Origin of the sequence: Nakamurella lactea DSM 19367, assembly GCF_000426645.1 — a bacterium.
Classification (GTDB): Bacteria; Actinomycetota; Actinomycetes; order Mycobacteriales; family Nakamurellaceae; genus Nakamurella; species Nakamurella lactea.
In genome coordinates, this window is the sequence record NZ_AUFT01000001.1 from 455,758 (window position 1) to 513,428 (window position 57,671).

The window sequence follows — 57,671 nt, forward strand, 5'->3', positions numbered from 1 at the left end:
TGCGGTTTGCCGAGGTCCTGGTGGTGGCAACGCCGTGCCCGCTGCTGATCGCCGCGCCGGTGGCGTTTCTCGGCGGCATGAGCCGGGCGGCGAAGACCGGGTTGATCGTCAAGGGCGGCAGTGTGCTGGAGCAACTGGCCCGGGTGCGGTCCGTCGCGTTCGACAAGACCGGAACGCTCACCACCGGCCGACCGGAGCCCCGGCGGATCATGCCGGCGCCCGGTTTCACCGACGACGAGGTGTTGGCGCTGGCAGCCTCGGCCGAGGTCTATTCGTCGCACGTGCTGGCCGGCGCCGTGGTCGCCACCGCCAAGCAGCGCGGCCTGCAACTGCTGGCCGTCTCGTCGGCGCAGGAACAGGCCACCGACGGAGTTGCCGCGCAGACCGCCAACGGGACGGTCCGGGTGGGCAAGCCGGCCTGGCTGGCCCGGACCGCCACCGACTTCATCGCGGCGCAGCTGGAGCCCGGTGAACTCGCCATCTACGTTGCGCTGGACGAAACGTTCGCCGGCGCGATCATCATGCGGGACCGGTTGCGGCCCGATGCCGTGGATACCGTGGCAACACTGCGTCGCCTCGGAGTCGAGCGAATGGCTGTGGTCACAGGGGACGTCGCGGCCACCGCCGAACCGATTGCCGCACAGACCGGGATTACCGAGGTGCACGCCGAATGCCACCCGGCGGACAAGGTGCGGATCGTCAGCGGTATTCAGCCTCGGCCGTTGCTCATGGTCGGCGACGGGCTGAACGACGCGCCGGTGCTGGCAGCGGCGGACGTCGGATTCGCGATGGGCGCCAAGGGCGCGACAGCGGCCAGCGAATCGGCCGACGTGGTGAACCGGTTCGACCACCTCGCGGCCGTCGCCGACGCGGTGCGGGTCGGTCGGGACACGGTACGGATCGCGTTGCAGAGCATCTGGATCGGGATCCTGATCAGCGTCGCCCTGATGGTTGTCGCCGCCTTCGGCCTGCTGCCGGCGTTGCTCGGCGCCTGGCTGCAGGAGGCGGTCGACCTGGTGGCGATCCTCTGGGCGCTGCGCGCCCTCCGACCGTCATGATCCGTTGAAGGCGGCGGGAAGCCGTCGGGACGCTCGCCCGGGTCACGGCTCGCGGGTTCGCTGCCCTACCCAAGAAACGGCTGAAGGACCCGACGAAAATCGTGTCGGATCCTTCAGCCGTTTGTGGAGGTGGCGGGAATCGAACCCGCGTCCAACGGTGTGTTGTGAGTCCTTCTCCGGGCGCAGTCCGCTACGTCTCTACTCGACCCCATCGGTCATGCGAACAAGCCGATGTGACGGGCCCAGCCACTGTGGGTTGTCCCGTTCGGGTCCGTGGCCGGCCCGAACGGTGATCCTCCTTGTCGGCGCCAGGGTCCGGGACGGAGGAACTCCCGGTCTGACGGAGTCGCTACTCGCTCAGGCGGCGAGGGCGAACTCGCGCTGACTGTTGTCGGCGCTTGATTTTATTTGCAACGGATGGTTAACGAGATCATCGTTGCCTTCCTCGGCCCGCTTCTCCTCACTCGACAGCCGCTGTCGAGACCAATCACCCCCGAGTGGGTGTCACCAGTCGTCCAGCAGTTGTTCGTCCTACATGAACTGACAACATCGTCAGCCTACCCGGGATTCCCGGATGTCCCCAGCGGATTGGCCGTCAGCGGCAGTCCTGCCCGGGCGCGGCGGCCACCAGGGCGAAATACCGCTCGGACCCGTTCACGGTGAAGGCGCCCCAAAAGCTGTTCAACCGACGCTCCGGGTAGCCGTTCGCTGCGCTCGATCGCTCTGCGTTGGCCACCGCATCAGCCGCCGCCGTGCCGGTGAGCAGTTGGCAGCCCACCTTGCCGTAGTCCGGTGGCTGTGGGTCCGGCGCCTCCCCCGTCCACGGCACCGGCCGACCGGGTTCGTTGGAGATCATCGGGATGGAGTCCCGGGTTTCGTACAACAAGATGCGCTCCAGCGGAATCGGTCCGGTGAGGTGAAGTGCGCCCTTCACCGCGGTGAGCCACGCGGACAATCCCCTCCGCGCCTTCTCCTGATCCTCCGTCAGATCCGAATTGTCGTCGTCCCCCATCCCGAGGGCGTACACCGAGATCGACACTGCCGGCCGGCCGTCGTGAGCGGCGACCGACAGCACCAGCGTTCCGGCGTCCATCACGTTGGTCAGCCGGCCCAGGTCGGCCCTGCCGAATTCGACCGCCCGATCGAGCAGGTCCGCAAGCTCGCACTCGTCGACCCAGCCGCCCTGCGGGGCGGGGATCGCGGCGCCGACGACGTCAGCCGTCGTCGTCCCGGCTGGTGTGGTCGCCGTCGTCACCTTGGTTGATGGGGTTCCCGACACTGACGATGTCGGAGTCGCTGCGGTGGGTGCCGCCGGTCCGGGTGCCCGAACGTCGCCCGGCCGATCGTGGGGCGGGCCGATCGCTGTGCCGTCGGTGTACACGATCACCGACTCGCTCTGGGTCCAGGATGGCGTCCATGGCGAGAGCCAGCCGATCCTGATCAACGGCGTGGCATCGGCGCCGGGGGTCGTCGCAGCTGGTTCACCGGATGCGCACTGATCTGGCCGGCCCGTCGCTGTTGGATCGATGGGATGACCGGCAACGACACTGGCGCAACCGCCCGCCAGGGCCAGGACCGTCGCCACGGCGCAGGTACGCACCACGATCGCGAAGACGGGCCGGCGTCGTTGGCTCGAGATGGTCGCTCTCATGGCATTGGGACGTCCGACCGACCAAGATCGGTTGCGTGGTTTCCGCACCGGAGGGCGCCGAGACGTCGCAAAGGCCGCAGGAATGACGGGATTCGGCGCCCAAACAGCACCGAGACGTCGCCAACGGTCAACGGGCGACGGCGGCGGTCGACGGTCGACGGCCGCGCCACAGCCGAACGCTCAGCGCACCATGCCCTTGGCCTTGCGGCCGGCGTAACGGGCGAGCTCGCGGTCGGCGTCCCGCGCGGCCAGAGTCTGCCGCTTGTCGTAGGACTTCTTGCCGCGGCCCAACGCCAGCTCGACCTTGACCTTGCCGTCGAGGAAATACATCGACAACGGGATCAACGCCAACCCGCCGCTGGCCTCGCGCATCTTCTGTGCCAGCTTGTCGATCTCGGCCCGGTGCATCAGCAGCTTGCGGGTGCGACGCGGCGCATGGTTGGTCCAGGTGCCCTCGGCGTACTCGGCGACGTGCACGCCGCGCAGCCAGATCTCGTCGTCCGAGATGGTGGCGTAGCCGTCGATCAGCGAAGCCCGGCCGGCCCGCATCGACTTGACCTCGGTGCCGGTCAGTGAGATCCCGGCCTCGTAGGTGTCCAGGATCTCGTAGTCGTGCCGGGCCTTCTTGTTGGAGGCGATCAGCTGACGGCCGCCATTCTTGGCGGCGGTGGCTTTGGCGGCGGGCTTCTTCGTCATAACCGATTCAGGTTACCGGTGACGACAAGCGCGAAGTGGAGGTTGGAAGGAGCGCAGCGAGTTCCGGCCGCAACGGAGTGCGAGGAGTCGCCGTATCGGACACCGGTGACGACAAGCCAGAACCCGCCGACTCGGAGCGTTGCTCCCCGCTCGGACACCGCAACTGCGACCCAGCCCACCGACTCGGAGAGTTGATCCCCGCGGAGCTACGTCCGAACGTAGGCCCGCAGCGTCAGGTACGCAGAGACCGCGGCCAGCACGATGCCGGAGCCGATCAGGATCGGTGCCACGATCAGCATGTCGTTGGCGGTGATCGGCGGCAGCACGCCGGTGGCCATCACCGAGCTCAGCGACTTGTCGACGAACCAGACCTTGGCGGCGATCAGGCCACCGACGGCCAGCACCGCGCCGATCACCCCGGCCACCACCGCTTCGATGACGAACGGCAGCTGGGTGCGCCATCGACTGGCGCCCACCAGCCTCATGATCGACGTCTCGGTGCGTCTGGTGAAGGCGGCGATCTGCACCATGTTGGAGATCAACAGCAACGCGGCGATGGCCTGCACCAGGGCGATGGCCAGGGTGGCGTTGCGCACCCCGTTGAGCACCGAGAACACCCGGTTGAGCAGTTCCCGCTGGTCGCTGACCGACCGGACACCGGGTTTGCCGGAGTACTGCTCGGAGATGATCGAGATCTTCGCCGGATCCTTCAGCCGCACCCGGAGGAACGCCGACAGCGCCTCCTTACGGACGATGTCCAGCATCTCCTTCTGGCCGGCGAACCGCTCCTTGTACTCGTTGTAGGCATCTTCCTGGCTGTGGTACTCCACCGAGGCGATGTCCGGATTGTTCTGCATGCTGTCCTTGAGGGTCAGGCAGACGTCCCGGCAGTCCGGGTCGTTCGCCGACACCTCGGGTGTCAGGTAGACGTCGACCTGCACCTTGTCGCCGTACAGCTGTTGAGCATGCGAGGTCATCCTCGCCACCAGGATGCCGCCGCCCAGCAACCCGAGGGAGATCGCGGTGGTCAGGATCATCGCGATCGTCATGGTGATGTTCCGCCGCAGGCCGGTGAGAACCTCGCTGAACACGTATCCGCCTCGCATGTGTTCCTCTCGTGCTGTCTGCCGGGCACTCTCAGTGTCATGCCTGGTGCTCGGTTCGCCGGTGAGGCGTCAGGTGTGTCGGTCAGTTCGGCCCGCGAGCGGGCCGATGGTGCGGCCTGGAAGGCGGTTCGTTGCTCAGCGGCCGACGCCGTAGACGCCGCGGTCCTCGTCCCGGACCAATTTGCCCAGTTGCAGCTCGATGACCCGCCGGCGCATCGAGTCGACGATGGCGTTGTCGTGAGTGGCCATCAGCACGGTGGTGCCGGTCCGGTTGATCCGTTCCAGCAGCAGCATGATGTCGGCACTGGTGTCCGGGTCGAGGTTGCCGGTGGGCTCGTCGGCCAGCAGCAGTAGCGGTCGGTTGACGAACGCCCTGGCGATCGCCACTCGCTGCTGCTCGCCGCCGGACAGCTCGTGCGGCAACCGGTTGGACTTGCCCTCGAGGCCGACCAGCTCGAGCACCTCCGGCACCACCCGCTTGATCACCGCGCGCGGCCGGCCGAGTACTTCGAGGGCGAACCCGACGTTCTGCGAGACGGTCTTGTTCGTCAGCAGCCGGAAGTCCTGGAAGACGCAGCCCAGCCGCCGCCGGTGCCCTGGCACCTTTGACCGCCGGATCTTGGTGAGGTCGCTGCCGGCCACCGAGATCTCCCCCTTCTCGGGGGCATCCTCACGCAGCAGCAAGCGCAGGAACGTCGACTTCCCGGACCCGGAGGGACCGATCAGGAAAGCGAACTCTCCCTTGTCGACCTCGACGGAGACGTCGTCCAGGGCGGGCCTGGTTGACGTCTTGTAGCTCTTGGACACGTGGGACAGATGGATCACGAGCGCTCACTCTACCGGGGGCTGCCGTTATCTCCGCGTTACCTCACGCCGGAATCGTGTTGAGCGTCTCGATCACGGCCGGGTGCAGCGGGCCGTTACTCACCGCAAGGCTGGTGCTCGCGGCGGTCAACGGCTCTCCGCTGACGTCGGTCGCCTGTCCGCCCGCTTCGGTGACGATCGGCACCAGCGCGGCCAGGTCCCACAGGCTCAGTTCCGGCTCGGCGGCGACATCGACGGCACCCTCGGCGACCAGCACGTAGGAGTAGAAGTCGCCGTAGGCCCTGGTCCGCCAACAGTGGTCCAGCAGCGTCCGAAAGCCTCGCGCCTGCTCGGGGGCTACCGCCCATTCGGCGTAATCGGAGTACGACAGCGACGCGTCCGACAGGTTCGTCACTCCGGAGACCCGGATCGGTCGGGCCGGGGCACCGTTGAACGACGAGAAGGCTCCACCGCCGGATCGGGCCCACCAGCGCCGGGCCAGCGCCGGGGCGCTGACCACCCCGACCACCAGGTCGGGCCCGTCCATCAGGGCGATCAGGGTCGCCCAGACCGGCACCCCGCGGACGAAGTTCTTGGTGCCGTCGATCGGGTCGATCACCCAGCGGCGCTCGGCGCCCGGCAGCGAGTCGCCGAACTCCTCGCCGAGCACGCTGTCGGCCGGCCGCTGCTCGGCCAGCAACTCGCGGATCGCCCGCTCGACGGCCAGGTCGGCATCGGACACCGGGGTCAGGTCAGGCTTGCTGTCCACCCGCAGGTCGGTCGCGCCGAACCTCGGCAGGCTGATCGCGTCGGCGGTGTCGGCCAGTCGCAGTGCCAACGCCAGGTCGTCGGCGTCGGTTGTCATCGTGATTCCTTCCCGGCCGTCGGCGCCGGGCCGGCCGGGACTCGGGCGATATGGTTGAACTCGTTGTACACGAACACTTTTCCGGCCCACCGCGGGAACGGGAACGAGTACCTGCGCAGTGGAGTCAGCCCGAGATCGCGATCGAGTTCGGTCAACGCCTGCTGATCGGTGAAGGCGACATGGGTCGGGTCGGAGGCGTACCCGCGTTCCTGCGGAGTGATGAACACGGCGCGCCCGTTCGGCCGGACCATCGGCAGGTAGCTGCGGATCACCGTCCGCGCCTCCTGCGGTGTCAGGTGCTCGATCAGGTGCGCGGCCAGCAGCGCATCGAAGGACCCGGCGGCCGACAACTCGGGATCGGCGAAGAATTCTTCGGTGGTGTAGGCGATGCAGCCGTTGGCCCGGGCCGCGGCCACCAGGTGCGGGTTGTGGTCCACCCCCACCGATCCGGCCGGCAGGTAGCTCAGGTTCCGGCCGTTGCCACAGCCGACGTCCAGGGTGCGTCCGAGGTTCATCCGGCGAAGATTGGCCTTGTAGGGAGCCTGGACGTTGAGGATCTTCTTCCAGCGCTTGTTCTGCAGGCGGTTGAGCCGCTCGGCGTAGTCGACGTCAGCAGTCGCGGCGCCGGGGGCCGGGTGCTGGTCCGGATGTTCTGCCATGGGGTGGATCCTCTCAGGGTGCGCCGGGACCGGTGCATCGTCATCCGGTGGTGGTGGTCGCGCCGTTCGTCAGCCGCGCCGCCTCGGCGGCACGTTGGGCCGGGGTCATGGTCAGCCGGACCTGTTGGTCCGCCCGCTTCAGTGAGAAGTACGCGAACCGGCCGTTCGGGCTGACGGAGACCACCGGGCCGGTGACGGCCGTCAGCTCGGTCGTCCACGCCGTGCCGCCGTCCGGGGTGGCGGCCCGGTCGAGCAGGATGCCGCTGAATCCGATCACCGCCAGGTCGTTGACCATGTCGCTGGCCGGTTGCCCGCTCACCGTCGCCGGCCAGTCGGTCTGTGGTCTGCCCTTGATACCGCCGGCCGACCACCGCAGCGTGGTGGTGTTCAGGAACGGGCGCAGCTGGTCACTCTCGCTGGTGCCGTTGATGATCGCCGACTCCGGGTAGGGGCGGTAAGGCAGCTGGAACACCGCGGCCCCGGCCGGTAGCGACTGCTCGAGCCCCGCGAAGAACGTCTGGTCGGAGTGGAAGTCCTTGGCCGTACCGGGATCCGGGATCGCGTTGGTCAGCGACTGGTCGGCCACCCCGAGGACCAGCACGGCCGCGGCCGCGACCGCCGGTAGGGCGCGCCGCAGTCGTTCCCGCCCCGCGGATGACGGCTGCCGCGGCACCTCGTCAGCGCCGTCACTCCCGGCCGCGCGCCGGCTCCGCAGCCGGTCGAGCACGGCCTCGACGGCCAGCCCGAACCCGGCCAGCGCCATCAGCGCGATGACGATGGACATCCGGTTCCAGCCCCGGATCGCGATGATCCTCATCGACAGGAACAACCCGGCGCCGGCGACGGTGGCCAACAGGAACGCGACCCAGGTGAGTGCCGACAGCTGGGCGATCGTGTCGCCGCGGCTGCCGGGCGCCGGCGCCCGGCGCCGGCGGCGCGAATTAGCGATCGACACCACCCCGAAACCGAGCAGCAGCAGGAATCCGATGGTGCCGATCAGGCCCAGCGCCGGGTGCTCGGCGGCCGGCGGGAACTCGTTGTCGAACCACTCGCGCAGCTGGGCGAACGGCGGGAACGGATGGTTGGGCGGCGGCAGCACCAGCTGACTGAACCGCAGGCTGTACATCTGGGCCTCGTTCGGGATCCGGATGAACGCACCCGCATTCGACCCGTGGACCCGGGCATAGAGCAGATCGGGCAGCAGCGCGACCACATACCAGAGGCCGAGCACCACTCCCCCGACCACGGCTCCGCCGAACCGCCGCCAGTCGCCGCTGCGGATCAGCGCCAGCACGGCAGCGGCCGCCAGCAGCAGTCCGCAGAAGATCGCGTAGTACACCCCGTCCCAGACCAGCAGCGCGAGGATCAGCACCGTGGCGGCGCCGCGTCCGGTGAGGACGCCGAGGATCCGCCCGGGAAAGCCCCGACCGACCCGCCGCCGCCCCCACAGCGACTCGCCCCTGGCCACCCGCAGCACCAGCACCATGGCCGGCGGGATCAGGTAGTACCCGGACAGGAACAAGTGCATCTCGTTGCGGATGAAGTGATACGGGGCCACCGCGAACAACACCGCGAGCACCACCGTCATCAGCGCGGACAGCCCGCAGACCCGGAAGAACCAGACCGCGGTAGCCGCACACAACAAAAACGTCAGCAGGTAGTAGCCGTTGAACGCCGTCACCCAGTTGTCGGTGAAGAGACCCAGCAGCTTCGCCATCGCCGGATGCAGGTCGTCGGAGAAGGGATAGTCGTGGTAGTGCTGGCCGTACGGGAAACCCAGCCGGGGTTGGCTCTCGTACCACCCCGTGGCCAGCACGGTCTTGAAGTGCGCGGCCGAACCGATCGAATCGGTCGTGTAGTAGAACGGCGCCGACCAGTCGACCCGCCACAACCGCATCATCACGGTGACGGCGGCGGCGGTGGTCAGCACCGCGGCCAGATAGATCCGCAGGTCGCTGCCCGACCACCAGCGCGCGAACCAGCCCGGATCGGCAGCTACTGCCTGGGTCGCACCGGTAACGGGAGTGGGATCAGCCGGCAACGCGGACCGATCGGAAAAGGTCCTCGGCGGTGGCCGCCAGGCCGGATGGCAGCGAGGTCAACGCACGGTGGTCGAGTTCGGGCCAGACCGTCGAGCGCACCCGCAGGTCGCCGGCCTGGAACTTGGCCGTGGCCGAGGTGCCGAGCACCACCAGCGGCGCCCGTTTGAAGACTCGCCGGAACTCGCCGAGCAGCGCCCCGATGGTGACCCCCTGGTGGGCGCCGAAGATCTTGACCACGCAACGGGAACCGTCCGTGGTGACGTCAACGACCCCGGCCAGCGCGAGTCGGACCATGTCGGCGCAGTCGTCCACGTACAGGTAGTCGCGGATGGTGTCCAGCGAGACGTAGATCGAGATGGACGTGCGGGCCAGCTGCGTGCGGCACAGGTGCGAGATCAGCCCCTGCGGCTTGGCCAGGTTCTGCCCCGGCCCGTAAAGGTTGGTGATCCGCCCGATCACGGTCGGTACCCCGGTGCCGGCCGCGAACGCCTGCGCCAGCTGCTCGCCGGCCAGCTTCGCCCGGCCGTACCCGGAGGTCGGGCGGGCCTCGTGCTGCTCGGTGAACGGCGGCCCGGCCGAACCGGCGTACACGCCGCCGGCCGACGACGCGACGAACACCGAACCCGCCAGCGGATCGACGGCACCGCCGGCGATCTGTTCGGCAACTGTGTCAAGCACCGTCCGGAGCGCGCCGATCTCGTCGGCCAGCTCGGCGTCGGTGGTTCCGGTGACGCCGGCACCCGCGCACCAGGCGATTCGCCAGCGGTCACCGCTGCGGCCGCTCGCGGCGAGCAGGCGGCGGGTGGTGGCGGCCAGCTGCGCCCTGGCCTGGACCGGCCGGTTCCAGGGGATCGATCCGGCATCGATCACGGTGTCGCCGCCGGCGGTCAGACTGCGCTGCAGCGCACTGCCGAGCAGCCCGCCGGAGCCGATCACCCAGCTTCGGACCGCGGGGGTGGGCGTCATCGGACCACCCGTTCCGGGTGTGGTTGCGGCTCGGTGGCCGGTGCGCCGGGCGCCGGCGCACGCACCGGGCCGGCGGCGTCCCTGGCCGTCGCAGGCTCGGCCGGCACCCGGCGGGCCGCCGAATCGGTCGGAGCGGGAGTCTCGGCGGCGGCCCTGCCCAGCGGCCCGGATGCCGGGTCGCTGACGATCAGGTACAACGGCCGGCCCATCGCCATGTTCACGTTGACCCCGATGTATTCGGCGATCACCCCGAGCGAGAACAGGATCGCCCCGCAACAGACCAACAGCACGACCATTAACGACGGCCAGCCGGCCGGGGTGTCGACGTCGAAGAACAGCCGGACGACCAGCAGATAGATGGCCAGCCCGAAGCCGCCGACGGCGAACAGCGCCCCCAGCATGCTGACGATGCGCAGCCCGCGGGTGCCGCTGGAGATCACCATCCGCCAGAAGTGCGAACTCAACGATCGGTAGGAGTAACCGGACGGGCGGCCGCCCTCCTCGCGCAGGATCACCGGGCAGGTCACGATCCGTCGGGCCACCCAACTCATCGCCACGTCCAGGTAGGCGCCGGCGCCGGCGTAGGCGGCGACGCTGCGGCCGACCTCGCCCAGCACCAGCCGGTAACTGTGGAAGTCCCGCGCGGCCCTGCTACCGGCGGAGGCGACGATGACCCGCTTGGCCAGCACTGAGGCCAGGTTCCGAACGGCGCCGTGCGGCGGGCGGTTCGTCGGATGCGCGTAGACCAGATCGGCCTGTTGGGCCATCGCGACGTCCAGCATCGCGGCGATGGCAGCCGGATCGTGCTGTCCGTCCTCGTCCATGGTGACGATCCAGTCGCCGCCGCTTGAGGCCATGCCGGCCAGCGTCGCCGGGTGCTGACCGAAGTTCCGGCTGAGCCAGACCGCTCTGACGAACGGGTACCGAGCGGCCAGCTCCCGGATCACCGTCGCCGAGGAGTCCGGGCCGTTGTCGTCCACCAGGAGGATCTCGACGACCTTGGCGCGATGCCCCTGCGGGGTACCGAATTCCTCGGCCAGCGGGACGAGCTCCGCCAACAGGCCGGGTAACGTTCGCGCCCCCTGGTAGACCGGGACTACGACGGAGATGGCATGTGGCGGCACCGTCGTCGGTTCCGTCATTCCACGAGCCTATCGAAGGCGGGCCGGTCGTCGGCGGCTTTCGCCCCGGCTGCGATGGTGTCGGCAGGCGCGGCCGGTCCGGCGTCCTTGCGACGCCAGCGCAGCCACAGGTACACCCCACGGCGGCCGAGGGCCATCGCCGTCGCCCTGATGTCACCGAGCGGCCGGTCCCAGCGGTGCAGCAGGCCCGGGTGGTCGCGCTGCACCGATGCGTGGAACTCGCGGGCGTGTCGGCCCTGCTGGCGAACGAGGTCGACGCTCCACTGCTCGGCGCTGATCCGGAACGCGGCCAGGCAGCGGCGGACCGCCACCATCGGGCCGCGGCGCAGTACCCGGACGAAGGTCGCCTGGTCCAGCAGGTACGGAACGCGGTCGTCCCAGCCGCCGGTGGCCAGCAGCACCTCGCGGCGCACCAGGATGCACATCGGCTCGCCGAAGACGTTGGTTCCGGCGCTCACCGTGCGCCGGATCGCCTGGTCGCCGGGCACAACGCCGGACAGTCCCTGCAGTCCGCGACTGCGCACCACCGGGGCGCCGTCGGCATCGATCACGTCCCGTTGACAGGCCACCAGCACCGCCTCGGGATGGGCGTCGAACGCGGCGACCTGTTCGGCCAACGCGGTCGGATAGAGCAGATCGTCGCCGCAGACGAGTTTGACGAACTCGCCGCCGGCGCGTTCGGTGACGGCGGTCCAGTTCGCCGGTGCCCCGCCGCCCGGCGCCACGGTGCCCAGCCGCACCCGCGGGTCGGCGGCGAAGCGCTGCAGCAGTTCCCAGGTCCGGTCGGTCGAGGAATGGTCGGAGACGATCAGTTCGAAGTCGCGGAAGGTCTGGCGCAGCACCGATTCGACGGCTGCCTCGATGAACTGCTCGTTGTTGTACGACGGGATCACCACCGACACCCTCGGGTGTGGTGCGTTTTCGAGCTCGCTCACGCCGCCGCCCCCGGGGTCCGGCGGAACGAGAAGTCCCGATGTCCGAAGAAACTCAACAACACGGTGCCGCAAGCAATGATCAGCTGCGAGGCGAGTACCGGCAGGTGGGCGACCTCGACCAGCAACGGCAGGCAGACCGCATTCACGGCCAATGCCCCGAGATTGATCACCTCGAAACGGCCGAGGTCACGCAGCACGTGTCCGCGGACCCGGAAGACGAACTTCCGGTACAGCACGAACGCGCACAACACGGACGCGACGTGCGCGCAGGCCAGCACCGCCATGTAGCCGAATCGGTCCTGGATCAGTGCCTGGAACACGATGAACCAGACGGCGCCGACGGCCGTGTTCGTTGCACCGACCAGCAGGAACGCGACTCTTTGGTCGCGGACCAGGCGGAACAGCGGCCCCAGGGTGCCGCGCATACCGGCCGGCGGAACGGGTCCCGCCAGCCGCATGTCATCGGCCGTCATCGCACATCCTCACCGCATCGACGTTCCCGGCAGCCCCGACGTTCGCAGCCGCACCCTCGACTGTCTCACGACAAGGACCGCCCTGTGGACAATGCGGAAGCGGCGGCCGACACAGGCTACGGTTTTCGCACGGACCGATGCCGCGATACCGGCCGGACGGGAGGGGCTACCGATGACGACAACGACGGCCACCGAGCACATCCACGACGAGGTGCGGGAGCTGATCCGGCGGCGCGGGCTGGATCCGGTCGCCGACCGCAGGGCGGCGAAGTCGCTGATCGACGAGGTGGTGGCGCACTACGAGGAACGGGTGCCGAACAGTTCGCTGCCGCCGCTGCTCGACCCGGACGCGACCACTCGGTTCGTCTTCGACGCGCTGGCCGGCTTCGGCCCGTTGCAGCGGTTCCTGGACGACCCCGAGGTCGAGGAGATCTGGGTGAACGAGCCCGGCCGGGTTTTCGTCGCCCGGCACGGCCGTTCGGAGCTGACGACCACCATGCTCGCCCCCGGCGAGATCCGCGACCTGGTGGAGCGGATGCTCAAGCCGTCGGGCCGGCGGCTGGATCTGTCCAGCCCGTTCGTCGACGCGCTGCTGCCGGACGGCAGCCGGCTGCACGCGGTGATCCCGGACATCACCCGCGAGCACCTGTCGCTGAACATCCGCAAGTTCGTGGTGGCGGCCAACGGGTTGGAAGATCTGGTTGCCCGCGGAACGTTGACCGCACATGCCGCCCGTTTCCTGGAGGCGGCCGTGGTGGCCGGCTTGAACGTCATCGTCTCCGGCGGCACCCAGGCCGGCAAGACGACGCTGCTCAACACCCTGATCAATTCGATCCCGCCGCGCGAACGGGTGGTCAGCTGCGAGGAAGTTTTCGAGCTGCGCCCCAACCTGCCGGATGTGGTGGCCATGCAGACCCGGCAGCCGAACCTGGAGGGGCACGGCGAGATCCGACTGCGCCGGCTGGTCAAGGAGGCGCTGCGGATGCGGCCGAGCCGGATCATCGTCGGCGAGGTCCGGCAGGAGGAATCGCTGGATCTGCTGATCGCGTTGAACTCTGGCCTGCCCGGAATGTGTTCTGTACACGCCAATTCCGCCCGGGAGGCGGTGGTGAAGCTCTGCACACTGCCGCTGCTGGCCGGCGAAAACGTCACCGACGCATTCGTGGTGCCGACGGTCGCCGCCTCGGTGGACCTGGTGGTACAGCTGGGGATCGAACCGGACGGCTCCCGACGGATCCGGGAGATCGTCGCGCTACCCGGACGGGTCGAGGCCGGGGTGATCGAGACCGCCGACATCTTCACCACCGAGGACGGCACACTCGTTCGGGCCCAGGGCTTTCCGCCGCACCAGGACCGGTTCGTCCGGTACGGCATCGATCTGCCCGCCCTGCTGGCTGGTCCCGAGGACCTCGGCGGCGGCCGCCACCACACGTGATCCGCAGTTCCTCGATTCGGTCGTCTCGCAGGACGAAGGCCCGCGGGCTGGTGACGTTGAACCTTTGCCGGGTAATCGTCACAACCGCTCAGGACGACACATCGCTGCGTAGTCGCGCTATGTTCTGACCGTGCGCATGCGTATCCGTGACCTCGGCCCGATCACGGTGGAGGTGGACGGTGAAACCACGCTGCTTGGTCGCCGGCCGGAGGCTGCGCTGGCCGCGCTGTTGGTGAACACGAACCAGCGAGTAGCCGTAGACACGCTGCTGGACGCTGTGTGGGGCGATTCCGGGCGCGCCGGTTCGCAGTCGACGTTGGAGAGTCACATCTGGCGGATCCGGCAGGTGCTGGAGCCGGACCGGCCACGCGGCGCCCCGTCGACGGTATTGGTCAACGACGCCAACGGCTATCGCCTCGTGCTGGCATCCGACGAGGCGGAGTCGGCGTCGTTCGTGCACCTCGCGGATCAGGCACGGATGCTGCTGGACACTGATCCGCAGCGGGCGGTCCGGCGGTGCGACGAAGCGTTGGCACTGTGGCGGGGTCCCCCTTACGGCGCCTCCGCCGACGCCTCGTGGGCCGCAGCGGCGGTGGCCCGATTGGTCGAGACCCGCAACCAGCTGCGGATCCGGCGGGTCGACGGTCTGCTCGCCGGCGGCGACCTCAACCTGGCGGTGATCGACTCTGGCGTGCTCGTCCGGGAACTCCCACTGCGCGAGGAGGTGTGGGCGCAGCGGATGCTGGCGCTGTACCGATCGGGCCGACCGGACGAGGCGCTGCGGGCCTTCCGCGACGCCCGGGAACTGCTGCTCGACGAACTCGGCCTCGAGCCCGGAACGGAGCTGCAACAGCTGCAGCAGCGGATGCTCAGCCGGGACGCGGCGCTGGACCGTCCACCGGCCACGGTGGCGCCGGCGACTCAGGCCGTGGCGAACCTCCCCCGGCGATTGTCCGCGCTGATCGGACGGTCGACTGAACTGGCGTCGCTGGTCAAGCTGGTCGAGCGGCATCCGCTGATCACCGTCGTGGGCGCCGCCGGATGCGGCAAGACCCGGCTGGCGATCGAGGTCGCCCGGGACACGGCCGAGCAGTTCCCGGACGGCGTTTGGCTGGTCGACCTGACGGCCATCGAGCAGCCCGACATCGTGGTCGACCTGGTCGCCTCCACCATCGGGCTGTCCCCGGCGGCCACCGGACCGGTGGCCTCGCAACTGCGGGAGTACACCCGGGACCGGCGGATGCTGCTGGTGTTCGACAACTGCGAACACGTCGCTCCCATCATCTACGACCTGCTGGGTGATCTGCTCGGTGACGACTCCGCCGTCCACGTGCTGGCCACCAGCCGCGAGCCGATCTCGGTGCCGGGCGAGATCACCTGGCCGCTACAGCCCTTGACGGTGCCGGCCGAGTCCGAACCGGGTTCCTCGTCAGCCCTGGAGCTGTTTCTCACCCGCGTGCACGAGGCCGACCCGACCGCCGAACTCGACGAGGCGCAGCTACAGCTGGCCGCCGATGTCTGTGACGCTGTCGACGGTCTGCCGTTGGCACTGGAGCTGGCCGCGGCCCGGGTGCGAACTGCTTCGTTGATCGAAATCGCCGGGCAGGTTCGCGCCGATCCCGGCGGGCTGGCCAGGGTCGGCGGTCGCGGTGGCCGCGCCGATCACCGCCGCACCATCCGCGACGTCATCGACGGGAGCCACCGGCTGCTGGGCTCCGAAGAGCAGATCCTGCACCGCCGCCTGTCGGTGCTGCGTGGGCCGTTCACCCGGGGCTGCGCAGCCGCGGTCGCCGGCTTCGCCCCGTTGAGTCCGGCCGACATCCCCACGCTCTTGGATTCGCTGGCGCACAAGTCGTTGGTCAGCGCAACCCGGGCCACCGACCCGGACGAGGAGTCGACCTTCCGTCAGCTCGCCACTGTCCGAAGCCACGCCGAGACGGAACTCCTTGCTGCGGGCGAAGTATCGGACGCGGTCGCAAGTCGCCACCGCTGGCTGCGGGCGATGCTGGATCGTCGTCCTCAGGTGGGCCGCGCCGACGACCACGGCTGGTACCGGTCGCTGGATCACGACTTCGGCACCGTTCGGGCCAGCCTGCAGTCCGTGCTGGTCGACCGACCCGACCCGTCCGCCGGCTTCACCCTCTCCCGGATCTCCAACTTCTGGTACTACCGCGGACGGATGGTCGAGGCGCTGCATTGGCTGGAACTGGCCGTCCCGCCGCCGCCCGACACCGACCCGCTGGATGCCGCGATGACCGAGCTGAGCCTGGCCGGCCTGCACGGCATGCGTGGCCGGTTCGATCTGGCCCGGCCGCTGTTCGACCATGCCCTGGCGGAACTTGGCACGATCCCCACGGCGCGACGGGCTGACGTCATCGAGCACCTGGCCTCGTTGGCCCTGGTCGGTGCACTGCACCAGGACTTCGGTTTGGTGGCCGTGCTCGGCGAACGCATCAAGGCCATCGCCGCCGGCGGCAGCACCGACTTCGAGCTGATGGCGGAAGCTGTTGCCTGCTTTGCCACCATCGCCACCACCCCACCAGAACGCAGCGCCGAACGGGCCGGGGACATCTACCAGCGGGCGCTTGCCGGTGGTGTGCTGCTCGCCGGCTGGATCTGTTGCATCGTGCGGACCTCGCTCGCGGTGCCGCTCCGCGACCCGGCCGACGGGCTGGTCTGGACCGACCGGATGACCGACGTGCAGGTCCGGCTCGGTGCGCGACTGGAGGCGATGCCGATCGAAGGGCGCGCGGCACTGATGGTGGCCAGCGGAGACCACCGGGAGGGCGTCGCCCTGTTCGCCGCGTCGCAGGCACAGAGCCGCCGGGCGGGCATCGGCTGGCCGACCCGGCCCACCACCGAGGACCAGCTCGACAGTGCGCGGCAGCTGCTCGGACCCACCGACTATGAACTCGCCTGGCGCGAAGGACTGACGATGACGCCGACCCACGCCCTCGGACAGACCCGAACCCGCTGACGATCAACGGCTTCCACCCGCCGCAGCAGGGCGGGCTCGTCCCGTTGGAAGCGCTCCAAGATCGATTGGAGCGGTTTTGGAACCGGTCCGGGCAGCATCTGATCTGCCGCCGCAAGTCGCGGCCGTCGACCGCCAAAGCAGATCGGAAAGCTCATGTCCCCGTACGAACTCCTAGCCATCCTGGCCCTCACCGGATACGCCGTCTATCAGCAGACCCGCCGGCACCAGATCGTCGCCTCCACCCGCTTCAAGCTGGCGGTGATCTACGGGGTTGTCGGGTTGGTCATCGGCGGGATCGAGCTGCCTCGCACCCGATTGGCCATCGCCTTCCTGGCGATCAGCATCGTGCTGAGTGTGGTCGTCGGGCAGGTCCGCGGTCGGCTGACCCGGATCTGGGCCGAAGGCGGCCGGATCTACAGCCAGGGCACCGCCGTGACGGTCTCGCTGTTCCTGGCGCTGATCGCCTCGAAATTCGTGCTGGGCACCATCGCCTACTTCGCCCATGCCAGTGATACCGGCGGATTCGGCGAAATCCTCATCATGCTGGCGCTGATGATGGCAATCCAGGCCGAGCTGATCCACCGCCGCGCCCAACGTCTGGTGGCGCAACTGCCGGCCGATTCCACCCCGAGCCTCGTGCCGTGACCGTGGCCACCATGCCCTCGCACGAGGGGGCGCGATGACCACCCTCACCGTCTGGCGATTCGCCGACGTCGACGGCGCCCTCCGGGCCGAGCGAGAGGTGGCGATGCTCTCCGCGCTCGATCGGCTGCCGATCAATGACGCCTGGCTGATCCTCTGGCCGAAAACAGCGCCGTCGCCGCACACCCGCGGCGCTGGCAACATCGCCCAACTCGCGCCGCTCGACCAGTCGTTCTGGGGTCTGCTCCACGGCCATGTCTTCGCTGCGCCTTTACTGGCCGGCGACGGTCCCGAGTCGCATTACCTTCAGGAGGTCGGCGTCGATGCGCAGCTCATCCACCTGTTGCGCGCCGGTCTGCGGCAGGGCAGTTCGGCGTTGCTCACCATCACCGACCAGGACGTCCCGACAGAACTCGCCGCACAGATCGCCGGGGCGCGCCACCACCAGGATCGGGACCACTACCGGGACCGGATATTTCACCGCCGGCTCACTGCCGAACATGCCGGCAACCTGCGCCGGGTCTTCGGCCGATAGGCGCCCCCCCCCGGTGACCTCCTCGCAGTATTTCGCCCGATCTGTACGGATCGGCGCAGCCCAGCCAGGAATCGGACAGACGATGATGAGCAGCATGAACCGGAAGATCGCGATAATCGGGTGGCGAACGCCCAAAGCCTCCCGCATCTGGCACGCCGTCATCGTTGTGGACATTGCCGTCGCTCTGGTGATCCAGCTGGCGCTGATCCTCACCGGCGGCCCCGACCCCAACACCGGCGACACCGTCGCCTCGGTCGGGATCGGAACCAGGATGATTCAGACCCTGAGCTTCTTCACCATCCAGAGCAACCTGCTGGTGTTGATCGTCGCCATCACCCTGGTCATCGACCCACGGAGGGACGGCCGATTCTGGCGCGTCCTGCGGCTGGACGCGCTACTCGGCATCGTCATCACCGGCCTGGTCTTCGACCTGATCCTCATCCACTACGTGCACCCCAGCGGTTGGCAACTCGTCGCCACCATCGGATTCCACTACATCGCTCCCTGGGCCACCCTGCTCGGCTGGCTACTGTTCGGGCCACGCCCGCGGATCGACCGCGCCACCATGGCCTGGGCGCTCGTCTGGCCGATCGCCTGGATCGCTTACACGTTCGTCCGCGGCGCGCTCGTCCACTGGTATCCCTACCCGTTCCTGAACGTTCAGCAGATCGGCTTTTGGACGGCCCTCCGCAACACCTCGTTCGTCGTCGTGCTGGCGCTGGTGCTGATGGCCGTCTTCAAATTGATCGACCGGACCGGTTCGACGGTCGGTCCGGCCGCGCCCAACCAGGCCAAGCGACGACGGGGTCCTCAAGTGCTCCCCGTCGAAGGCCAGGTCGAGGGCCAGGTCGACGGCCAGGTCGACCCCCACCCGCAGAGCTCACCCATGCAATAGCCGCACTGGCAGGATCTGTCCGTGCAAAAGCGGATCAGTCCGTCACAGCACCGACCTTCCCGGCCACGATGCCGGCCGCCAGATCAGCGTCACGCAGTCTCACATCCATTCCACGAGCCACCCTCGAGGTGGGGCTCCTCGCCAAGGGCGCCGTTCGGGCTCGGCTTCGCGCTACTCGAATCTCGCTCGGCAGTCCGACGGCTGCTCTACGAAGCGCCCGCCGCCGACTGAACTGCACCAGGGTGTCCGAGATTGCGGACCGATCGGTGTGCCAGCGGAATCACGGTGGCCACCATCCAGACCAGCGCAGCTACTAGACAGACCGTTTGGGCGCCAAAGCTTCTCGCCAGTGGGGCGGCCACGAGTTGGCCCAGTGGAATCGCAGCGTAGGAGAGCAGATCGTCGAGCGAGGCAACCCGCGAAAGCTTGTTCGCAGGAACGTGTTCCTGCAGTGCGGTGTCCCAGGTGACAGCGGCGGCGCAGGAGCCGACGCCGCCGATTATTGCGGCGACGGCGAGCCACCCTAGGGGCAGGCCGACGCCGAGGCCGAGTAGCGGGACCGCTGCGACGACACTGGCCAGCAGGGTGACGCGAAGGTAGTAGCGGACCACAAGTCGATACGCCAGCACGCTCATCGCCAGCAGCCCGATGGCCCGCGCGCTCAAGATCAGACCCCAGCCCTGCGGGCCACTGTGCTGGCTGACGATCTGCGGGCCGAGGATCTGCCACGGCCCGGTCTGGACCAGGTTGACGACGAAGAACGCCAGCGACACCGGCCACAGCCAGCGGACGGACCGGAAGTACGACCACCCCTCCCGGATGTCGCGCCACAGCGAGGTGGGCGCTGTCGGCGCCTTGGCTGACCGATCCAGGTGCAGCAGACAGATCGCCGCCACTGCGTAGCTGGCCGCGTCGAACGCGAGGGCGAGCCCGCTCCCGGCGGCTGCGACGAGCAGGCCGGCCGCCGAGGGTCCGATGATCCTGCTCGCGTTGCGAGTGGACGCGAGCAGCGCGTTGGCCTTCAGCAATTGGTCGACGCCGACCAGTTCGGGGACGATCCCCCGAAGGGCAGGTGTGGTGAATGCGGCGAGCGCACCGTTGGCGAACTCAAGGCCCGCAATCGCCGCCAGCGAATAGGTATCGGTGAGCAGGATGGTTGCCACGGCGCCCTGGGTGACGGCAGATCCGACGTTGGCGATCGCCAGGACCGTGCGCCGGGAGAACCGATCTGCCGTCGCCCCGCCGACCAGCAGCAGCAACAGGTGCGGTATCAGGTTGGCGGCCAACACAATTCCGAGATCGTTCGGGCCGGTCGACGCATCAAGGACGGCGAACACCAGCGCAACCGGCGCCATCGAACTGCCCAGCAATGACGTGAGCCGACCGGCGAAGAACCAGGCGAAGACGGGGCGCCGCAAGGGGTTGGTCACAGCATGGCAGCCTGACTGAGCAACCCTGGTCGTTGTAGTCTTTCGGTGGGAGGCGAAACATGCCGTCGTTGCTCAGGCTCAGCCCGGAGGCCGTTGCCAGGTCCCGGTTCGCGCTGTCACCGCTGGCCGAAACGGTGAGCGCCATGCACGCGCTCGAGCGCAATGACGACCGCTGGCCAGATCCATGGGCCGGGTCGCATCGCCGGCAGTTCCGGAAGTTCTTGGCCGACAATCCTTTCGCCAGCGGATTCGTCTCGCTGATAGCCAGCACGAAGTGGCTCCCCGCCCCGGTCTGCGTCCCCCCCAACCAGGGCATGAAGACCAGCCTGGCCGACGAGCTGCCCCGGGTCCGGTCGTTCAACGATGCCTCGGTGATCGACGAGCTCACCACTGCTTGCAAGCACAGCTGGAAGCGGCACGACCTGAAGTGGGCAACCGGAAACGACCTGGCCGACCGGATCGCCGATCTGATCCAGCACGTCTGGACACGACACGTCGAACCGGACTGGTTGCGCCGGCGGGCGATCCTGGAACGTGACGTGATGTTCCGGGCCGGCCTGCTGGCCGCCTACGGCTGGCCGGCGGCCGTCGATCGGATGAGCCGACACAGCGCCTGGATCGCCGCGGACGCGATCCAGTTCACCACCTGGCACACCGTCCCGGATCGGCAGGTCGGCGACAGCGGCCTGCAGTTCGTGCCCGTCTCCCGAGGGACCGGGACCTGGCTGGCCGAATGGCCGCCCGACGGCTTCGCCCTCATCTACCCCGCTCGCGGCATGGCTGACGAGCCGCCACCGCACGAACAAGAAGCCGTTGACCGGCTGGTCGGGCCCGGGCGCGCCCGGATCCTGCGCGAACTCGCCCGGCCGGCCACCACCAGCGATCTGGCCACCGAACTCGGCGCAGCACTCGGAACGGTCGGAGGGCACCTCGCAGTGCTCCGCAACGCCGGGCTCATTGCCGGCGCACGGGTCGGGCATCGCGTCGTCTACCGGCGCACCGAACTGGGCGACCGCCTGGTGAGCCAGCCTTCGAGCTAGCGACGGCAATCGCCGCGGCGATCTTGCCGGATCACCCCGGGCGCCGTGGCATGAACTTCGGGCCCAGCGGCCGGGCCACGGCATTCGCGGTGAACTCGACCATCGCCTCGACCACGAAGTCCGCCGGCGGCAACGGATATCCGGGCAGGGCGATCAACAGCGACGCGGTGCCGTGCATGGACATCCACAAGAGGCAGGCGACCAGCCGTGGATCTCCGGGGGCGATCATGCCCTGCCGCATCGCTTCCGTGACCTCGTGGATCACTCTGGTGCCGAACATCGTTTTGGTAAGAATTTCCTGGCCGTCGAAGCGACCTGGGTCGCGTTCGTTGCCGTCACCCATGTACAACACGTGGTACAGGCGCCGGTTCTCCATCGCGAAGTCGGTCAGGGCCATCCCGAGCAGCTTGATCCGCTTCACCGGATCGGTGATGCCCGCAATCTCGTCGAACCGGGCGTCGTAGAACGCGTTGAACGCCTCGCGCGCGAGGTCGTAGACGAACTCGTCGCGGCTGTGGAAATGCAGGTAGATGGCGGCCTGACTGACACCACAGACCTCGGCGACCCGCCGAATGGTGATGGCGCGGGGATCCCCGGTCTCCGCGAGGATCGCAGCACCGGCGGCAAACAAATCGTCACGCAGAGTAGGTCCGTCACCCTTTCGGCTTCGACTGCGAGCAGGAGGTTTGCTCATCGTGATCCTTCGCGTCGGCGCCGTCGGGGTCAAAAGCGACTCTGCGGCATGAACTGCCGACTAACGCCGAAACTTACCAGTGCTCACATACCACCAAACGGTGCCCCTAGGCTTCGCTCCGTGTTGGCTCGGGACCGTCCGCGGCGGCCGGTGGCTACACATCAATGTCCTCGCCTACCCGTCGGAGAACTCCCATGTCCGCACGCAGTGCCCATCCCCTCCTGCCCCGACAACGTCGCCGATATCCCTCCTCGCCAGTACCTCCTCCCCCCAGTGAGCCGCCCAGCCCCCGAATCGGGCGCCACCGGGCCGGCGCCGCCGGAGCGCGGCTACGGCCGATCACCGCCGCGGCGCGGGTACTCGGCGTGCTGCTGGTGGCCCTGTGCACCGGCGCCTTCCTGACGCCGATCAGCCCGGCGGCGGCCGCCGTCATCCCCGACGCGATCACCGACGTGGTGATGGCCAACGAGGGCGGCGACGTCGGCGGGGGTCAGCCCATGCGGGTGGACGTCTCCTTCCACATCGGCAAGGGCATCGACCAAGGCGGGTCCGCTAAGGCGGGCGATACCTTCACGCTGCAGCTCGATCCGCGGTTGAAGGCGCTCACGACCGGCTTCGCCATCTTCACGCCCGATGGCGCGACGAAGGTCGCTGACGTGACGATCAGCGACGCTGGTCTCGCGACCTTCACCGTGACGTCGTACGTCAACGGCAACGATTCCACCGACGGCCGGGCCTTCTGGCAGACGTCCTTCCGCCAAGCCAGCATCGAGGCCGGCGACAAGACCCTGCTCTTCACTTCCGGTGTTGCCACCTGGGAAGGTCACGTCACCGTCGTGCCGACAGTCCCTGGCGACCCCGGTGGACTGACGGAGGCCTTCAAGAGCGCCTACTGGCTCAACGGCGAACAGACGCGAGGCGCCTGGAAGATCACGCTGCCCCCGGGTCCACTCGACGAAGTGTCGCTCGTGGATTTTCAGGCGACGGCCGGAGGGCCGTCCTGGATCTTCAATTGCACTGGCGCCTCCGCCAGGGGCACCGCCGGTGGCGTCGAGACGGCCTACAACTGCACCGAAACCTCGCTGACGTTCACGATCCGCGACGTTCCTGATGCCGCCACCACCGGCGCTCAGCCGTACGTCACCATCCCGTTCATCATCACCGACCCGAGCGAGGCCGGCGATCTCGTCATCGAGAACACCGCTCACTACACCTCCAGCTCCGAGAACCAGGAGGACGACGAGGATCTCCCCGCTTACCTGCAGCGCACTCGCGGCGGTGTCGCTTCGGGAGCGACCAACCCGTTGGACCCGACCGTCACCCAATCGACGTGCGACGGCAACCAGCAGACGGACCCCCAGGTCGTGCCGGTACGGAACGGCGGCGGCGTCACCTACTCGATCGAGGGAACGCAGGCGCCGGGCGAAACCGTGCACGTAATCGGCGCCCTGAGCCCGACCTACACCTGGGCCAGCCCGCTACCGAGCGGCTGGGTACCCCTGGCGGACGGAACGGTCTCGTACGAGATCATCCTGGACTCGCCGAACTGCGACACCCCAACGGTGCCGGTGAATCCCACTGTCTCCCAGGCCTCCTGCGCCGGACCCGGCGACGTGACGCCACCATCGGTCACCCTGCCGGATGACGGTAACGGCATCACCTACACGAAGATCGGCAGCGAGGTCGCGGGCGGCACCGTCACCGTGACAGCGACCCTGGCCGACCACTACCAATGGGACGACCTCCCGGCGGGCTGGACCGCCGCCACTGACAATCGCAGCGCCACCCGCACCGTCGATCTCGTCAACATCGACTGTCTTCGGTACGTGACGCCGGTGACCCCGGACGTGACACCGGCGTCCTGCGCCGGACCCGGTGACGTAACACCACCGTCGGTCACACTGCCGCCGAGTGCAGCAGGGGTGGATTACCGCAAGTCCGGTGACGAAGTGGCCGGCGGCACGGTCACGGTCACCGCGACTCTGGGCTACGGCTACCGCTGGGGCACCCTGCCCGACGGCTGGACACCATCCACCGTCAACCGCAGCGCCACCTGGAGGGTGACGCTGGACATCGTCGACTGCATCGAAATCGCCACCCCCACGGCACCTGACGTCACCCAGGCGTCCTGCGCCGGACCCGGCGACGTGACACCACCGACGGTCGCGCTGCCGCCTGACGACGGGTTGGCTTATCGCAAGTCCGGTGACGAAGTGGCCGGCGGCACGGTCACGGTCACCGCGACTTTGGGCTACGGCTACCGCTGGGGCACCCTGCCCGACGGCTGGACACCTGGCGCCTTCGCCTCCGAAGTCAACTACGTCGTCGAACTCGACAACATTGATTGCCGCAACATGCAGGTGCCGGTGAATCCGCAGGTGACCCAGGCATCCTGCGCCGGTCCCGGCGACATCACCCAGCCAACGGTCACTCTGGCGCCGGATGGGGTCGATCTCCTGTACAGCAAGGCCGGTGAAGAGGTTGCCGGCGGCACGGTCACCGTCACAGCGACGTTAGTTGGCTACAAATCCCGGTGGGGCGTGCTCCCCGACGGCTGGACATACGGCGCCCCCGACACCGTCAACCACGTCGTCGAACTCGACAACATCGATTGCCGCGAGGAGACAACGCCGACGGTGCCGACGATTACCATGGCGTCCTGCGACGGCCTCGGCACGGTGATTCCGCCGTCGGTCAGCACCATCGATACCGATTCGATCACCTACACCAAGGCTGGCGACGAAACTCCCGGTGGCACCGTCACGGTGACGGCGAACCTGAAGGACGGTTACAAGTGGGGCAACCTGCCCAACCTCTGGACGTCCACGACCGTCCGCGACGTCTCGTACACGGTCACGTTCGATGATCTGACCTGTTCGGCTACCCCGGCGACGACCAGCACGAGCACCCCGACCAGCACGAGCACCCCGAGCACCCCGAGCACCCCGAGCACCCCGAGCACCCCGAGCACCCCGAGCACCCCGAGCAGCACGATCCCGGCAAGCTACGTCGACGAGACGCGCGACACCGAAGGCACGGTCAGTCCGCCCACCGACAGCTCCGAGCACCTCGCGCAGACCGGTGCCGGACCGCTGCTGCCGGTCGTCGGTATCGGCGTCCTGTCGCTGTTGTTCGGCTCCGCACTGTTGCTGTTCGGTCGACGGCGGCAACGGACGCACCACCAGCGCGCGCACTAGCGCCCGAGCTGCGCGGTGTGCACCGGTCAGCCCCTGGGCCGATGCGCACCGCGCGTGGATGATGCCCACATCGCCGCGCCGTCCAACCCGCGGCGATGTGGGCATCTGTTTCACCATGAGCGGGCACGGCGGCCGGGTCTGAGGACAGCCCGGCCGCCGTGTCCTTGGTTCACTGCCGACAGCCGCAGCGCTCAGGGGCGACCGAAGCGATCAGACAGGTTCGAAGCCGGATTCCAGCCTGGCGAGCATCCGCTCCGGGCGAAGCACGCCGGTCAGTTCCGCGTACCGGTGCTGGCCGAGGGCATCGATCACGGCTGCCACCGTTGCCTCGCGTTCCGCGCCCTCGCACGGCGGAATCGGTGTGCCGATCGATGTCCGCAGCGCCTCCGCGGTGCCGAGCAGCCGCGCTGCCGTTTGATAGCGGGCGCGACGGGTCGCCGTTGCCGCGAGCCCGTCCAACACGCCGGCCGCCCGCCACCGATCCCCCATCCGAGCATGCCTGGTCAGGCTCTGCTGCTGCAGGCTCCAGGCGGAGTCCAGCCTCCCCTGATCGCGGTCCAGCGCACCCAGCTGGTCAAGACACCAGGCGGTCCCTTCGGCGTAGCCCAGCCGCTCGCACAGCTTTTTGCTCTCCTGCAGGAGTCGGCCCGCTCGCTGCCGGGCGCCGCGATACCGCGAAGCGATACCGAGGTTGAGCAACGCCCAGACGACGCCCTCGCTCTCTGCCCGGCCACCGAACTGGTCCAGCGCCTTGGTCGCCAGCTCCTCGCAGGTCTGCCAGTCGCCGGTCAGCCAACGGACGAAGGCGAGGTAGTTCAACGCATCGCCGACGCCGGCGCGGTCCCCGACCGCCTGGCACAGCTGCAGCGCCTCCTCGTGCAGGGCGATCGACTCGGCGTACGAGCCGCGCTCTCGGGCGATGCTGCCGAGGCGTTGCAGTGCGTCGGCCGTGCCGGATACCTGGCCCGTCGCCCGGTACAGCGCCAGCCCGTCCTGGATGCGCCGGGCACCGACGTCGTACTCGCACTGCAGATAGGCCAGCGTCCCGGCGGCAACCAATGCGTCTGCCCACAGCATCGGGTCGGCGGCCGGCGCAGCGGCGGCAGCTCGCAGCGCCGCGTCCAACACATCACGGCCCTCGCCGTACCGACCACGGAGATAGGCGAAGCGCCACACCGCGGTCGCGACCCGCAGTCCCTGGTCGACATCACTGGACTCCAGCCAGAACTGTTGCGCCGCGCGCAAATTGTCGATCTCCGGGTCCAGCCACTCGAGCCACTGCTGCGCGCTCGGCCCGCGCAGCCCGGCGGCCGCTCGCTCGGCCAGGCCGGTGTAGAAGCCGGCGTGCCGTGCACGGATCGCGGCGCCCTCGCCGGCTGCTGCCAGCCGGCCGGCCGCGTGCAGTCGGATCACCCGCAGCATCATGTAGCGGCCGAGTCCGTACCGGTTGTCCGGCACGATCAACGACTTGCCGGCCAGCCGGGCCATCAGCGCAACGACTTCGTCGCCTCGGACGATCCCGCCGACGGCGAAGTGCCGCGCTGCGTCCAGCGTCCAACCCCCGACGGCAACCGACAACCGGGCGAACAGCTCCCGTTCGGCCGGCTCGAGCAACTCGTAGCTCCACCCGATGGCGGTGCCCAGTGTGTGGTGTCCAGCGGCCGATACACCCGGTCCCGCCAGCGGGCCCAGCAGAGAGTCAAGGTCTGCCGCCAGCTGCCCGGCGGTCGTCGCGCCCATTCCAGCGGCGGCCAGTTCGATCGCCAATGGCAGGCCGTCCAGGCCGCGGCAGACCCGGGCGACGGCGTCCGCCGACTCCGGGTCGAGGACGAGATCTCCGACCACGTCCTTGGCGCGGTCAAGGAACAACCGGGTGGCCGGCCAGCGGCGCAGATTCTCCATGGTCGGACGTTCACCGGCAGGTGGGGCAGGCAGCGGCGCGACCGGATAGATGATTTCGTCGGCGATCCCCAGGGCCTGCCGGCTGGTGGCCAGCACCCGGACCCGGTCCGAGCGCGACACCAGGTCGGAACACCACGCGGCCACCGCCGGGAGCAGTTGTTCGCAGTTGTCCAGAACCAGCACGGTGGCGTCACCGCCGATCTGGTCGAGCACGGCCGTTGCCGGGTCCGGGTCGGGGCGCTCCCGCGCACCGACGGCGGTCGCCACCGCTGACGGCAGCCTCGACGGGTCGGCGATCGCCGCGAGTCGCACCCAGCGCACCACGCCCTGCCCCGATCGGGCGACCTGGTGCGCCACCGCGAGTGCGAGACGGGTCTTGCCCACCCCGCCGGGGCCGGTGAGGGTGACGATCCGCGCCGGCCCGGTCAACACGTTGCCCAACTCGGCAAGCTCGGTACTCCGGCCGAGTATGGGCCGCACCTGTTCGGGCAGTCGCCCGGCCGGCCCGCCGTCCCGGTCGAGCGTGACCTGCAGCCGCGCGGCATCGACGCCGAGCGCATCGGCCAGCAGCCATACGGTGTCCGGCCGTGGACGCCGTCGCCCCAGTTCGAGGTCCGCGATCGCCTCCGGCTCGACGCCGGCACGGTGTGCGAGTGCCTCCTCGGACAGGCCGGCCGCCAGGCGCAGTGCGCGCAGCCGTACCCCGAACTGGGAGTCGGTCTCGACAGCCAAGGATCTGGTCCCTCCGGCGGCGCCGCGGTACGCGTCGTTGGATCCAGATGGTAGGCGGCGGCCAGGGCTTTGTCAGCGGGCCGACGATCCAACCAGGGTCAGTGGCCCGAACCGCCGATCGTCATCCGTTCGGCGCCCAACACCGCGCGGGCCGCCCATGACACCTGGTCCTTGGCGAAGTATCCGCTCAGCGCGTTGTGGTTGAGCGCGTTGTCGATGCCGGCCATGATCATCGACTGATCCAGCACCAACCGGCGATGTCCGACGGCTCCGGTGCCCGGCGCCACCGCATCGAAGAACCCGCCGTCCCGGCTGTACACCTGCGGATACAGCGCGCGCAGCGTGTCGATGTTCGCCATCGCGCCCTGCGGGTCGATGGGCAGGGCCAGGAACGACGCATGCGGGGTCACCGTGGTCTCGGCGGCACACGTCGAACACTGGGACAGGCCCTGTCCGGCCGGGAATGCCTGGCCCTCGACGCCGTAGGTGGCGTAACCGCCGGTGTCGTCGGCGGTGCTGGACGGCGACAGGCCCCACACCGGATAGCCGAGCTGGGTCGCATACCGTTGTTGCACCTGCACGGTCAGCCGGTTCGCGAGGCCGAAACTACTGGGCCCCCAGGCGGTTTCCGGGACCACCTCGTTGGCCATCAGGGCCTCGAACATCCCGCCGCCCCAGGTCGGCAGGAAGCTCAGATCGGTTCCCGGGTAGGTGTAATGACCCTCCCAGACCCGGAACGTGCCACCGGACACCGGATCCTTCACGGTCCGCCAACTCCCCCCGACCGGCCACTGACCCTGCCAGGAGAAGTCCGGATCGGTGCTGCACTGCTGTGGCGGCAGCGTCCGCCAGGTGCGCCACCAGACATCGCCGGGCATCTGCCGCAGGCCCATGCCCAGGTACATCGCGATGCGCGGATCGGAGTAGATGGCGCCGTTGTGGTAGCCGGCCGGCCCCTGATCTACGTAGTAGCCGCCGTACATCTGCCCGGTCGGCTGGTTGTCGACGGCCGCATTGACGTTGCAGTTCGGGTCCTGGGCCCTGGCGTCGTAGAAGATCGAGAAGTCCATCGGCGCCAGCAGGGCATCGACCTGCGCCCGTAGTTCTGGCACGGCCTGCCGCGCGACAATCAGACCGGCCGCATACCAGCCGTTGTCGACCGCGGACAGGAAGTAGCAGTTGTCCTGGGTGGGCGTGGTCTCGGTGGAGCAGGCGACGTCCCCGGGGTTGCGAATGGCAGCACCGGTGCTGGTGTCGTACCACTGATAGAGAAATCCGGACGACCGCTTCATTTTGCCGACCGCGGTGAGCGTCTGACTGATCAGCCGGCGCTCCTGCGGCCGCTTGATGATGCCCAGATCCGCGGCTGACACCACGGACCAGAGATAGACGCCGATGTTCGCCGCTGACGTGTAGCTGCCGCGGACCGCGCCCGGTCCGAGATTGTCCAGCGGCAGGTGGGTCTGCGGATCGAGGTCCTGTTCGAAGAACTTCCAGGTGTCCCTGGCGATCGACATCAGTTCGGCGCGCTGGGCGCGGGTCAGGGATCCTGACCCGCCGGGAGTCCCTGTCCCGGTGCTGCCGGCCACGGTGGAATTCAGCACGGTGGAATTCAGCACGGCGGAATTCAGCACGGCGGAATTCAGCACGGTGGAATTCAGCACGGTGGAATTCAGCACGGTGGAATTGAGGACGGTGGAGTCAAGGGTGCGGGCCTGCGCGGCCGGCGCGCCGAGCATCGGCGTGGTGAGGGCGGACGCGACGAGTGTGAACACGGCGCCGACCGTGCGGATCCTTCCAGCAGTACGCATGTGAGTGCCTTTCGACTAGCAGGGATCTATCGACTTATCGGCCGTCGTCGGCGGCGGTGCTCGCCGGTGGGGCAGCGTCGCCGGCGGCGAACGGATTGGGGATGGCATCGAGCAGTTGCACGGTGTACGCGTCCTGCGGGTTCTGCAGCACCCGCTTGGTGTTGCCGCGCTCCACCAACTTTCCTTCGTGCAGCACCAGGATCTCGTCGGTGACGACCCTGGCGCTGAGCAGGTCGTGGGTGATGTACAACAGCGAAAGTCCGTGGTCCACCCGGAGTTTCACCAGCAGATCGAGCACGCCGGCACGCAACGACACATCCAACATGGAGGCGGGCTCGTCCGCGACGATCAGCTTCGGATCGGCGGCCAGCGCCCGGGCGATCACCACGCGTTGCCGCTGCCCACCGGACAACTGATGCGGCAGTTTGCCCAAGAACTGGCCGGCCGGCGCCAACCCCACCGTCTCGAGCAGCTCGGTGATCCGATCCCGGGCCCGGGCGGCGGGCATCTTCAGGAAGTTCTGCAGCGGCCGACCCACCATGTATTCGACGGTGTGCAACGGGTTCAATGCACCGTAGGGGTCCTGGAACACCATCTGGACGTCCGACCGGTAGCTCCGCAGCGCCTTTCCGCGCAACTTCCCGACACCGACGTCGCCGAACCGGATGCTGCCGGAGCTCGGGTGTTCCACGCCGGTGATGATCTTGGCCAGTGTGGACTTGCCGCTGCCGCTGGCACCGACCAACGACACCGCGGCTCCGGGGGTGATCTCGAAACTCACGTCCTCACAGGCATGGAAACTCCCGCGCCCCCGCACCCGGGACGCATAGGTCTTGGTGACGTGGTCAACCGTCAGTGGCGGAACCGAGCTCGCAGTCACCGTTGTCCCTCCGTCTGTGGGTCGGCCGATTTCGACCTCGCGTTCGGCGCCGGTGCCCGGACGAAGCAGGCAACCCGGCCGGAACCGGCCGGCGCCAGCTGCGGAACGCTGTCCCGGCATCCGTTCCGCGCCAGCGCGCACCGGTCGGCGTAGAGGCAACCGCCCCCGGTGGTGGACAGATCCGGTGGCATGCCAGGGATTCCGTGCAGCTGCACCACTTCGGCGCGTGGGTCGCCGTAGCAGCCGAGCAGTGCATCGGTGTACGGATGGTGCACGCCGGTCAGTACCTCAGCGGACGGTTTGTCCTCGATGATGCGCCCGGCATACATCACCAACAGCCGGTCCGTCGCCTCCAGCACCGTGCCCAGGTCGTGACTGATCAGCAGTGCGGTGAACCTCTGGCTGGCCTGCAACGACTTGATGGTGTTCATCACCGCCTTCTGCACCATGACGTCGAGCGCAGTGGTCGGCTCGTCGAAGACGATGAACCGGGGCTCCAGCGCCAGTGCGAGCGCGATCACCACCCGCTGCCGCATACCGCCGGACAGTTCGTGCGGGTACCGGTCGAGTACCTCGGCCTTCAACTCCACCTGTTCCAACAGGTCCCCGCCGCGCCGGCGGATGCTCGCCCTGGTGTAGTCGTCGCCATCCCTGGCGTGCGCCTTCAGGATGTCGCCGAAGTGATGGCCGATGGTGCGCACCGGATTGAGTGCGTTCATCCCGCTCTGCAACACCAGGGCGAACCCGTTGCGCCGCTGGGCGCGCAGTTGTTCGCCGGACAGCGACGCGATGTCGGTGCCGTCGAACGAGATCGACCCGCCGTCCAGTCTGCCCGGCGGTTGCAACAGCCGGGTCAGCGCGAAGCCGAGCGTCGACTTACCACAACCCGACTCCCCCACCAGGCCGACGAACTCGCCTTCGGCGAGATCGAGGTCGACATCACGCACCGACCAGATCCGGGCGCCGCGGTTGGGCTCGTAGACCACGTTCACCCCGCGCGCCGAGACCAGACCTCTCATGAGGTCACCCCGTTCGTCCCTCGCGGGCTGCCCTCATTCAGCGTTGATGACTCGTTCGCAAGCTCAGTCATGAGGTCTTCTCCCGCAACCGGGGATTCGACAAGGCGTCGACGCCGAAATTGATCAGCGTGAACGACACCGCCAGCAACGCGATGGCCAGGCCCGGCGCGAACACCAACACCCATTGCCCGGTGAGCAGGGCGTTCTGCTGTTGGGCGAAGTGCAGGATGGTGCCCCAACTCACCGTTTCCGGGTTGCCCAGCCCGAGGAACTCCAGGCTGGCCTCGGCCATCACCGCTGCGGTCGCCGCACTGAAGAAGCTGGCCGCCACCAAGGAGGTCATGTTCGGCAGGATCTCGCGGAACACGATGCGCAGCATGCGCTCTCCGGAGAACGCCGCCGAGGTGACGAAGTCCCTGGTCCGCAGCGTCACCGCCTGGCTGCGGATCACCCGCGCGCCGGTGGCCCAGGAAGTGAACGCGACCACCAACACGATCGTCCACACCGAACGGCTCGGCAGATATGCGGCCAGGATGATCATCAGTGGCAGCCCGGGGATCACCAGCGCCAGGTTGGTGATGAACCCGATCACCTCATCGGTGGGTCCCGGCCGGTATCCGGAGATCAGCCCCAGGGTCACCGCCACCAGCGTTGCCAGGATTCCCGCGGACAGCCCGACCAACAGCGAAACCCTGGCACCGTAGACCATCTGGGAGAACACGTCGTTGCCGGCGCCGGTGGTGCCCAGCCAGTTCTCGGCGTTCGGGTTCTGGTACGGCACGAAGTCCGTCGAGGTCGGTGAATGGTTGGCAATGAGCGGGGCGAAGACCGCCAGCAGCACGAAGAAGACCAACAGCACCAACCCGATCCTGGCCTTGCCGTTGCTCCACAGGGTGCGCAGCGCCCGACCGAGGAACAGGATCGGCGTGAGCCCGTCGGGCAGTCTGGAGGGACCGCCGGTCACCGCTGCGGTCCCGTCGGCCGGCGGTGGCGTCGCTGTCGCGGTGATGCTCATGCGATCACCTCCCGCCGAACCCGCGGATCGAAACGCACGTAGAGCAGATCGACCACGAAGATGGTGACCAGCATGCTGACGGTGATGACCAGGAACAGTGCCTGCATCAACGGGTAATCGTGATTGAGCACCGCGATGTAGAGCAGATTGCCCAGGCCGGGATAGCCGAAGATGCCCTCGACCAACACCGATCCGCCGACCACCGCGCCCAGCGACAGCCCGAAGGCGGTGATGTTGGGCAACATCGCGTTCCGGGCCGCGTACAGCAGCGCGATGGTCCGTGACCTGAGGCCGTTCGCCTCGGCGAAGGTCACATAGTCCTCGCCGAGGGTGTTGATCATGTTGTTGCGCATCCCGAACACCCAGCCGGACAGCGACGTCACGGTCAACGTCACCGCCGGCAAGATGCTGTGCTGCACGGCATCCGACAGGAACGAGAGCGACAGGTTCGGGGTCAGCCCCGGCGAGTAGCCGCCCTGACTGGCAAATATCTGGAACTTGAAGGCGAACACATACAACAGCAACATGCCGAACCAGAAGGGCGGGAATGCGGAGAACAGGGTGGCACCGAGGGTGACCGTGCTGTCCGCCGCCGTCCCTCGCCGCCAGCCCGCGTACACCCCCAGCAGGGTGCCCAGGACGAACGCGATGATGGTCGTGACGCCGACCAGACAGACGGTCCACGGCAGCGCCTGCAGGATGGTGTGGCTCACCGTCTGGGTCGGGAAGGAGAACGACGTCCCGAAGTTCAGCCGGAGGGTATTCCCCAAGTAGGAGAAGTACTGCGACAGCCAATTGCCCTCGGCGCCGCCCAGCTGGGCCGCCATGGCGTCCCGCATCGCGTTCGTCACCTGCACCCCGTTCGCCTGCAGATTGCCCAAGGCGGCGTCCAACGGTGATCCGGGCATCAGCCGCGGCAGGGCGAAGTTCAGGGTGAGCGCCGCCCAGAAGGTGAGGACGAACAACACCACCTTGCGAGTCACGTATCGCATCGTTCAACCCTCCCGGGATCGCACCAGAGACGACCGATCAGCCGACGGCCTTCAGCCTGGAGACCACCAACAACGACATCTGGTTGTACGGCGTCGGCAATGTGTACGGGTCTTCGGCTGACGGCCATCCGGTGAAGTGGGTGGTCTGGAACAGGCCCCAGCTGCCGCCGTAGTACAGCGGGATGATGGGCAACTGGGTGAACATCTGCTGCTGGATCTTGTTGGTAGCAGCCTGCTGTGCCGCCTCGTCAGTTGCCGCGGCCAGGCTGGCCAGCGCGGCGTCCGTCTCCGGGCTCTTGAATCGCTCGAAATTGTTGACCGTCGCGGTCCCGATCGGCGCGGCGAACGACGAGTTCAGAGCGTTGTTGAAGTCGTTGTAGGGCACCCCGGTGCCGCCGAAGCCGCCGAACGCACCGTCGAAGTTGCCGCTCTGGATCTTGGTGGTGTACTGCGCGGCGCTCGGCTCGTCCAGCGTGACATTGATGCCGCCGGCGGACAGTTCGGCCTTCACCTCGTTGGCCGCCGCCACCCAGTCGCTGTAGTTGTTCGGCAGCGTGATGGTCAGGTCGGCCTGCTTCCCGTCCTTGGTCAGCTGTCCGCCGGACATCGTGTAGCCGGCCTTGGCGAAGTAGTCGCCGGCCTTCTTGGCGTCCTGGGTGATCATTCCTTTGTCGGGAATGCTGGGGTCGAGCCACTTCTCCAGGTTCGGCAGGATCAGCCCGGTGGTGCTGGCCGCGCCCAGGTAACCGTTCACCGCCTTCTTGGCGATGGTGTCCCGGTCGAGCAGGTGGGAGATGCCCTGGCGGAAGTTGGGATCGTTGTACGGCTCCTTCGTCAGGTTCAGGAACAGCCCGATGGTGCCGCCCGGCGGGAACCAGTAGCTGCGGTTCGCGCCCCGCGAGATGTAGGTCTGCTGGACGTTGGGCAGGAAGTTGTACGACCAGTCGAACTTGCCGCTGGCCACGTTGAGCTGATTGGTGCTCTGATTACTGGACTGCGCCGGATAGTCGACCTGGCTCGGCGCGATGTTCGCGGCGTTCCAGTAATCGGCGTTCTTGGTCAAGGTGTACGACGTCGGCGCGAAGCTGGACAGCGTGAACGGCCCGGTGCCGACCGGCTTGGTGTTGGCGAACTTCGACGGATCGGCGGGAAGTCCGCTGGACCACAGGTGTTCGGGGACGATCGGCACCTGCGCCACGGTGGATTCGAACGGGACATTGGGGGCCTTGAAGGTGGCGGTGACGATGTTGCCCTTGCTCTCGACCTTGGACAGTTGGGTCCAGACGCCCGTGGTGTCCAGCGCCGGATACTTCTTCAGCAGGTCGAAGGTGAAGGTGACGTCAGCGGCGCTGAACGGCTTGCCGTCACTCCACTTCACCCCGTCCCGCAGGGTGAACTCCAGCGTGGTCGGACTGGTGAACTTCTGACTGGCGGCCAGGAACTGGGTGAAGGTTCCGTCCACCGTGCTGGCGATGGCGAGCGGCTCGTAGATCAGCCGGGTGCCGCCGAGCTCGGTGGGTACCAACGGGTTGAAGTTCTCGACCAGGGTCGGGTTGCCGGAGTCGCCCTGGATGGTCAGGGTGCCGCCCTGCTTGACACCGCCTGCGCTCGCACCGCTGGCGCTGCCGGACCCGGAAGCGGCCGGCGATGCGCCCGAACCAGGGCTGGATCCGGCCGCCCCTGATGACGCGGACTCGGCGGATTGCGCGGCCTTGCCACTACCGGCACAACCACTGACCACCAGGGCGACGGCGGCGGCCACCGCGGTCGCAGCGGCCGTGTGTCGATGGAGAGATCTCATCGTGGGTCCTCTTTTCGATCGGATTCGGACAGAGTTTCCTGGTCTGGCGCCGGATCGGCGGGTGGCGACAGTCGGAGTCGGAGCACTCCTGGCTGTGGCAGGTCGACGGTGAGTCGCCCCTCGCCGGCGGTCCCGGCCACCAGGTCCGGCAATCGCTCGGAGTACAGCTCGTCGGCTCGGTGCAGTCGCCCCCACTGCTCGGCGTCGGGCCAGCGGGTCCCCGGCTCGAGCGCGGTGATCACATTCGAGTGGTCGGCGTCGATCCGGTTCAACTGAACCCGATGTGCACCGGCGGCCAGCCCGGTGAGTCGAATGTCGACGGTCCGGTGCAGCCGGCTGTCGCCGTGCATCACCTGAGAGTTGACCGTGCCGTTCCAGACCAGCAGATCGATGGTGCCGTCGGGGTGCCGGGTCGCCCAGGACTGAACCAGCACCTCAGCACCGTCTCCGGTCAGGTCGCCGGCCAGCACCTGGTCGCCCTGCTGCGCGGCCAGATGTGCTGCCCAGTAACGCGGCTTACGCAGATTGCCGATACCGAGGAGGCCGAATCCGTTGTGGAACAGCGACTCCGGCCGTCCGAGCTCCTCGAAGTGGTCGCTCACCACCCAATAGGCGAGCGCCTGCAGGCGGTGCTGGACGGCGCGGTAGCCCATCAGCACGAACGGCGCGCCGGCCGGGCTGTCGTGCACCGGGCCGAAGTGGGTGGAGCCGACGCCCCACTCGGTCCACCACACCCGGTCGCCGACCTCGGGCGCCGCAGCGACCGCCGGTCGGGTGTCGAGCGGCATGTTGCCGTAGGTGTGGGAGCTGACGAAATCCAGCGGAACGTTGCGGTCGCGGGTGTGCTGTACCAGGGCGGTGATCCACTCCGCCGCCGCGGTCGACGGACCGCCGACCAGCAACCGCTCGTCGACCGCCTTCAGGCCGGCGGCCGATTCGTCGTAGAGCCTCAGATATTCCTGCTGTGTGCCGGCCCAGAACACCTCGAGGTTGGGCTCGTTCCAGACCTCGAACCCCCAGGTCGCCACCTCGTCGATGCCGTACCGCCGCACCAGGTGGTCGGCGAACGCCGTGACCAGCCCGCGCCACTGCGCCCAGTCCGACGGTGGCGAGATGATCCCCCGATAGACGAAGACCGTCTGCTCCGGGTCCCGGGCCAAGGCGGCCGGCATGAACGAGAGCTCCACCACCGGCCGGATGCCGAGCTGCAGGATCTGGTCGTACAGCGTGTCGATCCGGGTGAAGTCGAAGTTCAGGGTGCCGTCGGCCGCCCTGGTCACCACCTGGTTGTCGTCGTGGAAGATCGCGTGGGCGCGCACCGCGCCAACGCCGAGGTCGGCCCTGGCGATCGTCAGGGCCTCGGCGAATTCCGGCCCGATCTGGTTGCCGTTGCCGTCGTCACCGAAGGTCAGCTGGGTCAATCGCTCGGAGCCGGCCATCCACCACACCCGCTGCAGACGGTCGACGACCGTGCCGGTGTCGACGGCCAGCCGCAGTGGCCCGGCCGGCCGGCCGCTGGTCGCGCCGACCACCGCGTTGCTCCACTCCCAGGCGGGCAGATCGGCGCCGGCGACCGCGGACACCCGGTACCCGTACGGCACCCCGTCGTCCACGCCGGTGTCGGCGAATTCAGTGCCCGGCACGGCCGGTACATCGCTGCCGCCGTGATCCAGCAGGTGAGCCCGGCCGTCGGGTTCGGTGCGTTCGATCAGGTACCCAGCCGCGCCCGTCACAGGTCGCCAACTCAGCCGGATGTGCCCGGCGCCGGGTGTCGCCGTCAGATCCGCGGGTGCGTCGAGCCGGCCGGCTGGGTCCGCGGTGCTGGTATCGGTGAGCCGGCGATAGATGCGGCGCTCCCAGTCCAGCTTGGCCGCCCTGGCCTGCAGGTCGTCGGTCTCGGCGCTGTGGTCCATGGTTGTTCTCGACTCTCACTGCTCGGTAGGGGTTCGGCTGCTCCGGGTACGGCGGAGACCGTCCGACATGCTCCGCTCGGGAGGCCGGGCGGGCGGGCGTCGACAACCGCAGCTGCGCCGGATCACCGATTCGGTAGCCAGCACCACTGAGGTCCGCGGCTTCGTCGGCTCACGCAGCCGTTGCAGCAACAGCGAAATGGCCCGACTCCCGACCTCGTGCATCGGCTGGTGAACGGTGGTCAGGCTCGGGCTCAGATGCCGCGACGCGCTGATGTCGTCGAACCCGGTGACGGCGATGTCGGCCGGGGTACGGAGCCGGCGCGCGGCCAGGACGGCCCTGACGCCGATGGCCATCTCATCGTTGGCGCAGACGATCGCCTGCACCTGCCGGTCGCCGGTCAGGATGCTCTCGGCGGCCTGTTCGCCACCGGATTCGGTGAAGCCGCCGTCGGCGTCCGGCTTGTCCGGGGCCGGCAGTCCGGCGGCGATCAGCGCGTCCCGGAAGCCGGCGAACCGGGCTATCGAGTCCGGGGTCCGCGGCGGCCCGGAGACGAATGCCAGCCGGCGCAGCCCGTGCTGCTCGAGCAGGTGTTCCACCAGGTTCCGCATGCCACCCCTGTTGTCGACGCTGATGTCGTCGTGCGGCCATCGGGAGCCGGCCCGCCCGACCGTGACGATCGGCACCATGCTGGCCAAAGCCTGGGTGTCCGCCCGGTTCAGGCTGCGGGCGAAGAGCACCAGGCCATCGGCTTTACCGGCGACCGAATAGGCCAGATCGCGGCCGGACCGGCCGCGGGTGGCCGCGATCAACAGGGCATCGCCGACCCCGGTGGTCGCCTGCTCGGCGCCGCGCAACACCTGGTCCAGGTACAGCGGCGAGTCGAGCAACGGGTCGTTCCCGGAGTCCAGGTCGTGGAACAGCACACCCAGGATGCCGGTCCGGTTGCTGGCCAACGCCTTTGCGGAGCCGTTCGGTACCCAGCCCATCTCGGCCGCCGTCGCCAGTACTCGTCGACGGGTGTCGACGGACATCCCCGCGCCACCGCTCATCGCTCGGGAGACGGTGGCCGTCGAGACGCCACAGCGCTGGGCGACCTGATAGATCGTCGCCCTTGCTGACGCCATCGTCGAGCTCCTCACGTAACCGCTTACGTTAGTTAAGCGCTTACGGTCTAGCAGTGCCTCGGGCCGGTTGTCAATGGTTCCGTCCGTTCCGATCAGGCCGCTGGCGGGTGCGCAGACATCTGCCCGACGGGGTATCGCTGAGCGCCACCGGAGCGTCCAGCGCTGTCGACCTGATCGAGAAGGTGTAACGCGACGGCGATCCAGGCGCACAATGATTCCGTCGGCAGCAGCGGCCGGTGCTCCGAGCGGGTGCCGGGGCGCGACCCGGGCGGCCGGCGCTCTCTCGGCGAAGGCGGCCTCGACGTGGCGGGAAGGGATCCGCGGACTCGACTCTTTCGGGTCGTGTTCACCCTCTATGCGTGCGGGCTGGCCTGCTGGCTGGCGCTCGGGCTCCTACCCACGCTCGCCACTGTCTGGCCGGTGTTCCGGACAACGCTGGAGTCGCTGGCCTCGGGCGGCTCGCCGGTCGCGGCAGCGGCCGGCCGGATCCTTCGTCCCGATCCGGACATGGCCGCCGTGCCGGCCTCGCAAGCGCTGCTGCAGTACGGATTCAGTCTGCTCAACGGCGGGCTCGGAGTGCTGCTGGCCATTCGCCGACCCGACGCCACCGTACCCAGATTGCTCGCCTTCGCCCTGGTCGGCACGGCCGCGACGTTCAACGAACCGAGCCACCGGGCCTTTCACATCACCGGCAGCCCCTGGTCGATCGCTCTGCTGCACTTCATCTTTCATATCGTGTCCGGGCTCTGCTACGTCTGGGCAGTACTGCTGTTCCCCGACGGTCGCCTGCCAGGGCGGTTCGGCTTGTCGGCCGCGGCACGGCGGGCAACCGCGCTCGGCGTCACGGTGGGCGTCGCCGTCATTTGCTGGCGGAGCAGTTTTCTGTCGCACCCGCAGTTCTTCGTGGTGTTCTTCGGCATCGGCGTCTCACTGATCGGAGTGGCTTCGGCCGTACTGCGCCTGCGAGACCCGGACACCGGCCCGGCGGACGCCGCGGCCGCCCGACTGATGTGCGCCGCTCTACTTCCCGCGCTGGCGCTGTCGCTGTTCTGGTCCGTGGCCGCAGTGGCCTCCCGGGTCGGTGAGACGTCGGCCGCGGCGGCGGACACGGCCCAGAATCTGTTCCCGGTGGTCTTCGCAATCGTTCCGTTGGTGTTGTCTGCCGCGGTCGTCAGGTACCGGCTGTGGGACATCGACCGGTTGCTCGGACGGGTGCTGGTCTACGGCACCCTCGCGGCGGCGATCAGCGCCGGGTACGTGCTGGCGGTGACGATCGGGGCACAGTTCGCCGGCGGCGGCCTCTGGTGGTCGGTGCTGGTGCTGTCGGCGACCGCGGTGGCGATGGAACCGTTGCGCCGGGCGGCCGGCAGCTGGGCCAACCGTGTGGTCTACGGACAACGGATCAGCCCGTCCGAGGCCATGTCCCAGCTGCTGACCGGGCTACAGCAGTTCTCGGCGGTCGGCGGCCTCGAACAGGTCGCTGAGGTGGCGGTGGCGGCCACCAGGGTCAGTTCCGCCGTGCTGTACGCCTCGGACGGCGGCCGGCTGGTCCCGGTATCGGCCGCGCCAGCCCCCGATGACCGTGCGAAGGTCCGGGTGCAGGCGTCGGTGCATGGATCGGCGGGCGCCGGCGAGCTGCCGACCGGCGCCGCGCTGACGAAGCTGCTCGACGCGGACGCCGCCGTCGAGATCCGCTACCGGGGCATGACTCTCGGTGCCCTTGCGGTGGAAGCCGCTGAGCCGTTGAGCACGACCGATCGCCGACTGCTGGCCGATCTCGCCGACCACGCCGGCTTATTGCTGCACAACTCGTTGTTGGTCCAGCGGTTGGCGGCGCACGTCGATGAGCTGGCCGCGTTGGCCCCGCGGTTGCGCGGCGCGCGACGTGCGCTGATCGCCGCGCACGATGCCGAACGCCAGCGGCTCGAGCGGAACCTGCACGACGGTGCCCAGCAGCACCTGGTGGCGGCGCTGATCGCCCTGCAGGCCCCCGATCCGGCCGCCACCCGCTCGCTGCTGACCGCTGCCCGGCGGGAGATCGCCGCGCTGTCCATCGGATCCCGGCCGTCGGCGCTCGCCGGCGGGCTGGCCGCGGCGGTGCGGCGGAACGCGGCGCTGATCGGGTCGTCCGGCGCCACCGTCCGGGTCGACGTCGACCTCGCCGGACTGGCCGGCGCCGACCCGGCGGCGTTGAGCGCAGCCGAGGACGCCTGCTACTTCTGCTGCACCGAGGCCCTGCAGAACGTGGCCAAGCACGCCGGACCATGCACGGTCACTGTCCGGCTGGACTGCGCCGACGGCGACCTCAGGTTCTCGGTCACCGATGACGGGCCGGGCATCGACCCGCGATCGGCGGGCACCGGCGGTGGACTCGCCGCACTGGCGCAGCGGGTCGGCCGAATCGGCGGCTGGATCGCCGTGGAATCGGCCGCTGCCCGCGGAACCCGGATCGTCGGCCAGCTACCGGTGCGAGGAACGGCGGGTTCGCGATGATGCCCCGGTCTGCGCCGGAACCGGCTGCCGTTCAACGGGTCCTGGTGGTGATGGCGCTCCGATTCTCGATCGCGGCGCTGGTGTATGCCGTGGGTGCGCTGGTACTGGCGTCCAGCACTTCGCTTCCGATCGTCCGGATGCCGCTGTGGGTCGCGTTGTCTGCCACGGTGGCGACTGCCTGGGTGCTCTGGGCGTTGCGGGGTCCGGTGGACCGGCTGGCGGACCGGGTCGTCTACCGCGGTCGTGCATCGGGCTATGCCCAGGCCCGCGACCTGCTGGACCGGCTGGCCGACGCCATGCCCGTCGACGACGTGCTTCCGCAGCTGGCCGCAACGGTCGGCCGGGTCGCGCACAGCTCCCGGACGGAGGTCCGGCTCTGGCTCGGGCCGGACGAGCAGTGGCGCGAGGTGTGGCCGCAACTGCCGGCGTCGCGCGGCGATTCGTTGACCATCGGGGTCCGTCACCTCGGCGATCAGGTCGGCGAGATCGAGGTGGAACGAGTGGACGGCGGGCCGAGCGCCGGCGACCGCCGGCAACTGAATCGGCTGGCCGCACCAGCGGGCACCGCGTTGGCGACGGTCCGGCTGACCTACGCGCTCCGCCGGCGCCGGGCCGAGCTGGAGCAGGTCACCGCCGAGATCGATGCCTCGACCCGGCGGCTGCTGGGCGCCCAGCGCGAGGAGCAGCGCCGATTCCGCCGGGAGATCACCTCCAGGGTGCTGCCCCACCTGGACGCGGCCGTGGCACACGTTCCGGAGGCCGCACTCGCGGCGGCGGCGGCCGGCGAGGCGCTCGACGAGGTGCGGCAGATCTCGCGTGGGCTGTTTCCGCCCCGACTGGCCGAGGCGGGGCTGACGGTCGCGCTGACCGGCTGGGCCGACGATGCCAGTTGGCCGGTACGAATGACGGTCGACCCCGCCGCTGGCGGTTCGGCGGAACTGCAGGCGTGCCTGTATTTCTGCGTCGTCAGCCTGCTGAACATTCTCGGCACGGCCGGCGGTCGCGGGATGTCGGCGAGCGTGCGGGCCGAGGGAACGATGTCGATCGTGACGGTCGTCGCGGCGATGAGCCCGGCGCCGGAGCAGGCCGAGGTCGTCGCCTGGACCGGGCTGGTCGTTGATCGGATGGCAGCCTTCGACGGCAGCCTGCAGACCACCGTCGACCACGCGTCGGTGACGGTCAGCGTCCGGGTCCAGCACGCCGATCCCGGCGATCACCCCGCCGCTGAGCCGCCCCGGACCACCCCACCCGTCATCCCCGAACCGCGCGGCACCGCCGTTGGCCTTGACGATCCGGCACCTACGGTGCAGCGGTGAGCATCTCGGTCGTCATCGCCGACGACAGCTTCCTGATTCGAGAGGGCCTGTCCCGCATGCTCTCCGGCAGTGCTGAGGTCCGGTTGCTGGCCGCCTGTCAGGACCTGCCCGAGGCACTGGAGGCGGTGGACAGCCATCGGCCGGACGTCGTGCTCACCGACATCCGGATGCCGCCGGGTCTGGCGGATGAGGGCATCAGGCTGGCCGAGCACTGCCGGGTGACGCACCCCGGCATGGGAGTCCTGCTGCTCAGCCAGTATATCGAGATCGGTTACGTTCGAACCCTTCTGGAGGCCGGGACACAGGGACGCGGCTACCTGCTGAAGGAGCGGGTGGCGCGATTGGGCGATCTGCTGGATGCCGTCCGGGAGGTTGCCGACGGCGGATCGGCGATCGACCCCAAGGTGGTTCAGGCGCTGGTCCGGATCCGGACCAGAGCCGGCGACCGGAAGCTTGCCGCGCTGAGCCCGCGGGAGCTGCAGGTGCTCGCTCAGATTGCCCAGGGCCACACCAATGCGGCGGTCGCCGACCATCTGGTACTCACCCGCCACGCCGTCGAGAAACACATCAACTCGATCTTCACCAAGCTCGGGCTCGGTGGTGATCCGGGCACCCATCCACGGGTCCGGGCCACTCTGCTCTACCTCGCCGAGGGCGAAGCCTGAATCAGGTCCTCCCGGATGCCGATCGGCACCTCCGCGCCGACATTTTGCGCCCGAAAGGGCACCATGGACCGATGAAGCTGGTGCTCGATCTGCACGACATCTACAACCGCAGCGACGACATCGAGCGCGCACTGCGCGGGATCATCGACGAGGCGGTGGCGAAGAAGGCGAAGCTCGTCGAGATCATCCCGGGCAAGGGATCCGGCCAGCTGAAGAAGACCGTGCTGCGATTCCTGCAGCGCAAGGAGATCCGCGCGCTGTACCACCGGGTGGAGAAGGACTCCCACAACTTCGGCCGGGTCTTCGTCCATTTCCGGTGGTGACGCCCGCCGCCGCCGCCCGGCAGCTCTGGCGACCGCCGGAGCGTAGTTTCAAGCTGCCTCAGCCGAACTGGTCGATGCCGATCTTGACCAGCAGTGCCGAGACCACACACAACAACGCGATCCGGATGAAGCCGGTGCCGCGCCGCAACGCGGTCCGGGTACCGAGCCAGGCGCCGCCCATATTGCCCGCCGCCATCGCGGCCCCCAGCACCCAGAACACCGGGCCGTGGGCGGCCAGCACGACGAGGGCTCCTATGTTCGATCCCAGATTGATCACCTTGGTAGTGGCGGAGGCGATGACGAAATCGAGTCCCCACAGCGCGGTCAACGTCATCAACATCATTGAACCGGTACCCGGACCGATCATCCCGTTGTAGACCGGCAGCACGGCACCCAGCACCGCTACCGCGAGCACGGCCCGGCCCACCGACCGGCGATGCGGACGGCTGCCGGAACCCAGGGTCGGCCGCAGCACCACCAGCACCCCGATCGCCAGCAACACCAACAGAACGGCCGGCCGGAAGACCGCCGGCGGCACCAGTCCGGCCAGCGTGGCGCCGAGACCGGAAGCTGCGATGGCGAGCAGGCCGACGGGCGCGGCGAGCCGCCAGTGAAGTCTGGTGCGTCGGGCGAAACCCATTGCCGCGGTGGCGGTGCCGGCGATCGAAGACAGCTTGTCGGTGGCCAGCAGGGTGGTCGGCGCGATACCGGGGAAGGCCAGCAGAAGGACCGGGAGCTGGACCAGGCCGCCACCGCCAACCACCGCGTCGACCCAGCCGGCACCGGTGGCCGCCAGCACCACCATCAGCAACATCAGCACGTCCGCGTGCATCGGTCCTCCGGATCGGCGTTCGAATGAGATTGCGATCCTGACGAAGCGCGCTACACGGCGACTCGATCGCCGCTATACGCTCGGCCGGTGACCGCGGACCGGGTGCTGATCGGCGTGCTGGGCCAGCTGATGGTGACTCGCGACGGCGCCGACGTGCCCATCGCGTCTGCCAAACAGCGGGTGCTGCTTGCCGTTCTGCTCGCTCATCCGGACGGCCCCGTTGCCGTCGATCGGCTGGTCGAGATCCTCTGGCCGGGCCGGCGGCCGGCCTCGGCGCGGGCGAACGTGCAGACCTTCGTGCACCGGCTGCGCGGGCATCTGGGCGCCGAGACCATCGTCAGCCACCCAGGCGGCTACCAGTGGAACGGCGATCCGGGAGGCAGCGACGCGGCACTATTCGAACAGGCCGTCACCGCCGGTCGAGCGGCCCGCGAGAACGGTGACCTGCCGCGGGCCGCAGACGATTATCGTTCCGGGCTCATCTTGTGGCGGGGCAACGCTTTCGACGGGCTGAGAGACGTCGGGCCGCTGACCGTTGAGGCCGCCCGGCTGGACGAACTGCGGCTGGTCGCGCTGCAGGAGTGCTACGACTGCGAACTGGCGCTGGATAGGCACCGCGCCCTGATCCCCGAGTTGCTGGCGCTGGTCGCCGATCACCCGCTTCAGGAACACTTCCTGGCGCAAGCGATGACGGCGCTGCACGGCGCCGGACGATCGTCGGACGCGCTCGAGTTGTATCGCACCGCCCGCCGACAGCTGGCCTCCGAGATCGGGGTGGAACCGGGCCGCGCCGTCCGGGCGCTGCAACAGTCCATCCTGGCGCAGACAGCCGGACCGGCCGGGGCCGCGGCGGGCGGCGGCGCCGCACCGGACGGCGCAGCCGATGCGCCGGCCGACAGCGCCGACACACCACGCACCGCCGAATCAGTTGGTCCCGCCCAATTGCCGGCCGCCCCTGCGGCCTTCATCGGACGCGACGAGGACGTCGAGGATCTGGTCGCCGCGCTGCTCACCGGCGGTCAGGCCCCCGGTCTCGCCATCGTCACCGGGCCCGGCGGGGTGGGCAAGTCCGCCCTTGCCCTGCACACGGCCCACCGGCTGACCGACCATTTCCCGGACGGGCAGCTGTACCTCGATCTGCGCGGTGCCACGCCCGGCATGACGCCGCTGGAACCGAACGAGGCACTCAGCCGGCTGGTGCGGGCGCTGGCCCCGGCCGTCCAGCTGCCACCCGGTCCGATCGACGAGGTGGCCGCCAGATTCCGCTCGCTGCTGGCCGGTCGGCGGATACTGCTGCTGCTGGACGACGCGACCGACGCGGCCCAGGTCCGCCCGCTGCTACCCGGCAGCGCGACCTGCGCCGTGCTGATCACCAGCCGCCGGCCGCTCCCAACCCTGGACGGCGCCCATCGCCGGCGGATCGGCGAGCTGTCCGCGGGGCAGGCAGTGCAGCTGCTCGGCGCACTCGTCGGCGATGGTCGGGTCGCGAGCGAACCGTCGGCAGCGGCCGAGGTCGTCAACTGGTGTGATCGTCTCCCGCTGGCTATCTGCCTGGCCGGCGCGAAACTTGCCGGCCGCCCGCACTGGACCGTGGAGACCCTGCGCGGCCGGCTGGCCGGCGATGACCAGCGCCTTGACGAGTTCGAGATCGAGGACCGGGGTGTTCGACGGAGTTTCGCGCTCAGCTCTGCCGAGCTGTCCCCGACCGGTGCCGAGTTGTTCGCCCTGCTGGGTACCTTGCCGATACCGGAAGTCGGCGTGCCGCTCGTCGCGGCTCTGGCCGAAACGACCGAGTGGCCGGCCCAGTGCCTGCTGGACGAGTTGGTCGACGCCCAGCTGATCCAGCCGGTGGCCGGCGGCCGATACCGCCTGCACGATCTGTTGCGGCTGTTCGCCAGGGAGCGGGCGCAGTCGGGCCGGCCGGCGGTGGACGTGCCTGCAGCACTGCGCAAAATCCTGCACCTGTATCTGGCCACCGCGATCGGGGCCACCGCTCACCTGCAGGAACGCAATCCGTGGAAGTGGCGACACCTGCCGACGACGCTGAGCAGCGATCCGGTCGCCTTCGCCGACGCCGCAGCCGCCCGCTCGTGGTACAGCGCCGAACTGCCGGCGATGGTGGACGTCGCCGCCATGGCGGCCACCGTGTCCGCAGAGCTGGCCGCGCTGGTCATCGCGCTCGCAACCGCCCAGCGCCCGATGTTGCAGGCACTCGGACATTGGCGTGAGGCGTTGGCGCTGGCCGGCTCGATGCAGATCGCGGCCCGGACGACCGGCGATCCGACGCACCGGGCGCAGGCCGACCAAGAGTTGGCCGTGCTGCTGTGCTTCACCGGCCACCCGGCCGATGGGCTGGAGCACGGCCGGCGGGCGCTGGCCGCCTGGCGGCGTGGCGGCGACCGGGTGGGCGAGGCGCACGGGCTGATGGCGGTCGCCAGCGCCCTGCGAGGCCTCGACCGGCACGACGAACTCCTCACGGTGATCGAGCAGAGTCTGGTACTGCGACGCGAATCCGGTGATCGATCCGGCGAGGTCGGCGTCCTGATCGAGCTGGGCCTGTGCCATCTTCGACGTGGCGATCTGGCTGCGGCACGAACGGCCAACCTCCAGGCGGAGGCGACGGCGAAGAAATTCGACCTGGGTCGCAAGCTTGCCGTGACCACCGGGAACCTGGCCGAGATCGACCGCAGGGCAGCAGATCTCGATGCCGCCATCGCCGGCTTCGAACGTGCTCTTCAGATCGACCGGGCCGAGGGCCTGGCCGACAGTGTGTTCGTGGCCGAACACTTATGGGGACTCGGCCGCGCGCTGCAGCAACGGGCTGACGAACGCCGGTCGACCGCCCGCCCGGACGACCTCGAGCGGGCCAGGACGTGCTGGCACCGCTCAGCGGGAGTGCTGGCCGCCGTCGGTCTGATCACCGAGGACGAGCGCCGGGAGATCACCGCAACGCCGGCGCCGCGGATGCCGCAGGCGCTCGAACTCGCCTTCTGACCGGGTGACCAGGTCTTCCCGCACCCATCGGGCCTGCTCACGACCGATGACGACCGATGTGGGCCGGTTCAGCACACCCACCCGTTTCTCAGTCCTTGGGAACACGGTCCCCGCTGATGGACTCGACGGCCGTCCGTGGGTCATAATCGGCGCACCATCCGGAGCGGCCGAGAGACTTGGCTCGGTGAAGCCGCAGCAACCCTGGAACTGCAGGGTGCTAATGCCAAGGCCGATGGAGTGACTCGTGAGTACTGTCGTCGAACGCGGTGAGCCGGCCACGGCCGGCCGCCGTCAGCCGAATCCGAACGCCCGCGCCGCCGCTCCCGCGCTGCCGGTCGCCTTCCACCAGGCTTCTCGGGTGTTCGGCGCCGGGCCCGACCGCCGGGTGGTACTCCGCGGCATCGACATCGAAGCCCCGGCCGGATCCATCGTCGCGCTGCTCGGGCCGAGCGGCTGCGGCAAATCGACCCTGCTGCGCATCGCCGGCGGGCTGGACCGACCGTCCGGCGGTCAGGTGACGATCGGCGGCGATCCGGTGCGCGCGTTCGATCCACGATGCGCGGTGGCCTTCCAGGAGGCCCGGCTGTTGCCATGGCGATCGGTCCGCGCGAACGTGGCGATCGGCCTGCCGCGCGGCGGGGGGACCGAGGAGGTCGACCGGCTGATCGAGCTGGTCGGCCTGCGCGAGGCCGCCGATCAACGGCCGCGACAGATCTCCGGCGGCATGGCGCAACGGGCCTCGTTGGCCCGCGCGCTCGCCCGCCGGCCGGGCGTACTTCTGTTGGACGAGCCGTTCGGCGCGCTGGACGCGCTCACCAGGATCAAGATGCAGGATCTGCTGCTGGACGTCCACCGCAGCGAACCGGTAACCGTGCTGCTGGTGACGCACGACGTCGACGAGGCAGTTCGGCTGGCCGACACCGTTGTGGTGCTCGGGCCGGCTGCCGACCGGCGACCGGGTTCGACGGTGCTGCGCAGCGTCGACATCGATGAGACCCTTCGTCGCGACCCGGTCGCGACCGCCGAACTGCGCGACGACCTGCTCGACTGTCTGGGCGTTCACCGGCACTGATCCCGGTCACCGACCCCGATTCACCCTGCCACTCCCCCCATCCCGGTGCCGCGCTGCGCTGCGCCGACCGAATCCCGAAGGAACGAGATGAACCTGCATCCGCGCAAGACCATCCGGCTGCGCACGTTGGTCGGAGCCACCGCTGTGTTGCTTGCCGCCGGCACCCTCACGGCTTGCGCCTCCGGTGAGGGCTCCGGCGACGGCGCAACGGCGAAGACCCTGACCATCGATTTCGCCACCTACAACCCACTCAGCCTGGTACTGAAGGAGAAGGGCTGGCTGGAGAAGTCGTTGGCGGACAAGAACGTCACGGTTTCCTGGATCCAGTCGGCCGGCTCGAACAAGGCCAACGAGGCCCTTCGTTCCGGCGCTGCCGACATCGCGTCCACCGCGGGCTCGGCTGCGTTGTTGGCCCGTGCCAACAGCTCTCCGATCAAGACGATCGACATCTACTCGCAGCCGGAGTGGGCGGCGCTGGTCACCACCGCCGACTCGGGCATCTCGAAGGTCGCCGACCTGAAGGGCAAGTCGGTGGCCGCGACCAAGGGCACGGACCCGTACTTCTTCCTCATCCAATCGCTGGCCACCGCCGGTCTGACGGCCTCGGACATCAGCGTGCAGAATCTGCAGCATGCGGATGGCTGGACTGCGCTGGCGAACGGTTCGGTGGACGCCTGGTCGGGCCTCGACCCGATCATGGCGAACGCGGAGACCAAGGGCGCCAAGCTGTTCTACCGCAACGTCGACTTCAACAGCTATGGGTTCCTGAACGCCACCGAGAGCTTCCTGAACGACCAACCGGAGACCGCCCAGATCGTGGTCAACGCCTACGAGAAGGCCAGGGCATGGGCGCAGGCGAACCCGGCGGAAACCGCGGGCATCCTGGCGAAGGTCGCCGGTCTTGACGACGCGGTGGCCCGCACGGTGATCGACGAGCGCAGCAACCTGGATGTCGACCCGAAACCGGGTCCGGCCGAGCGGGCCGTGCTGGAGAAGATCGGCCCGGTCTTCGTCGAGCTCGGCGACGTCAGCGACCAGCAGAAGGTCGACACCGCCCTGGATTCACTGCTGGAACCGAAGTTCGTGGAAGCGGCGGACCCGGGATCGATCTCGTCGTGACCGACGAGACCAAACCCCGTCGGCAACCCGGCGGCGGGACCGGCTCCGGCCATGCAACGGTCGACGGGGCCGAAGCCGACGGCACCGTGATCGACGGGGCCGTTGTCGACCGGACGGGAATCGACGACAGCGAGTTCGACGGCGCCGGTCTCGGCGACACCGGACGGCGCCGGCCGCTCGGCCGGGCCTGGGTGCGGGCCACGCTGGGCGCGGTGGTCCCGCTGCTGGTGCTGCTCGCCTGGCAACTCACCACCAGCCTCGGCGTGTTCAGCGAGGTGCAGCTGCCCTCTCCCGGCGCCGTGCTGGCTGCCGGGAGAGAGCTGCTGGAACGCGGAGAACTCTGGCCGCACATCGAGATCAGCGTCCAACGGGTGCTGATCGGCTTCGTCCTTGGTGCCGCGCTCGGCCTGGCCGTCGGCGCGCTGGTCGGACTCTCGTCGTGGGCGTCCGCGTTGCTCGGGCCGACCATCGGTGCGCTCCGCGCGGTGCCATCGCTGGCCTGGGTCCCGCTGCTGGTGCTGTGGATGCGGATCGGTGAGGATTCGAAGGTCACCCTGATCCTGATCGGCGCCTTCTTCCCGGTGTTCACCACGGTGGCTACCGCGCTGCGACACGTGGATCGTCAGCTGGTCGAGGCCGCCCGCGCCTTCGGCCTGCGCGGCGTCCGGCTGCTCACCACGGTCCAGCTACCCGCGGTGCTACCCGCGGTCTTCTCCGGCCTTCGGCTGGCGCTGGCCCAGGCCTGGCTGTTCCTGGTCGCCGCCGAGTTGATCGCCTCCTCGATGGGCCTTGGCTTCCTGCTCACCGACTCCCAGAACAACGGTCGCACCGACCGACTGCTGTTGGCCATCGTGCTGCTGGCGGTGATCGGAAAACTCACCGACGCGCTGCTCGGCCTGGTCGAACGCTGGGCCGACCGGCGCTGGGCCTGACGCCGGATCGTCGTCCGTCGGCGGTTTCGGGTACCGGATGCTGGCCACGATGGCAACCGTCAGCGCCACCACGATCACCCCGAGACTCACCAGCGAAGGGATCTCCGGGATCGCCGGGTTGATCACCTTGTGCCCCGCCTGCAGGAACAGCTTGACGCCGATGAAGGCCAGGATGAACGCCAGGCCCTTGCCGAGGTAGTGGAACTTCTCCAACATCCCGGCCAGCAGGAAGTACAGCGCCCGCAGGCCAAGGATGGCGAAGGCGTTCGAGGTGTAGACGATGAAGGCGTCGTCGGTGACGGCCAGCACCGCAGGTACCGAGTCGACGGCGAACACCAGGTCGGCCGCCTCGATTGCCACTACCACGGCCAGAAGCGGCGTGGCGAACCGCTTTCCGGCTTCCTTGACGAAGAACTTGGCGCCCCGGTAGTCGTCGGTGATCGGCCAGATCCGGCGCAGCAGCCGGACCGCGATGCTCTTGCCGGGATCGATGGTGTCGTCGTCGCCGGAGATCAGCTTCCAGGCGCTGTACAGCAGGATGGCGCCGAACACGAACAAGATCGCGGCGAACTTGCTGACGATGGTCACGCCCAGGCCCAGGAAGATACCGCGGAAGATCAGGGCGCCGAGCACACCGAAGAACAACACCCGATGCTGGTACTGCCTCGGAACCTTGAAGTAGCCGAAGATCAGCGCGAAGACGAACAGGTTGTCCACCGACAGCGACTTCTCCAGTAGCCAGGCGGTGGTGAAGTCGACGGCGGCACCGCCGCCGAGGGTCAGCCCGACAACCACGGCGAAGATCAGCGAGACGCCGACCCAGACACCGCTCCAGATCGCGGCCTCCTTGAAGCCGATCACGTGTTCCTTACGGTGGGCGAGCAGGTCGACGGCCAGCATCACCAGCACGACGGCGCCGAAGGCCGCCCAGGCCCAGAGTGGGACGTTCATAGGATTCCTTTGCGAAACCGACTGCGGACGGGAACGAGGTGCGCGGCGCCAGTCGGCGCTTCATTCCAGTCTGCATTGCCGATCTTGGGAATGCCCGGTCGAATTTCGGCCGATAGTCGTCCGCCAGCTTGCCGAAGCTCGGCAGTTACACCGGGCGAGCAGGCCAACCGAGCAGCCGGGCACCGAGCACGGCGGTGTGCAGGGTGAAGCGTGGTACCGGATCGTCGAGGCGGTACCCGGTGAGCTGCTGCACCCGGTCCAACCGATAACTGACGGCCCGCACCGACAGGTGCATCGCCCTGGCGGTCGCACTGTTGTTGCCGCCGGTCGAGAAGTATCCGTAGAGAGTGTCGATCAGCGGCTGCGCTCCCCCGCGGGCCGCCAGCATCGGGGTCAACACCGCATCCATCAGGTCCCGGATCGCCGCCTGGTCGCGCAGCAGCACCCGATACACCAGCAGATCGGCAGCATCGACCACCGCCGGATCGCTGCCGAGTCGCCCGCCGAGGTCCAGCGCCTCCAGCGCGTCGTCGAAGGACTCCCGCACCCCGGCGGCGCCAGGATGCGGCCGACCGACCCCCAGCTGCCAGTCCCCCGGTCCGGCCGCCGGCCGCGCGGGCAGGGTCCGGGTGATCCGGTCGACCACCTCGCGGACGGCGACTCGGTCCGGCGCCGCGAAGATCACCACCAGTCGGCCGTCCTTGGTCGCGATCAGTGCATCGGCATCGGCCTTGGTACCGGCCAACGACCGTTCGATGTCGCGATTGAGTGGGCTCTCGTCGGCGAACGGCGCCGCCGCGCGGACCACGGCGACGGCATGGGATCCGGCCAGCGTCAGCCCGAAGCCGGCGGCCCGTTCGATCAGCGCCGCACCGGATCTGCTGCCGTTGAGCAGATCGTCGACGAACTCGCGGCGAGCCAGCGACTCGGCCCTGATCAGCTCCCGGCGGGCCAGTTGGTATCCCTCGGCGAGGGCTGCCACCACATCGTCGGTAGCCCGCAGGACCGCCCGACCAGCCCGCACCACGCCACCCGGATCGGCGGCCGCGTCGATCACTTCCGGCAGGTGGTCCCAGAGCCGCCAGGCCGCCGACAGGTACAGGTCCAGCAAAGCTCGTAGCGCTACCCCTTGTGCCGCAGCGGTTTTCCCGGCGGCGCTGAACCGGGCAATCTGGGTCCTGCCGAGCCGGCGCCCGCCGGCAGCGGCCCGCACGACGACCGGCAGGAAGTCACCCAGCAGTGCAACGTCGAGGCCGCCGGCGTCATCGGCGCCGCCTGCTGCCACCGCGTCCAGCACGTCCGCCGGGACCGCAGCGGGCTGCCGATCGACCGGCCGCTGCGATGGTGTCGGACGCTGCGGTGGGGCGGGGCACCGCGGCGGGATGGGGCGCTGTCGGGTCATCGACACTCCTTCAGCAGCCGGCGGGTCCGATCAGCATACGAGCGCGCTCAGATGCCGGGAAACGCCGATCGAAGAGCCCCGAGGCGCTCGTCGCCGGCCACGGACGCCGGCGTGTGCTCGGCATCCAGCCGGCCGTAGAACAGCCGGATCAACGCCTCCGCAGGCAACGTCAGCGGCTGGCCGGTCCGGGCTCCGCCGGCCGTCAGGGTGACCTCGGGCGAGGTCGTCAGGGTGTACTCCCGATCGGGCGCCTGCGTATCGATGGCGATGTCGTCACCGGTCTCGGTCGCTTTGCCCAGCCGCGCGACCCGTTCCGGCATGGTGTCGATCAGCAGCTCTACCGCCGGGACGGACAGGGTTGCCGACGGGTCGAGCGCGACCGCGATGTCCCAGGTGTGCACGACATGTTCCCCGAGCCGCATTCCGAGCAGATCGACCAGGTTCAGGTCAGAACCGAACAGCTGCACCCGAAATTTCTCCTGGTCCGCGGTGGTGAGTTGCTCGAAACGCGAGACCAGCGCGTCGTCGACGGACAGACTGCGTCGCACCTGCTCGACCGGTTCGGTAGTGTCCCAGCGGTCCCAGATCTCCCTGAACTGCACCATCTCCGGTGCAGCTGAGCCGCTCAGGCCGGCCGTCAGAGCGAGGTCGAAGATCTCCGCCTGACTGCCGAGATGCGAGGCGACCTGGGCGATCGACCAGCCGTCGTCGTAGGACTCGGTCTCGACCTGCGCACCGTCCAATGGGGTCAGCGCGGCGGCCAGTTGTTGGTGCGATTCGCGGATCGCCGCGATCCAAGGTGTGCTGTCCGACATGTGCCATTTCTCCGCTCGTTGGATGACACCGTTCCGATGACGGCGACCATCAGGGTCCAGTGTGCAACTCCGGGCCGACCAGCCGGTGAACCGGGGTGGCGGGTGCCGCGCCGCTCAGGCACCGGCGCAGGATGGACCCATGCACTACGACTACGAATCCTTTACCCCCGGTCAGCAGATCGACCTCGGCAGCACCGTTGTGGACCGCACCGAGATGCTCGCGTTCGCGAAACGTTTTGATCCGCAGCCCTTCCACCTCGACGAACGGGCGGCCGCGGCCTCGGTGTTCGGCGCGTTGAGCGCCAGTGGCTGGTTCACCTGCGCGCTGTGGATGCGGGCGTACGCCGACGCCGTGCTGGTCGACTCGACCTCGCTCGGCTCACCGGGCGGCAACGAACTGCGATGGACAGCACCGGTTTTCCCCGGTGACGAGCTGGCCTGCTCGCTCACGGTGAGCTCGACCAGGGTCTCGGCGAGCCGACCGGGGCTCGGCCTGGTGGAGATCATCGGGCGGGCCGCGGTGGCCTCCGGCGACCGGGCCGGACAACAGGTGCTGCAGTTCACCTTCACCGGGATGTTCGGCACCAGGTAGTCGGCAGCGTGCGCGGCGAGCCGGCCGGTGGCAGCTAACAGGATTGCTTGATGAGCAGCGCGTTCGTGGTGTCCTGGAAGAACTGCCGGTCGTCGGCCGTGTAGTTGATCCGCAGCCCGTCGAATCCGGCCGGGAGCACCGATGCCTTCCCGACGTGGATCACCAGGTTGTAGGAGGTGCCGGGTGCGGTGGCCGCCGGCGGGATCACCAGAGCGGCGTAGGACTGCAGGCTGGCGTCCTTGACCGCCGGGCCGCTCGGCGGCCAGCTACCGCTGCCGACCGGGCTGCCCTCGGGAACGGGAATGACGAAACTGTCGACCAGGACAACGTTTCGCTCGTTGATCGCGGAGATCGAGGTGATCTGCACCTGGGCGGCACCGATGTTGCGCAGTGTTTCGGCGCCGAAGGTGTACCCCTCGGCTGACGCCTCGACGCATACGGTGGCGTGGCCGGCTCCGTCGTCCAACAGCGATCCTTGCGACGGTAGCGGCTGGGCCGCGCAACCGCCGGTGGCCACCATCGCCAGCAGGGCCATGGCCACAACACCGGCGCTGCGATTGCTACCACGGCCGATGCGCATGATCCGAATCTACCGCTGGCCCGATTCCCGATGCGCCCGGCCGACCCTCAGGTCGACCGGGCGCATCCCCACGGAGCGCGAGGTGAACGACAGCTGAGCGTCAGCCCTTCGGCGACAGGTGCAGGATCACGTAGGCGACATTCGCCGGGTTGGGCGACGGGTCCATGTACTGGTTGTCCTTGTCGACCCAACCGGTGTAATCGGTGGTGTTGTATTCGTACCAACCCGCCGCGTACATGATCGGTGCCACCGGCACCTGTTCGGACATCACCTTGGCAAGCGTCTCGATCGCGGCTTTGCTCTCGGCCTCGGATCCGGCCTTGGCGTAGTCGGCCAGCGCCTTGGTGGCGGCCGGGTCGTTGAACCGGCCGTAGTTGCCACTGGCGTTGTCGCCCTTGGCCACCTCAGGGTCCAGCCAACCGTCGTACTGCGCGTACGGCGACGGCGACGTGGTACCCCAGTGGATGGCGGAGTCGAAGGTGCCCGCGGCAAGGTCCGCATACCACTTGTTGGCGTCAACCCCATTGACCTTGGCGTCGAACCCGACGGCCTTCAGATCGGCCGACATGATCTGCGCTGCCTGGTAGTAGTCGGTGTAGGCGGTCGGATCCTCGATGCTGAACGACACCGTCTTGCCACCCTTGGCCCACATGCCGTTTCCGTCCTTGGCATAACCGGCACCGGTCATCAGGGTGGTGACCGCCGCGGCGTCCTGGCCCGGCTTCAGGTCGTCCTTGTAGGCCGCCGGCAGCAGGCTGTCGAAGTTCGGGAGCAGTAGCCCGCTGGACGAGGACGCCGGGGCCTCGTAGCCCTGCTCGGCCTGGTCGGCCACCTTCTTCCGGTCGAGTCCGACGCTGATCGCCTTGCGCACCGCCGGGTCCTTCAACGCCTCGGGGCCGGTGGAGACGTTGAACACCAGCCCGACCGTGTTGATCGCCGGGAACCAGTACTTGTGGTTGGCCGGGTCCTTCGCGACAAAGCTCTGCTCGATGTTCGAGACGAAGTTCCCGGCGTAGTGGATCTTGCCCGCCGACAGCTGTTGCAGCGCAACGTCGTTGCTCGTGTACGAAGGCACGTCAACCTCCGGCACCGGCGGGGTGCCGCCCCAGTAGCTCGGGTTGGCCTTGAACTGCAGGCCCTGCGGGGTGAACTTGGCCAGGGTGTACGGCCCGGTGCCGATCGGCTGTGGATCGGCGAACTTGGACGGATCGCCGGAGCCGCTGTAGGCGCTCTTCTTGACGATGAACGTCTGGCCGGCGACGTTGTAGATGTTCTGGAACTGTGGCGCGGTGAACTTCACCGTCACCTTGTTCGTGCCGTCCGCCGCGGCACTGGCGATCGGCAGCCCGGACCGGTTGGCGGCCGGGAAGTCCTTCATCGCCTGGTAGGTGTAGGCGACGTCATCGGCGGTCAACGGGGATCCGTCGGAGAACTTGACCCCGTCCCGCAGCGTGAAAGTGATCGCGGTGCCGTCGTCATTCCAGGCGAAGTCCGTTGCCAGCCAGGGGTATGCGGTGTTGGCCTTGAGCGCGTTGAACATCAGCATCGGCTCGTAGAACAGGCCCTCGACGTTCAGCTTGTACCCGAATCCGTTGGAGTTGAAGGCGTTGAAATTGTCTTCCAGCGACGGGATCGGGTTGTTCTCCACCACCAGGGGCTTGGTCCCCTGGGTGGTCGCCAGCGGCGCGCTGTCCACCAGGGTGACGCCGCCGTGGGCTGCGTCGCTCCCGCTTCCCGAATCGGTGGATGCAGACGAGGACTCCGATCCCCCGCTGCTCGACGACGACTCGGAGGCCGGCGCCGACGACGAGGCGGAGGTCGATGCCGAGGCGGACCCGCTGTCGGCGGCCGAGGAGGTGTCGGCTGCGGCCGCCGAGGGAGACGAAGGCGCCGAACTCGCGGTGTTGTCGTTGCTGCTGCAGGCCGCGGTGACCAGGGCGATGACGCCCACCGCGGCGACAACGGTCATTCTTCTTCGAAACATGGAGAACCTCTTCTACCAGGTCGGCCTCGTTGCCGACGAACGAATCGAACAGGGCTCGTGCTGTCGGAAATATTGCTGCGTCGGAACTCTTGCTGTGTCCAGAACTCGTGGTGTCGTAGAACCCGGGCCGTCCCGGGTGTCGGACCCCGAACCTCCGGCGGCACCGGCGGAGGTCGTTCGGCCGCGATCGGGCACGGTCCACGGATCCACTCCGGGATGCGTCTCATCCGAGTGCCCCCGACTGCGCCTCGACCTGCTCCGGGCTGTGTAGCCAGCAGGCGACGTGGTGATCGGCGGCGACGTCGAAAGATGGTGGCGCCTGCTGGGAACAGACCGCCATCGCGAAGGGGCAACGGGGGTGGAACCGACATCCGCTCGGCGGCGACACCAGCGACGGCGGCGCCCCGGAATCGCCCAGCCAGGTCTTTGTCGCCGTCTCCGGATCCGGCGCGGCGCTGAGCAGCAGTTTGGTGTACGGATGCTGCGGCGCGTTGGCGATCAGATCGGCCGGCCCGACTTCAACGACCTTCCCCGCATACATCACCATGATCGTGTCGGCGAGGTACCGGGCAGACGCGATGTCGTGTGTCACATAGACAATGGCCAGTTGGTCACGGTCCCGCAGATCCGCCAACAGGTTCAGCACGCCGAGCCGGATCGACACGTCGAGCATCGACACCGGCTCGTCGGCGATCAATACCTCTGGCTCGACCGCAAGGGCCCTGGCGATCGACACCCGCTGCCGCTGCCCGCCCGACAGCTCATGCGGGTATTTGTCGATGAATTGCTCGGCCGGCTCCAACGCCACCCGCCGGAGCAGGCCGAGCACGCTCTCCTGCAGATCGTCACCGGCCTTGTGGTGAATCTGTAACGGTCGGCTCAGGATGTATCTGACCGTGTGCGCCGGGTTCAGCGAGGCGAACGGATCCTGCAACACCAGCTGCACGGCGCTGCGATAGTCCTTGGTCGCCGCCGCCCGCGGGTCGATCTCCTCGCCCTTGAAGTACAACCGGCCGGACGTCAGCTTGTGCGTCCTGGCCAACATTCGGGTGAGGGTGGACTTGCCGGAACCGCTCTCACCGACCACCGCAGTCACCGTTCCGGGCCGCAGCGCCAACGAGATGTTCTCGGCGGCGTGGACCGTGCCCCGACGGAACCGGCCGGCTCTG

General features: G+C 68.6%; 45 protein-coding genes, 1 other RNA gene, 1 pseudogene and 1 riboswitch (2 of these 48 only partly in view). Of the genes and pseudogenes, 17 read left to right on the top strand and 30 right to left on the bottom strand.

Features of this window, described 5'->3' with window-relative positions; translation table 11 throughout:
* On the top strand, positions 1-1,058 hold the 3' portion of the coding sequence (locus tag K340_RS26920; RefSeq protein ID WP_037362229.1) for a heavy metal translocating P-type ATPase. The gene continues 772 nt to the left of window position 1, outside the view; the window shows 1,058 of its 1,830 coding nt (coding positions 773-1,830); the start codon falls outside the window, past its left edge; its stop codon occupies positions 1,056-1,058.
* Between the two features lie 121 nt (positions 1,059-1,179).
* Here the strand turns inward: K340_RS26920 and ssrA are convergent.
* From ssrA to K340_RS0102370, 12 genes are all read right to left on the bottom strand, one after another.
* Positions 1,180-1,553: a transfer-messenger RNA gene (gene ssrA, locus K340_RS34940) on the bottom strand.
* 100 nt (positions 1,554-1,653) lie between these two features.
* On the bottom strand, positions 1,654-2,313 hold the full coding sequence (locus K340_RS0102315) for a hypothetical protein (RefSeq protein WP_029135514.1): 660 nt from the start codon (positions 2,311-2,313) through the stop codon (positions 1,654-1,656).
* A 576-nt stretch (positions 2,314-2,889) separates the two neighbouring features.
* Entirely contained in the window at positions 2,890-3,405 is a 516-nt protein-coding gene (gene smpB, locus K340_RS0102325) for an SsrA-binding protein SmpB (RefSeq protein ID WP_051264835.1), read from the bottom strand.
* 206 nt (positions 3,406-3,611) lie between these two features.
* Positions 3,612-4,511, bottom strand: coding sequence for a permease-like cell division protein FtsX (gene ftsX, locus K340_RS0102330; protein ID WP_029135517.1), 900 nt, complete (start codon positions 4,509-4,511; stop codon positions 3,612-3,614).
* Between the two features lie 135 nt (positions 4,512-4,646).
* Positions 4,647-5,336 carry a cell division ATP-binding protein FtsE gene (gene ftsE / locus K340_RS0102335; protein ID WP_029135518.1) on the bottom strand — a complete coding sequence of 230 codons (690 nt, stop codon included), beginning with the start codon at positions 5,334-5,336 and terminating at the stop codon, positions 4,647-4,649.
* Between the two features lie 43 nt (positions 5,337-5,379).
* Positions 5,380-6,180 carry a histidinol-phosphatase gene (gene hisN / locus K340_RS0102340; RefSeq protein ID WP_029135519.1) on the bottom strand — a complete coding sequence of 267 codons (801 nt, stop codon included), beginning with the start codon at positions 6,178-6,180 and terminating at the stop codon, positions 5,380-5,382.
* Complete coding sequence (locus tag K340_RS26925) at positions 6,177-6,839, bottom strand: class I SAM-dependent methyltransferase (RefSeq protein ID WP_051264837.1); 663 nt, start codon at positions 6,837-6,839, stop codon at positions 6,177-6,179. The genes hisN and K340_RS26925 overlap by 4 nt, the downstream gene beginning before the upstream one ends.
* 40 nt (positions 6,840-6,879) lie before the next feature.
* On the bottom strand, positions 6,880-8,880 hold the full coding sequence (locus tag K340_RS0102350; RefSeq protein ID WP_029135520.1) for a hypothetical protein: 2,001 nt from the start codon (positions 8,878-8,880) through the stop codon (positions 6,880-6,882).
* Positions 8,870-9,847, bottom strand: coding sequence for an NAD-dependent epimerase/dehydratase family protein (locus tag K340_RS0102355; RefSeq protein WP_029135521.1), 978 nt, complete (start codon positions 9,845-9,847; stop codon positions 8,870-8,872). Before K340_RS0102355 ends, K340_RS0102350 begins: the two co-directional genes overlap by 11 nt.
* Positions 9,844-10,989 carry a glycosyltransferase gene (locus K340_RS26930; RefSeq protein ID WP_211229218.1) on the bottom strand — a complete coding sequence of 382 codons (1,146 nt, stop codon included), beginning with the start codon at positions 10,987-10,989 and terminating at the stop codon, positions 9,844-9,846. Before K340_RS26930 ends, K340_RS0102355 begins: the two co-directional genes overlap by 4 nt.
* Positions 10,986-11,924 (bottom strand): glycosyltransferase family 2 protein, encoded by a 939-nt coding sequence (locus K340_RS26935; RefSeq protein WP_211229219.1) that lies wholly within the window; start codon positions 11,922-11,924, stop codon positions 10,986-10,988. The genes K340_RS26930 and K340_RS26935 overlap by 4 nt, the downstream gene beginning before the upstream one ends.
* Positions 11,921-12,397, bottom strand: a complete 477-nt coding sequence (locus K340_RS0102370; RefSeq protein WP_029135522.1) for a GtrA family protein — start codon at positions 12,395-12,397, stop codon at positions 11,921-11,923. Before K340_RS0102370 ends, K340_RS26935 begins: the two co-directional genes overlap by 4 nt.
* A 172-nt stretch (positions 12,398-12,569) precedes the next feature.
* On the opposite strand from K340_RS0102370, the gene K340_RS26940 reads away from it, so the two are divergent.
* The 5 genes from K340_RS26940 (at position 12,570) to K340_RS26945 (ending at position 18,881) form a co-directional block, all read left to right on the top strand.
* Positions 12,570-13,832 carry a CpaF family protein gene (locus K340_RS26940; RefSeq protein WP_037362232.1) on the top strand — a complete coding sequence of 421 codons (1,263 nt, stop codon included), beginning with the start codon at positions 12,570-12,572 and terminating at the stop codon, positions 13,830-13,832.
* Positions 13,833-13,968: 136 nt separating this feature from the next.
* Positions 13,969-16,809, top strand: a complete 2,841-nt coding sequence (locus tag K340_RS0102380; protein ID WP_029135523.1) for an AfsR/SARP family transcriptional regulator — start codon at positions 13,969-13,971, stop codon at positions 16,807-16,809.
* Positions 16,810-16,962: 153 nt separating this feature from the next.
* Positions 16,963-17,454, top strand: coding sequence for a hypothetical protein (locus K340_RS0102385; RefSeq protein WP_029135524.1), 492 nt, complete (start codon positions 16,963-16,965; stop codon positions 17,452-17,454).
* A 34-nt stretch (positions 17,455-17,488) separates the two neighbouring features.
* A complete protein-coding gene (locus K340_RS0102390) occupies positions 17,489-17,986 on the top strand; it encodes a DUF1269 domain-containing protein (RefSeq protein WP_029135525.1) in 498 nt (165 codons plus the stop codon).
* Between the two features lie 94 nt (positions 17,987-18,080).
* The gene (locus tag K340_RS26945) at positions 18,081-18,881 is read left to right on the top strand and encodes a Pr6Pr family membrane protein (protein ID WP_169726897.1); all 801 of its coding nucleotides are present in this window, start codon (positions 18,081-18,083) and stop codon (positions 18,879-18,881) included.
* Positions 18,882-19,087: 206 nt separating this feature from the next.
* Here the strand turns inward: K340_RS26945 and K340_RS0102400 are convergent, their stop codons facing one another.
* Positions 19,088-20,311 (bottom strand): MFS transporter, encoded by a 1,224-nt coding sequence (locus K340_RS0102400; protein WP_037362234.1) that lies wholly within the window; start codon positions 20,309-20,311, stop codon positions 19,088-19,090.
* A 59-nt stretch (positions 20,312-20,370) separates the two neighbouring features.
* Here K340_RS0102400 and K340_RS0102405 point away from each other — a divergent pair, with 59 nt between their 5' ends.
* Positions 20,371-21,351: an ArsR/SmtB family transcription factor gene (locus tag K340_RS0102405; protein ID WP_029135527.1), complete on the top strand. Its 981-nt coding sequence runs from the start codon at positions 20,371-20,373 to the stop codon at positions 21,349-21,351.
* 31 nt (positions 21,352-21,382) lie between these two features.
* On the opposite strand, the gene K340_RS0102410 is transcribed toward K340_RS0102405, so the two are convergent.
* A complete protein-coding gene (locus K340_RS0102410) occupies positions 21,383-22,045 on the bottom strand; it encodes a TetR/AcrR family transcriptional regulator (RefSeq protein WP_084613935.1) in 663 nt (220 codons plus the stop codon).
* A gap of 365 nt (positions 22,046-22,410) precedes the next feature.
* Here K340_RS0102410 and K340_RS36375 point away from each other — a divergent pair, with 365 nt between their 5' ends.
* Positions 22,411-25,242: an Ig-like domain-containing protein gene (locus K340_RS36375; RefSeq protein WP_029135529.1), complete on the top strand. Its 2,832-nt coding sequence runs from the start codon at positions 22,411-22,413 to the stop codon at positions 25,240-25,242.
* Between the two features lie 210 nt (positions 25,243-25,452).
* Here K340_RS36375 and K340_RS26950 read toward each other — a convergent pair whose 3' ends face one another.
* The 9 genes from K340_RS26950 to K340_RS26975 form a co-directional block, all read right to left on the bottom strand.
* Positions 25,453-27,876 carry an ATP-binding protein gene (locus K340_RS26950; protein ID WP_051264838.1) on the bottom strand — a complete coding sequence of 808 codons (2,424 nt, stop codon included), beginning with the start codon at positions 27,874-27,876 and terminating at the stop codon, positions 25,453-25,455.
* Positions 27,877-27,974: 98 nt separating this feature from the next.
* Positions 27,975-29,510 (bottom strand): glucoamylase family protein, encoded by a 1,536-nt coding sequence (locus tag K340_RS26955; RefSeq protein WP_407662195.1) that lies wholly within the window; start codon positions 29,508-29,510, stop codon positions 27,975-27,977.
* A gap of 211 nt (positions 29,511-29,721) precedes the next feature.
* Entirely contained in the window at positions 29,722-30,567 is an 846-nt protein-coding gene (locus tag K340_RS26960; protein ID WP_211229220.1) for an ABC transporter ATP-binding protein, read from the bottom strand.
* Positions 30,564-31,586: an ABC transporter ATP-binding protein gene (locus K340_RS0102435; protein WP_029135530.1), complete on the bottom strand. Its 1,023-nt coding sequence runs from the start codon at positions 31,584-31,586 to the stop codon at positions 30,564-30,566. Before K340_RS0102435 ends, K340_RS26960 begins: the two co-directional genes overlap by 4 nt.
* A gap of 67 nt (positions 31,587-31,653) precedes the next feature.
* Positions 31,654-32,601: an ABC transporter permease gene (locus tag K340_RS0102440; RefSeq protein WP_029135531.1), complete on the bottom strand. Its 948-nt coding sequence runs from the start codon at positions 32,599-32,601 to the stop codon at positions 31,654-31,656.
* Entirely contained in the window at positions 32,598-33,593 is a 996-nt protein-coding gene (locus K340_RS0102445; protein ID WP_029135532.1) for an ABC transporter permease, read from the bottom strand. Before K340_RS0102445 ends, K340_RS0102440 begins: the two co-directional genes overlap by 4 nt.
* Positions 33,594-33,630: 37 nt before the next feature.
* A complete protein-coding gene (locus tag K340_RS26965) occupies positions 33,631-35,394 on the bottom strand; it encodes an ABC transporter substrate-binding protein (protein WP_084613936.1) in 1,764 nt (587 codons plus the stop codon).
* Complete coding sequence (locus K340_RS26970; RefSeq protein WP_051264844.1) at positions 35,391-37,307, bottom strand: GH39 family glycosyl hydrolase; 1,917 nt, start codon at positions 37,305-37,307, stop codon at positions 35,391-35,393. Before K340_RS26970 ends, K340_RS26965 begins: the two co-directional genes overlap by 4 nt.
* 15 nt (positions 37,308-37,322) lie before the next feature.
* A complete protein-coding gene (locus K340_RS26975) occupies positions 37,323-38,432 on the bottom strand; it encodes a LacI family DNA-binding transcriptional regulator (protein WP_084613937.1) in 1,110 nt (369 codons plus the stop codon).
* A 342-nt stretch (positions 38,433-38,774) separates the two neighbouring features.
* Here K340_RS26975 and K340_RS33755 point away from each other — a divergent pair, with 342 nt between their 5' ends.
* The 4 genes from K340_RS33755 to K340_RS0102485 all read left to right on the top strand — a co-directional run bounded on the left by K340_RS33755 (position 38,775) and on the right by K340_RS0102485 (position 43,229).
* The gene (locus K340_RS33755; protein ID WP_051264847.1) at positions 38,775-40,925 is read left to right on the top strand and encodes a sensor histidine kinase; all 2,151 of its coding nucleotides are present in this window, start codon (positions 38,775-38,777) and stop codon (positions 40,923-40,925) included.
* Positions 40,922-42,241, top strand: coding sequence for a hypothetical protein (locus K340_RS0102475; protein ID WP_029135533.1), 1,320 nt, complete (start codon positions 40,922-40,924; stop codon positions 42,239-42,241). The genes K340_RS33755 and K340_RS0102475 overlap by 4 nt, the downstream gene beginning before the upstream one ends.
* Complete coding sequence (locus K340_RS0102480; protein ID WP_029135534.1) at positions 42,238-42,906, top strand: response regulator transcription factor; 669 nt, start codon at positions 42,238-42,240, stop codon at positions 42,904-42,906. The genes K340_RS0102475 and K340_RS0102480 overlap by 4 nt, the downstream gene beginning before the upstream one ends.
* 71 nt (positions 42,907-42,977) lie before the next feature.
* Positions 42,978-43,229, top strand: coding sequence for a Smr/MutS family protein (locus K340_RS0102485; protein WP_029135535.1), 252 nt, complete (start codon positions 42,978-42,980; stop codon positions 43,227-43,229).
* A 58-nt stretch (positions 43,230-43,287) separates the two neighbouring features.
* On the opposite strand, the gene K340_RS0102490 is transcribed toward K340_RS0102485, so the two are convergent.
* Positions 43,288-44,061: a sulfite exporter TauE/SafE family protein gene (locus K340_RS0102490; protein ID WP_029135536.1), complete on the bottom strand. Its 774-nt coding sequence runs from the start codon at positions 44,059-44,061 to the stop codon at positions 43,288-43,290.
* 87 nt (positions 44,062-44,148) lie between these two features.
* Between K340_RS0102490 and K340_RS33760 the strand changes: the two genes are divergently transcribed.
* From K340_RS33760 to K340_RS35630, 4 genes are all read left to right on the top strand, one after another.
* Positions 44,149-47,055, top strand: a complete 2,907-nt coding sequence (locus K340_RS33760) for an AfsR/SARP family transcriptional regulator (protein ID WP_051264849.1) — start codon at positions 44,149-44,151, stop codon at positions 47,053-47,055.
* Positions 47,056-47,206: 151 nt separating this feature from the next.
* A riboswitch (SAM riboswitch) is annotated at positions 47,207-47,294 on the top strand.
* 5 nt (positions 47,295-47,299) lie between these two features.
* Entirely contained in the window at positions 47,300-48,127 is an 828-nt protein-coding gene (locus K340_RS26990) for an ABC transporter ATP-binding protein (protein WP_037362238.1), read from the top strand.
* A gap of 87 nt (positions 48,128-48,214) precedes the next feature.
* On the top strand, positions 48,215-49,246 hold the full coding sequence (locus tag K340_RS0102505) for an aliphatic sulfonate ABC transporter substrate-binding protein (protein ID WP_211229221.1): 1,032 nt from the start codon (positions 48,215-48,217) through the stop codon (positions 49,244-49,246).
* A gap of 119 nt (positions 49,247-49,365) precedes the next feature.
* Positions 49,366-50,178: an ABC transporter permease gene (locus K340_RS35630; protein ID WP_051264957.1), complete on the top strand. Its 813-nt coding sequence runs from the start codon at positions 49,366-49,368 to the stop codon at positions 50,176-50,178.
* Here K340_RS35630 and K340_RS27000 read toward each other — a convergent pair.
* The 3 genes and pseudogenes from K340_RS27000 to K340_RS0102525 form a co-directional block, all read right to left on the bottom strand.
* A pseudogene (locus K340_RS27000) lies at positions 50,158-51,129 on the bottom strand (TerC family protein); the annotation flags it as partial. The gene K340_RS35630 and the pseudogene K340_RS27000 overlap by 21 nt on opposite strands.
* A gap of 145 nt (positions 51,130-51,274) precedes the next feature.
* Entirely contained in the window at positions 51,275-52,531 is a 1,257-nt protein-coding gene (locus tag K340_RS0102520; protein WP_084613994.1) for a PucR family transcriptional regulator, read from the bottom strand.
* Between the two features lie 47 nt (positions 52,532-52,578).
* Complete coding sequence (locus K340_RS0102525) at positions 52,579-53,346, bottom strand: maleylpyruvate isomerase family mycothiol-dependent enzyme (RefSeq protein WP_029135539.1); 768 nt, start codon at positions 53,344-53,346, stop codon at positions 52,579-52,581.
* A gap of 139 nt (positions 53,347-53,485) precedes the next feature.
* Here K340_RS0102525 and K340_RS0102530 point away from each other — a divergent pair, with 139 nt between their 5' ends.
* On the top strand, positions 53,486-53,938 hold the full coding sequence (locus K340_RS0102530) for a MaoC/PaaZ C-terminal domain-containing protein (RefSeq protein ID WP_029135540.1): 453 nt from the start codon (positions 53,486-53,488) through the stop codon (positions 53,936-53,938).
* Between the two features lie 34 nt (positions 53,939-53,972).
* Here the strand turns inward: K340_RS0102530 and K340_RS0102535 are convergent, their stop codons facing one another.
* The 3 genes from K340_RS0102535 to K340_RS0102550 all read right to left on the bottom strand — a co-directional run.
* Positions 53,973-54,518: a hypothetical protein gene (locus K340_RS0102535; RefSeq protein WP_154674031.1), complete on the bottom strand. Its 546-nt coding sequence runs from the start codon at positions 54,516-54,518 to the stop codon at positions 53,973-53,975.
* A 100-nt stretch (positions 54,519-54,618) separates the two neighbouring features.
* Positions 54,619-56,487, bottom strand: coding sequence for an ABC transporter substrate-binding protein (locus K340_RS0102540; protein WP_154674032.1), 1,869 nt, complete (start codon positions 56,485-56,487; stop codon positions 54,619-54,621).
* A gap of 238 nt (positions 56,488-56,725) precedes the next feature.
* Positions 56,726-57,671: the 3' portion of an oligopeptide/dipeptide ABC transporter ATP-binding protein gene (locus K340_RS0102550; protein WP_029135544.1), read on the bottom strand. The gene runs 80 nt beyond the window's last position; 946 of the gene's 1,026 nt are visible here — the last part of the coding sequence; its start codon lies off the right edge, out of view; its stop codon occupies positions 56,726-56,728.

Excerpts from the sequence above, each read along its gene's own strand:
- smpB (WP_051264835.1), bottom strand. The coding sequence starts at position 3,405 with ATGACGAAGAAGCCCGCCGCCAAAGCCACCGCCGCCAAGAATGGCGGC.
- ftsX (WP_029135517.1), bottom strand. The coding sequence starts at position 4,511 with ATGCGAGGCGGATACGTGTTCAGCGAGGTTCTCACCGGCCTGCGGCGG.
- hisN (WP_029135519.1), bottom strand. The coding sequence starts at position 6,180 with ATGACAACCGACGCCGACGACCTGGCGTTGGCACTGCGACTGGCCGAC.
- K340_RS26925 (WP_051264837.1), bottom strand. The coding sequence starts at position 6,839 with ATGGCAGAACATCCGGACCAGCACCCGGCCCCCGGCGCCGCGACTGCT.
- K340_RS0102355 (WP_029135521.1), bottom strand. The coding sequence starts at position 9,847 with ATGACGCCCACCCCCGCGGTCCGAAGCTGGGTGATCGGCTCCGGCGGG.
- K340_RS26930 (WP_211229218.1), bottom strand. The coding sequence starts at position 10,989 with ATGACGGAACCGACGACGGTGCCGCCACATGCCATCTCCGTCGTAGTC.
- K340_RS0102370 (WP_029135522.1), bottom strand. The coding sequence starts at position 12,397 with ATGACGGCCGATGACATGCGGCTGGCGGGACCCGTTCCGCCGGCCGGT.
- K340_RS26940 (WP_037362232.1), top strand. The coding sequence starts at position 12,570 with ATGACGACAACGACGGCCACCGAGCACATCCACGACGAGGTGCGGGAG.
- K340_RS0102380 (WP_029135523.1), top strand. The coding sequence starts at position 13,969 with ATGCGTATCCGTGACCTCGGCCCGATCACGGTGGAGGTGGACGGTGAA.
- K340_RS0102385 (WP_029135524.1), top strand. The coding sequence starts at position 16,963 with ATGTCCCCGTACGAACTCCTAGCCATCCTGGCCCTCACCGGATACGCC.
- K340_RS0102390 (WP_029135525.1), top strand. The coding sequence starts at position 17,489 with ATGACCACCCTCACCGTCTGGCGATTCGCCGACGTCGACGGCGCCCTC.
- K340_RS26945 (WP_169726897.1), top strand. The coding sequence starts at position 18,081 with ATGAACCGGAAGATCGCGATAATCGGGTGGCGAACGCCCAAAGCCTCC.
- K340_RS0102405 (WP_029135527.1), top strand. The coding sequence starts at position 20,371 with ATGCCGTCGTTGCTCAGGCTCAGCCCGGAGGCCGTTGCCAGGTCCCGG.
- K340_RS0102410 (WP_084613935.1), bottom strand. The coding sequence starts at position 22,045 with ATGAGCAAACCTCCTGCTCGCAGTCGAAGCCGAAAGGGTGACGGACCT.
- K340_RS0102435 (WP_029135530.1), bottom strand. The coding sequence starts at position 31,586 with ATGAGAGGTCTGGTCTCGGCGCGCGGGGTGAACGTGGTCTACGAGCCC.
- K340_RS0102440 (WP_029135531.1), bottom strand. The coding sequence starts at position 32,601 with ATGAGCATCACCGCGACAGCGACGCCACCGCCGGCCGACGGGACCGCA.
- K340_RS0102445 (WP_029135532.1), bottom strand. The coding sequence starts at position 33,593 with ATGCGATACGTGACTCGCAAGGTGGTGTTGTTCGTCCTCACCTTCTGG.
- K340_RS26965 (WP_084613936.1), bottom strand. The coding sequence starts at position 35,394 with ATGAGATCTCTCCATCGACACACGGCCGCTGCGACCGCGGTGGCCGCC.
- K340_RS26970 (WP_051264844.1), bottom strand. The coding sequence starts at position 37,307 with ATGGACCACAGCGCCGAGACCGACGACCTGCAGGCCAGGGCGGCCAAG.
- K340_RS26975 (WP_084613937.1), bottom strand. The coding sequence starts at position 38,432 with ATGGCGTCAGCAAGGGCGACGATCTATCAGGTCGCCCAGCGCTGTGGC.
- K340_RS0102475 (WP_029135533.1), top strand. The coding sequence starts at position 40,922 with ATGATGCCCCGGTCTGCGCCGGAACCGGCTGCCGTTCAACGGGTCCTG.
- K340_RS0102485 (WP_029135535.1), top strand. The coding sequence starts at position 42,978 with ATGAAGCTGGTGCTCGATCTGCACGACATCTACAACCGCAGCGACGAC.
- K340_RS0102490 (WP_029135536.1), bottom strand. The coding sequence starts at position 44,061 with ATGCACGCGGACGTGCTGATGTTGCTGATGGTGGTGCTGGCGGCCACC.
- K340_RS0102505 (WP_211229221.1), top strand. The coding sequence starts at position 48,215 with ATGAACCTGCATCCGCGCAAGACCATCCGGCTGCGCACGTTGGTCGGA.
- K340_RS0102520 (WP_084613994.1), bottom strand. The coding sequence starts at position 52,531 with ATGACCCGACAGCGCCCCATCCCGCCGCGGTGCCCCGCCCCACCGCAG.
- K340_RS0102525 (WP_029135539.1), bottom strand. The coding sequence starts at position 53,346 with ATGTCGGACAGCACACCTTGGATCGCGGCGATCCGCGAATCGCACCAA.
- K340_RS0102530 (WP_029135540.1), top strand. The coding sequence starts at position 53,486 with ATGCACTACGACTACGAATCCTTTACCCCCGGTCAGCAGATCGACCTC.
- K340_RS0102535 (WP_154674031.1), bottom strand. The coding sequence starts at position 54,518 with ATGCGCATCGGCCGTGGTAGCAATCGCAGCGCCGGTGTTGTGGCCATG.
- K340_RS0102540 (WP_154674032.1), bottom strand. The coding sequence starts at position 56,487 with ATGACCGTTGTCGCCGCGGTGGGCGTCATCGCCCTGGTCACCGCGGCC.